Consider the following 57,671-nt stretch of genomic DNA (forward strand, 5'->3'; position numbering starts at 1 on the left):
ACCACGTGATCGTCGACCACCACATACAGTGCTGTCAGGAGGGTGTTCAGTTCTTTGGTCACACATCGATCTTGAACACCCTCCGCCCCACGTCTCCGCAGCCGCGCCGACCACACCCTTCAAGGAATCACTCATCTAGACGGGCAGCAGCGCCTTCGCGATCCAGTACACGACCGCGGCGACCAGTGCCGCGGCCGGGATGGTCAGCACCCAGGCCGTGATGATGTTGCCCGCCACGCCCCAACGCACAGCGGACAGCCGCTTCGTCGCACCGACACCCATGATCGCCGAGGTGATGGTGTGCGTCGTGGAGATCGGCGCCGCGAACACGAACGCGGTGGTGTAGAGCACCGACGACGCGGTCGCCTCGGCGGCGAAGCCGTGCGGCGGGTCGAGCTCGATCACCCGGCGGCCCAGCGTCCGCATGATCCGCCAGCCACCCGAGTAGGTGCCGAGCGAGATCACCAACGCGCTCGACACGGTCACCCACACCGGGACCTGGAAGCCCTCGTGGTAGCCGGTGGTCACCAGGGCGAGGACCATGATGCCCATCGTCTTCTGCGCGTCCTGCAGGCCGTGGCCGAGTGCCATGGCGGCCGCCGAGATCGACTGCGCGACCCGGAACCCGCGGTTCAGCTTCGCCGGCGGATAGTTGCGGAACAGCCACAGGATGGCGAGCATCACCAGATACCCGAGCAGCCCGCCGACGATCGGCGAGAGCACCATGGGGATGACGACCTTGTCGAGTACTCCGCCCCAGATCACGTCGCTGCTCCCGGCGATCGCGGCACCGACCATCCCGCCGATCAGAGCGTGTGACGACGACGACGGCAACCCGAAGTACCAGGTGATCAGGTTCCACACGATCGCCCCTGCGAGCGCCGCGAAGACGATGATCAGCCCCGCAGAGCCCTTCGGCGGGGCGATGATGCCCTCCCCCACCGTCGCCGCGACCTTCGTACCGAGGAAGGCACCGATGAGGTTCATGATCGCTGCCATCGCCAAGGCGACCCGCGGGGTGAGTGCCCGCGTCGACACCGCGGTCGCGATGGCGTTCGCGGCATCGTGGAAACCGTTGGTGTAGTTGAAGAAGAGAGCGACGGCCAGTACGGCGATGAGCCCGACTAACTCCATTACGTGCGCCCGTTCCCTCGCTCAACCGCCATCGACCGTTGCGCTGCCAACGGTCAGGACTCCTTGACCGCGATGGTCTCGACCGTGTTGGCGACGTGTTCGAAGGAGTCCATCGCCTGCTCGAGCTGGTCGACGATCTCCTTCAGCTTCATCACGGTCAGCGCGTCATAGGTGCCGCCGAAGAGGTGCGCGAGCAGTTTGCGGTAGATCTGATCGCCCTGGTTCTCCAACCGGTTGATCTCGATCCAGTACTCCTGGAGATCCCGCATCGCCTTCAGCCTGGGCATCGCCTCCGCCGTCAGCTCGGCCGCCCGCTCGAGCACCTCGACCTGCTTGATCATCTCCCGCGGCAGCTCGTCGAGCTGGTAGAGCACGACCAGGTCGGCGGCCGCCTCCATGTAGTCCATGACGTCGTCCATCTCGCTGGCCAACCGGTAGATGTCCTGCCGGTCGAACGGAGTGACGAACGTCTGGTTCATGCGCTGCATGACGCGGTGCACGCAGTCGTCCCCGGCGTGCTCGCACTCGCGCATCTTGTCCGCGATCGCGGCCCGGTCCGCGCCGTCGTTGAACAGTTCGACGAGCAGACGCGAACCCACCAAGTTGTTCTTCGCTGCCTCCGTAAACAGCTCGTAAAACGAATGATCTCGTGGCGTAAGGCGTATACGCACGTGTTAGCTCCTATGAACGCGGCGGTTACGCGTTGGGCATACTAGGGCAACCACGAGGTTACGCGTCCACTCCGCGGGGTTGGCCGCAGGGCCGTTTCCGCTGTGCGTAGCGATCCCCTCACTGGGTCACCGACTGCCCGAATCCCTCGAACTCGGCCAGTGCGTCCGGGTTGGCCAGCGCCCCCTTCGCGGCGGCGGTCTCGACCGGCGCGCCGGTGAGGATCCGCTTGACCGGCACCTCCAGCTTCTTCCCGGAGAGCGTGCGCGGCACGTCGCTGACCTGGTGCATCGCGTCCGGCACGTGCCGGGGCGACAGCGACGTACGCAGCTCACCAGCGATCCGTCGGCGCAGCTCGTCGCCCAACGACTTCCCCTCGCGCAGCACGAGAAACAGCAACAGCCGGCCGGACGGGTCGTCCGGATCGTCCAGATGCACGACCAGGCTGTCGGCGACCTCGGGCAGGCTCTCGACCACCGCGTAGAACTCCGATGTGCCAAGCCGCACACCGCCGCGGTTCAAGGTGGCGTCCGACCGGCCGGTGATCACGCATCTGCCGTGCTCGTCCACGGTGACCCAGTCGCCGTGGCGCCACACACCAGGGAACGTGTCGAAGTACGCCGCCCGGTAGCGCGAGCCGTCGTCGTCGCCCCAGAACCCGACCGGCATCGACGGCATGGGCGCAGTGAGCACCAGCTCACCCTCCCGCCCGATCACCGGCCGGCCCGCCTCGTCGTACGCCTCCACCTTGGCGGCGAGGCAGCGGCAGGGGATCTCGCCCTCCCGCACCGGCAGCAACGGCACCGAGCCCACGAACGCCGTACACACGTCCGTGCCGCCGGACGTAGAGTTCAGCAGCAGGCCGGGGCCCTCGGGGTCCGCGACGTTCTCGTACACCCAGCGGAAGCCCTCCACCGGCAGCGGTGCGCCGGTGGAGCCGACGCCGCGCAGGCGGGACAGGTCCGCGGTCGCGCGCGGCTGCAGGCCCTCCTTGCGGCAGGCCATCAGGTACGGCGCGCTGGTGCCGAAGAACGTCATCTCCGTCTCCTCGGCGAACCGCCAGAGCTCACCGAGATCCGGGTACCCGGGATTACCGTCGTACAGCAGGATCGTCGCGCCCACGAGCAGGCCGGAGACCAGGTAGTTCCACATCATCCAGCCGGTGGTGGAGAACCAGAAGAACCGGGAACCTGGACCGAGATCGTCGTGGAAGGCCAGCTTCTTCAGGTGCTCGACGAGGATGCCGCCGTGGCAGTGCACGATCGGCTTCGGCAGGCCGGTCGTGCCGGACGAGTACAGCACGTACAGCGGGTGGTCGAACGGCATCGGGTCGAACGCCAGCTCGCCCGGCTCGGCGAGCAGCTCCTGCCAGGTCAGCGCGTCGGGGACGTCCGGTTCAGCTGTCAGGTACGGCAGCACGACGGCGTGGGCGAGGCTCGGCAGCGCCGCCCGGATCTGGGCGAGCTCCGTGGTCCTGTCGATGTCCTTGGCGCCGTACCGGTAGCCGTCCACGGCGACGAGCACCTTCGGCTCGATCTGCTGCCACCGGTCGACCACGCTGCGCGTACCGAACTCCGGTGCGCACGAGGAGAACACCGCCCCGAGGCTCGCGCTCGCCAGGAACAGCACCACGGTCTCGGGGACGTTCGGCAGGTACGCGGCGACCCGGTCGCCACGGCCCACGCCGAGCCTGCGCAGGCCCGCACGCGCCCGTGCGACCTGGTCGCGCAGCTCGGCGAGCGTCAGCTCGACCGGCTCCCTGCTCTGCGACCGCGCGACCACGAGGACGTCGTCGGCACCGACCCCGGACGGCAGCAGCACGTGCTCGGCGTAGTTCAGCGTGGCGCCGGTGAACCAGGTGGCGCCCGGCATGGTCCGGTTGCCGAGGACCTCCGTGTAGGGCGTGTGCGACCGGATCTGGAAGTACTCCCAGATCGACGCCCAGAAGCCGTCCAGGTCGTCCACCGACCACTGCCACAGGTCCTGGTAGGTCGCGAAGTGCCGCCCCTTGGCCTCCTCCAGCCAGCGCAGGTACGCACCGATGCGGGTGGTCTCGCGCACGTTGGCAGGCGGTTCCCAGAGCACCCGCGGTTCGGCGGGGTCGTTCGTGGCGTCGTCGCTCACTGTGCTTCCAATCGTGTCGCAGGGGCGAACGTACGTCAGCATGCCCAATCCTCATCGCTGTGTCACCGGGACGTACGCTGCGATCGTGGTCACAGCTCCGCCTGCGGTAGACACCGCGCGCACGACGATCCAGCCCGCGCTGCGCGCCGCGGTCGAGCACCTGCCCGCCGGGCTGCAGCGGCTGGTCGGCTACCACTTCGGCTGGCTGGACCGCGACGGTAACCCGCACGACGGCGGGGTAGGCAAGGCGCTGCGGCCGACGCTGGCGCTGCTCGGGGCCCGTGCCGCCGGCTCCGCGGAGCGGGCGGCCGTACCGGCCGCTGTCGCCGTGGAGCTGGTGCACAACTCGTCGCTGCTGCACGACGACCTGATCGACGGTGACCGCACCAGGCACCACCGACCGACCGTCTGGGCTGAGTTCGGCGTACCCGCGGCCATCCTCGCCGGTGACGCGCTGCTCAACCTGGCGTACCACGTGGTGGGCGCGGAGCCGGCCGGCAGCTACGGCGCGAGCCGCTGGCTGTCCGAGGCGACCAACCGGATGCTCGCCGGGCAGGCGGCGGACGTGTCGTTCGAGCACCGCCTGGACGTGACCGTCGAGGAGTGCCTGCAGATGGCCGAGGACAAGACCGCAGCCCTGCTGTCCGGGGCTGCGGCGATCGGCTCGGCGTACGTCAGCGGGCCGGAGGAGGTCACGCACGCGCTGGCCGCGTACGGCCGGCACCTGGGCGTGGCGTTCCAGCTCGTCGACGACGTACTCGGCATCTGGGGCGCGGCCGAGAGCACGGGCAAGCCCGTGCTCGCCGACCTGCGGGTGCGGAAGAAGTCGCTGCCCGTGGTCTACGCGCTGCGCGCGGGCGAGCCGGCGTCGACGGAGCTGGCCGAGCTGTACGCAGCCACCGACCTGGCCGAGACCGACCTGCAGCGCTGCGCCGACCTGGTGGCCGCCGCCGGCGGCCGCGACTGGGCAGAACAGCAGGCGGCGGCCGCCCTGGCGCGCGCCCTCGGCGCCGTCCGCGACGTCCCGCTGGCCGCCGGCACCCGCGAGGAGCTCGACCAGGTGGCGGCGTACGTCACCGCCCGGAACCGCTGACCGGCGTCAGTCCCACTCGGCGTTGCGGTGCACCTCGGTGCGGCCCAGGTACGACGCCCAGGTGTGCTCGAGCATCCCCTGCTCGACGCCCTTCAGCGGGCGCAGCACCTTCGCCGGCACGCCGGCGACCAGCATGCCCGGCGCCACGACGGTGCCCGGCCGCACCACGGCGCCCGCCGCGACCAGCGAACCGGCACCGATGTCCGCGCCGCCGAGTACCACCGCGCCCATGCCGATCAGCGAACCGGCCCCGATCCGCGCACCGTGCACGATCGCCCGGTGCCCGACGGAGGCCCGCTCCTCGAGCACCGCGGGCTCGCCCGGGTCGGAGTGCAGGCAGGAGAGGTCCTGGATGTTGACCTCCTCGCCCACCACGACGTCCTCGTCGTCGGCTCGGAGCACGCAGCCGTACCAGATGCTGGACCTGGCACCGATGCGCACCCGCCCGACGAGCACGGCACCAGGCGCGACCCACGCTTCTTCATGTACCTGCGGTCGGTGCGGTCCGAGGACCCCGATCCGCGCGTTCGGCTGGTCAGCGACGCTCATGGCAGGACCCTAGATGATCAGCACGCTCGACGCCGCTCGCTGCAGCGGGCCCGGCGCGCTGACCACGGCCTGGTGTGGTTGATGTCACCTCGGGCCGGACCGAGGGTATCGCCGCGGAGGCACGTATCGTGCTCCACTCCGGGAGGGCAGATGCGATCGTTCACCGCAGGCAGGGTGCTGGCCGCGGCGGCCGTGGCGGCCGTCGCCGCGACGGTGCCCGCGGCCGGGCCGGCCACGGCGGGCGCCGACGGGGAATTCGGTGCCATCGTCGAGCTGAGCAGCTGCTCGGGCGCGGTGGTGCAGCTGCCGGATGCCACCGCGTCCGACCAGGCGCTCGTGCTGACCAACGGCCACTGTCTGCCGACGCTGCCCGAGCCCGGTGAGGTGGTCAGCAACCGGGCGTCCGAGCGTACCTTCACGCTGCTCGATCCCGCCGGCGAGGAACTGGGCGAGCTGACCGCAGATCGCCTGGTCTACGCGACGATGACCGACACCGACGCCGCGGTGTACCGGCTGCGCGAGACGTACGCCGACCTCCGCGCGGACTACGACACCGACGCGCTCCCCCTCGCCGAGACGCGGCCGAAGGCCGGCACCGAGATCGACGTCGTCTCCGGCTACTGGCGCCGGGTGTACTCCTGCGCCATCGACGGCTTCGTGCCCGAGCTGCGCGAGGACGGGTACACGTCGCGGGACGCCATCAGGTACACGGCCGGCTGCGACACCGTGGGCGGCAGCTCCGGGTCACCGATCGTCGGCCCCGAGGGCGAGGTCGTCGGCGTGAACAACACGGCGTACGAGGACTCAGGCGACGACTGCAGCCTGGACAACCCGTGCGAGGTCGACCGCGGCGGCCGCGTCACGGTCGTCCAGGACGCGCACTACGGGCAGCAGACGTACCACCTGGCCGGGTGCATCTCCACCCGCGGCGTCGCCACCCCGCACCGCAGCAGCTGCCAGCTGCCGTCGGCCTGACCGTTTCGCGCACGGCGTTCTCGCAGTACGGTCCTCGAAGACGGCATGCCGAGGGAGGACGACATGAGCACGTACGCCGAGGCACACGCACGCAGCATCTCGGACGAGGACGGCTTCTGGTTGGCCGCGGCGGCCGACATCGACTGGTACCGACCGCCAAGCCGTGCGCTCGACGACAGCAACCCGCCGTTCTACCGCTGGTTCCCCGACGGCGTGCTGAACACCTGCCACAACGCGCTCGACCGGCACGTCGACGGCGGCCGCGCCGACCAGCCGGCACTGCGCTACGACAGCCCGGTCACCGGCACCGCGCGCTCGTACACCTACCGGGAGCTGCGCGACGAGGTCGCGAAGTTCGCCGGTGCGCTCCACGGGCTCGGCGTGGCCAAGGGCGACCGGGTGGTCATCTACATGCCGATGGTGTCCGAGGCGGTCGTCGCCATGCTCGCCTGCGCCCGCATCGGCGCGGTGCACTCCGTGGTGTTCGGCGGGTTCGCACCGGCCGAGCTGGCGGCCCGCATCGAGGATGCCGCCCCGACGGTGATCGTGTCCGCGTCGTGCGGCGTCGAGCCGGCCCGGGTGGTCGAGTACGGGCCGCTACTCGCCCGCGCGCTCGAGCTCTCCAGCCACCAGCCACGGCACTGCGTCGTGCTGCAGCGCGAGCAGGCGACCACCGAGCTGCACCCACCACGCGATCACGACTGGCACGAGCTGATGGCTACGGCCACCCCGGTCGACTGCGTGCCCGTCGCGTCGAACGACCCGCTGTACGTGCTCTACACGTCGGGCACGACGGGGAAGCCGAAGGGCATCGTGCGCGACAACGGCGGCCACGCGGTCGCGCTGAAGTGGAGCATGTACAACATCTACGGCCTCGCCTCCGGCGAGGTGATGTTCACCGGCTCCGACATCGGCTGGGTGGTCGGGCACTCGTACATCGTGTACGCGCCGCTGCTGCACGGCTGCACAACCGTGCTGTACGAGGGCAAGCCGGTCGGCACCCCGGACGCCGGCGCGTACTGGCGGCTCGTGCAGCACTACGGCGTGCACGTGGTGTTCACCGCCCCGACGGCGTTCCGCGCAATCAAGAAGGAGGACCCAAAGGGCGCGCTGCTGCAGGACTACGACGTCTCCTCGCTGCGCTACCTGTTCCTCGCCGGCGAGCGGCTCGACCCGGAGACGTACCACTGGGCGGCCGAGCTGCTCGGCATCCCGGTACTGGACCACTGGTGGCAGACGGAGACCGGCTGGCCGATCGCCGCGAACCTGCGTGGCCTCGACCCGATGCCGCCGAAGCCCGGCTCGCCGAGCGTGCCCGTACCCGGCTACGACGTGCGCGTGCTGCAACCGGACGGCAGCGAGGCGCCGGCGGGCGAGGACGGCGACATCGTGATCCGGTTGCCGCTGCCGCCCGGGTGCCTGCCCACCCTGTGGGGCGCGGACGACAGGTACCAGCAGTCGTACCTGTCGCGGCATCCCGGCTACTACCTCACCGGCGACGGCGGGCACCTGGACGAGGACGGCTACCTGTTCGTGATGGGCCGCACCGACGACGTCATCAACGTCGCCGGGCACCGGCTGTCGACGGGCACCATGGAGGAAACCATCGCCTCGCACCCCGCCGTCGCCGAATGCTGTGTGATCGGCGTGCACGACGAGCTCAAGGGCCAAGTGCCGCGCGCGTTCGTCGTGCTGAAAGCCGGGGTCGAGGTGGACGGCGAGCAGCTGCAGGCCGAGCTCGTACAGCAGGTACGCGACCAGGTCGGCGGCATCGCGTCGATGCGGCGGGTGGACGTCGTACGGGCGCTGCCGAAGACCCGGTCGGGGAAGATCCTGCGCAAGACGCTGCGCGGCATCGCCGACGGGCGCGAGGAGCCGGTGCCGTCCACCATCGAGGACGCCGGCGTGCTCGACGACCTCCGCCCGGTGCTGCGCTCCGGCTGACCGACCTGCGCGCCGACTGGCACCCGATCCACAATTGAGGGTTGAGTCTCCAGCGACTGGAGGGTGCACGGTGGAAGACATGGACGGCAGCGCTGCGCTCACGGAGGACGAGCGACTGTTCCCCATCGGGGAGCTTGCTCGGCGTACCGGCCTGACGGTGAAGACCGTCAGGTTCTGGTCCGACGAGGGCCTGGTGCCGCCGGCCGACCGTACACCCGCCGGCTACCGGATGTACGGGCAAGACGCCCTTGCCCGGCTCGCGCTCGTCCGTACGTTGCGCGACCTCGGCGTCGACCTGCGCACCGCCCAACGGGTGTTGGCGCGTGAGGTCACCGTCTCCGAGGTCGCCGCGGCGCACGCGGACGCGCTCGACGCGCACATCAAGACACTGCGCCTGCATCACACGGTGCTGCGTGCGGTGGCCGACCGCGGGGCCACACCCGAGGAGATGGAGATCATGAACAAGTTGGCCCAGATGTCAGGAGAGGAGCGGCGGCGGCTCGTCACGGACTTCCTCGACGACGTCTTCGCCGAGGTGCCCGGGGGCACCGTGGAACAGATGTACCGGCAGGCGCTACCCGACCTGCCGGACGAGCCGAGCCAGCAGCAGGTCGAGGCCTGGGTCGAGCTCGCCGAGCTCATCCAGGACCCGGACTTCAAGGCCCGGGCCAGGGAGATGAGCGTCAAGGGCGTCGAGCAGGGCGAGCAGCCGACCGAGGAGGTGCAGCGGGCGGCGCAGCTGGTCGCCGAGTTGGCGAACCAGGCGCTGGCCGACGGCATCGACCCGGCGTCGGAGCAGGCCCGTCCGATCGTCGACGAGCTGGCCGCCGCCCACGCCCGTACCGGCGACGACCCGTCGGCGCCGGCGTTCCGTACGGAGCTCGCCGACCAGCTGGCTACCTTCACCGACCGCAGGGTGGAGCGCTACTGGGAGCTGATCGGCACCATCAACGGCTGGAGCAGCTCGATCCCGAGCATGATCGCACCGTACGAGTGGTTCATCGCCGGCCTCCGCGCCACCGCCTAGCCCGAGTGGGCAGACCGCGGCCCGACACCGGGGGGTGTCGGGCCGCGGCGTCCGCACCCCATGACCCCGCGGGCCGCACCAGGCACCACACCGCAACCGGGCGGGCGCCGGGCCCACCCGGGCCGCATACCGGGCACCCACAGGGGCAGGTTGGCACCCAGACCGCGGCGCTCACGCCCACCCGGGCCGCGGCCGGGCTCCGGGCAGGCGGGGCCTATGCTCGCCCGGTGGTCGACGACCGTGACCGGGCGGGGCTTGCGCTGTGTTCAGGCACAGGGCGGGCGGTGCGGGCTGTCGCGGTGTCGGGTATCGCCACGCTGTTGGCGGTCGGGTGCCATGTGGCCGCCGGGGGCACGCCGCCGCCGGGTGGGATCGTTGCCGTCGTCCTCGCGGTCGCCGCGCCGCTGTGTTTCTGGCTCAGCGACCGCGCCTGGTCGACCGTCCAGCTGGCCGCTACGTTCTTCGCCGTCCAGGCCGCGCTGCACGTCGTCAGCCTGGTGACGGCCAGCGACTCCGTCGCACACACCTCCAGCGCCCGGATGCTGACCGCGCACCTGGTCGGCACGGCTCTCACCACCGCCTTCGCACGGTACGGCGAGCTGTGCCTGTGGGCGACCGTCGACGCGCTAGGGCTGCGGGCACTTCGGATGCCGACCGTGCCGAGCCTGCCGGCCTGGCACGCACCGTGGCAGCCGGCCGACCCGGTCGACGCGACGTGCTCCGACCAGTGCGCCGTCGCGGTCGCGCCGGCACGCGGGCCACCGCGGTAGCGAGCACCGAGTCACGTCGACCGCACGTGCGGTCGACGTAGCTCTCGGGCTGCCAACTCCGGGCTGGTCTTCGTCACCTTCCAGGCGGACGTGGACCGGCAGCTCCCGCCTGGGTGCCGACCCGGCGGCTACCTCGACGCTCCGCTCCTCGACTGTACGAACAGGACACCCATATGCGCGACACCCCGAGCGCAGCGGCCGCGTTCCGGCCGCTGCTGATGCGACTGCACTTCTACGCCGGCATCTTCGTCGGCCCGTTCGTCCTCGTCGCCGCGATCAGCGGCATGCTCTACGCCCTCACCCCGCAGCTGGAGCAGGTCGTGTACGACGACCAGCTCCACACCGAGAGCCGCGGCACCCCGTTGCCGCTGGCGCAGCAGCTCGTCTCCGCGCGCGCCGTCGAGCCGACCGCGCAGCTGACCGCCATCAGACCGGCCGCGGCCGCCGGCGAGACCACGCGCGTGCTCTTCGGCGGCCGGTCCCCGTTCGGTGACCACCGCACGGTCTTCGTCGACCCGGTCACCGGCGAGGTGCGCGGCCAGCTGACGACGTACGGCAGCAGCGGCGCCCTGCCGGTACGGGCCGTGGTGGACAAGCTGCACCGCGAGCTCTGGCTCGGCGAACCCGGCCGCGTCTACAGCGAGCTCGCCGCGTCCTGGCTGTGGGTGCTCACCCTCGGCGGGCTGGCGTTGTGGTGGACCGCCCGCCGCGGTCGGCGGCGCACGGCCGCGAGCCCACGTCGCCGCGCGCGGTCGTGGCACGTCACCGTCGGGCTGTGCGCCGCGCTCGGCATGCTGATGCTGTCGGCGACCGGGCTGACCTGGTCGCGGTTCGCCGGCGAGCACGTCACCACGGTCCGCGAGGCCTTCGACTGGGCGACCCCCTCGGTCGCCGCGACGGGCGGGCACCCCAGCCACGGCATGACCACCTCCGACCGCGCCGGCGTCGGGCCCGACCAGGCCGCCAGGGCGGCGGCCGCAGCGGGGATGTCGGCGCCGTACGAGGTGCGGCCGCCGTCACACACCGACGGCTACGTCGTGCAGCAGGTGCAGACGAGCTGGCCGGCACGCGCGGATGCGATGGAGGTCGACCCGCGGACCGGCGCGGTCACCGAGCGGATCGCGTTCGACGACTGGCCGCTCGCCGCGAAGCTCGCCAGGTGGGGGATCCAGCTGCACATGGGGCTGCTCTTCGGCGGGTGGAACCAGGCCGGGCTGGTGCTGCTCGCGCTCGCGATCGTCGGCATGGTCTGCCTCGGGTACCGGATGTGGTGGCTGCGGCGGCCCACCCGCGGCCACCACCTCAAGCTGGCCCGGCCACCCGGCCGGGTGCGCTGGCAGCAGCTGCCGAGGCTACCGCTGGCGCTCCTGCTGGCCGTGGCGTGCGGCGTCGGCTGGTTCCTGCCCCTGCTGGGGCTGAGCCTGCTCGCCTTCCTGCTGGTCGACGTCGCGCTTGGCCTGCGCACGCCCGCGGCGCGGCCCCGTACGGGTGAGCGTCAGCTGAGCAGGTCGGGCCGGTAGGCGCGGATCCAGGCACCGATCCGGCCCTGCGGCCAGTTGGGGTCGTACTGCGCGAGCAGGATCGCGTTCAGCGGCTGGCCGCTGGCCGGGTCGACCTGACGGCCCCGGTTGTTCTGCGCCACCTGGGTACGCAACATCGCCGGTGCGCCGGGCTTCAGCGTCATGGCGCCCGCGCCGATCAGCCCGTCCTGCGGCCGGGCAGCGGTGGCGGCGTTGATGGCCTGCCCGGCGACGGCGGTTGCCGGCGAGAACGCCACCGGCGGCTTCACCACCGCCATCAGGTCGGCCGCCCCGATCGCCCGCACTGCGTGCCACGGCATCTCTATGCGCAGGTGCCGCTCGTCGAGCACGGCGCCCCACGGCGACAGCTGCAGCGTCGCGGTGCGCCAGGTGCCGTCGAACTGCCGCTTCTTCAGCCAGACGGTCAGCGCGCAGCACGCGGCCGCCCCCAGGACGGCGATCACCCAGATCAGCACCCCGCGGACGAAGTACCACGAGACGAACGCGAGCACCGCCACGACGAACAGGAACATGAACACGAGCAGCGGGATCATCCGTTTGATGAACTTGCCGAACGCCACCCGGTTGGCGAACGTCTCGACTCCCTCGAATCCGGGCAGGGGCTGCGGTTGTTGGTACATCACGCCGGCACGCTACCGCAGGCCGGTCACCGGGCCGTCCAGCCGCCGTCGACGTAGAGCGTGGTGCCCGTGACGTACCGCGACGCGTCGCTCGCGAGGAACACCACGGCACCGTCGAGGTCGCTGCCTTCGCCGATCCTGCCCTGCGGAATCGCGCCGACGATGGTGTCGCGCCACCTGCTGGCCATCAGCCCGGCGGAGAGATCGGTGGCGAAGTAGCCGGGGGCGAGTGCGTTCACCCGCACCCCGCGGTCCGCCCACTCCACCGCGAGCACCCTGGTCAGCGCCTCCACCCCGCCCTTGCTTGCCGCGTACGCAGCGATCCGCTCGAAGCCGCTGACGCCGTGCACCGAGCTGACGTTGACGATGCTCCCGCCGCCCTGGGCGAGCAGCTGGTTGCCTACGGCACGGCAGCAGTAGAACGCACCGTCCAGGTTGACCCGCAGCACGTCGGCCCACTCCTCGTCGGTGACGCGCTCGCTGCGCTTGAAGAGCGGGCTGATCCCGGCGCAGTTGACCAACACGTCCAGCCGCCCGTACGCGTCGACGATCCGTTCCACGCAGCCGTCGACGACCTGCGGGTCCGCCACCGAGCCAGGCAGCACGAGCGCCCGCGGCCCGATCTCGCCGGCCAGCGACTCGAGGTCGGCGGCGGTACGCGACGTCACCGTGACGGTGGCGCCGGCACGGGCCAGCGCGAGCGACATCGCCCGGCCGAGCCCCTTGCCAGCGCCGGTCACCCAGGCGACCCTTCCGCTGAGGTCGAACTCGCTCATGAGGCCGTGGTCTCCGGCACTGCGGCGCGCAGGTCGCGCTTGAGCACCTTCCCGCTCGGCGTCCGCGGCAGGGCGGCCACGAACTCGAACTCGGCGGGCACCTTGAACTTCGCCAGCCGCGCCAGGCAGAACTCCCGCAGGGCCGCGGAGTCCACCGCGGCGTCCGCGCGCAGCACGACGTACGCCTTCGGCACCTCACCCCACCGCGGGTGCGGCATGCCGACGACCGCCGCCTCCACGACACCGTCGTGTTCGTAGAGCACCCGTTCCACCTCCGGTGTCGCGATGTTCTCTCCGCCGGAGACGATCATGTCCTTCTTCCTGTCCTCGACGTAGAGGTAGCCGTCCTCGTCCAGCCGCCCCACGTCGCCGGTGTGGAACCAGCCGTCGCGGAACGCGGCCGCCGTCGCGGCCTCGTCGCGCCAGTAGCCGGGGCTGACCTTCGGGCCGCGCAGAGCGATCTCGCCGAGCTGGCCCTGCGGCACCGGTGCGCCGGTCTCGTCGACGATGCGGACCTCCAGGTGGATCACCGGGCGCCCGACAGAGCCGACCTTGGCGAGCACGTGCTCGGTGTCGTTGAAGGTGTCCCCTGACACCGTCTCGGTGAGTCCGTACGCGTCGGAGAACCAGGCGTTCGGGAACGCGCGCAGGATCTTCTCCACCAACGGTTCCGGCATCTTCTCGCCGCCACCGATGATGAACCGCAGCGACGAGGTGTCGCGTTCGAGGATATCTGGCAGCTGTAGGACGGCGTTCATCATGGCGGGGGCGAGCCAGACGTTCGTCGGCCGTTCCTGCTCGACGAGTTGCACGGCCGCTGCCGCCTCGAACCTCTCCATCACCACCAGACTGCCGCCGACGTGCAGCGTGCCGAGGCCCGGCAGGTCGAGCCCGCCCACGTGGTACAGCGGGCCGCACACCAAGGTGACGTCGGCGGCGGTGATACCGAACTCGGCGATGTGCCCGAGCTGCTTCCACACCACGTTGCCGTGCGTGATGCAGACGCCCTTCGGCCTGGACGTGGTACCCGACGTGTACATCAGCCGTTGCAGGTCGTGCTCCCCGACGTCCGCCACCGGGACGTCGGCGTCCTGGTGGTCGGCCACCAGCTGTTCGTACCCCAGCCAGGGCGCACGGTCGGGGCGGCCGAGCAGGATCTGGTGGCGCAGGCCAGGCAGGTCGGCCGCGATCGCCTCGATGTCGTCGGCGAACTGCTCCTCGGTGACGATCGCGGCGGCCCGTGCGTGCCCGAGGATGTACTGCCACTCCGCCGGCGCGAGGCGGTAGTTCAACGGCAGGAACGCCGCACCGAGCCGGTTGACGGCGAAGACCACCTCGAGGAACTCGGTGTGGTTGTACATCAGCAGTGCCACCACGTCGCCGCGGCCGACGCCGCGGTCACGTAGTCCGGCGGCGAACGCACGGACCCGCGCGTGCAGCTCGCGGTTCGTGATCGACCGGTCGCCTTGCTTGATCACGACCTTGTCCGGGTAGCGCGCCAGGTTGTGGTCGAGCACCGATGCGAAGTTGTACACGAGGTTCCCCTACTGTCGCTCCGTCGCGGGATCGGCGTGGAAGCTGTGCAGCTCGTCACCGCCCTTGCCGAAGTGGATGGCACTGGTCATGCCGCCGTCCACGATGAGGTCGGTGCCGGTCACGTAGTCGGCCTGCGGGCTGGACAGGTAGAGCACGGCGGCAGCGATGTCGTCTGGCTCACCGATCCGTCCCCACGGCGTCGCCGACTCGGTCGCCGACCGGATCGCGGACGTGGCAAGTGTGTCCCTGTTCAGTCCCGTATGCACTACCCCGGGGCTCACCGAGTTGATCCTGATCCGGCTCTGCGCCAGCTCGGCCGCGAGTTGCTTCGTCATCGCGAGCACACCGCCCTTCGCGGCCGTGTACGAAGGGAAGCCGTAGCCGATGTGGCCGGCGATGGACGCGATCTGCACGATCGAACCGCCACCGGCTTCGGCCATCCTCGGCACCACCTGCTGCAGCATGACGAAGTAGCCGGTGACGTTCACGTCGAGCACTCGCCGCCACTCCTCCACCGAGGTCTCGAGCAGCTGCTTCCTGACCACGATGCCGGCGGCGTTGACGAGGATGCGCGGCGGGCCCAGCCGGTCGCTCGCGGTGGCCAGCGCGGCGGCGACCGCGGACTCGTCGGTGACGTCGACCTCGACGTCGACGGTCTCGGCGCCGGCCGTGCCGAGATCCTTCCCCGTACTGGCCGCGGCGGCACCGTCGCGGTCGAGCAGCGCGACACTCGCCCCGGCGGCGGCGAGCTGCTGTGCGCAGGCCTTCCCGATACCGGACCCGGCACCGGTGACGACCGCCGCTCGCCCGCGGAGATCCACGGGCGGGCCAACATGTTGAGGTGAGGGCATCCTTGACCAACTCCTGCCGTTTCGTTGTCAACCCATCCGGTAGCCACCGTTGACGTCGACCACGGTGCCCGTCATGTAGCTCGCCGCCGGCGACGCAAGGAACACCGCGACCCTGGCGATCTCCTCCGGCTGGGCGAACCTGCCGAGCGGACAGTAGTCGGGCCGGTAACCGCGGCCGACCACCATGTCGGTGTCGACCACCCCTGGAGCCACCGCATTGGCCGCGATGCCGCGCGCCGCCTCGGTCTTCGCCAACCACGCGACGAGCGCGTGCACACCGCCCTTGCTCGCGACGTAGTGCGGTCCGGCCAGCACGCCGCCCACCTGGCCGGCCACCGACCCGATGCAGACGACCCGCGCGCGGTCGGCGGCCCGCAGGTACTGCAGTGCCGCCTGCACGCACCAGAGCGTGCCGACGACGTTGACCGAAAGCACCTTGTCGACCTCCGCCTGCTCGAGGTCGTCGATCGCCATCGTGTCGCCGTAGATGCCGGCAGCGGTGACCAGTACGTCGAGCTTGCCTTCTGTGCCGGCAGCGGCGCGCATCGCGTCGACGACCGCCACCTTGTCGGTGACGTCCACGTGTGCCGCTCGTGCGGCGCCCGCCTCCGCCTGGATCCGGTCGACGGTCTCCGCCGGGTCGAGCACGTCGAACGCCGTGACCGCAGCACCGGCCCTGGCCAGCTCGACGGCCACCTGCTGGCCGATGCCGCGTGCCGCACCCGTCACGACCGCACGCGCACCGCGCAGCGACCCAGGTCCTTCGGGGTGGAGCACGCCTGGCACCGGTGCAACAGGGCTCATCACGACGTCCCGTCGTCCTTCTTTTCGGCGGCCTCGAGCTCCTCCATGAGCACTGGCACCCCCAGGGTGCAGGTGTGGATGCCGAGCACGCTCGTCAGCTCGAACACCTCCATGATCTCTTCCTTCGTAGCGCCGTACTTCAACGCATTGCGGATATGCACCCGCAGACCCGGCTCGTAGAGGTGCGTCGTGGACGCGTCGATCGCGGTGTAGATCAGCTCGCGCACCTTCGGTTCGAGCACACCCTTGCGCCACGGCACCGAAGAGAACTCGACGTACGCCTCGAAGAAGTCGGGGTCGAGCTGCAGCAGCCCGTCCCAGATCGGGCTCCAGTAGCCACGTTCCTCGATGAACTGGTCTCGCAGCTGGCGCTGCTTGTCGCTGAGTTCTGTCTCTGGCACGGCATTCGCCTCCTCGTCGTCAACCTTGCGCAGTGCTCGCCGCAAGCTCGGCCCTGCGCCTGCTGGTGGCCTCGTGGTCGATGACGAGACCTTCCGGGTCGGTCACCGGGTCACCGGTGATGACGACGCCGTAGTCGCGGTACGCGCCCTCGATGCTCACGTACTCGTCCCTCACGTCGTTCTTAACGCGCTCCGGGTCGCGCTCCAGCGGGCTGCCCCAACCGCCACCGCCGTTGGTGAGGTAGCGGAACACCGCACCCCGCTTGGTCTGCCACACCGGTGACGACGCGAAGTAGAAGTACTCACCGTTCTCCAGGTCGACGTGCTTGGTCTCGGGGTCGAGCACACCCGAGATCGGCACGGCATCCGCGTACACTTCACGCTCGAGACCGATGATGTCCTTCTTCGCCGCCACGTCGAACGACTCAGGCTCGAAGAACCAGACGGCTCCGGTGCCGCCGTCCTTGCCGCCGTGCACGCCGACCCCACTCGTGCGTTTGGTGTGCATGGGGCTCGACCAGTGTTCGGCCTCGCGCAGCCACATGGTGTCCTTGAAGACCGCGGCACCGCCGCGGTTGGTCCCAGGGCCACCGCTGTCGATCGCGTACTCCTTCCTGAGCACGACACCGGGCACATCGGACTCGATCGCCTCGGTCGCGGGGTCCAGGTTGTTGGCGAGTGAGATCGCCTCGTAGCTGTCGCCGTCGGCGTACTTCGTGGCACCCCACGGCCCGTGCTCGCCGCCGCACTGCGCGGTGGTCACCCACGGCGTGCCGTCGTCCAGCACACCGTGCGCGTTGTGGATGCTCAGCGAGCCGTAGTCGCCACCCACGGCGTTCTCCCCCAGCGCCTGCTCCAAGGCCCGGTAGATCGCCAGCAACACGGGCATTGCGGTCTCCCAGTACAGGAAGATCGCCCCGTCGGGCGGTGTCGCGCTCACGAAGGTGCCTGGCGGGATGACCACGTCGATGTTGCGGTACGACCCGGACGTGAACCTGGTCCTCGGGTCGATCAGCGACTTCAGCGCGACCCCGACTGCCGTCTTCGTGTCGAGGGTGCCGCTGTTGATGCTCGTCCTCGCCTGCGGCGAAGTACCACTGAGGTCGACCTCGATGTTCTCGCCGGCCTTGCGCAGTTCCAGCTTCAACCGGTACTCGACGGTGTCGTCGATGCCGTCGCAGTCGATCCCTTCCTCCGCGTGGTACACGCCGTCCGGGATCTGTGTGATCGCCTCGCGCATCGACTCCGCCGAGACGTCACAGCTGTACCTGATCGCACCCAGGTACGCGTCGATGCCGTACTTCTCGATGCTCTCCTTGACCAGCCGCTCCCCGAGCAACAGGTTCTGGTAGATGGTCTTGATGTCGGGCAGCAGCAGGGCCGCCATCCGCGCGTTGTCGAAGATCAGGTTGAACGACGACTGGATCGGCTTGTCGTCGCGGTACAACAGCGACGGCGAGATCACCAGACCGTTCTCGTAGACATTGCGCTTGGTGGCGCTGAAGCCCGCAGGCACGATGCCACCCATGTCCAGCTGGTGCGCGCGCAAAGTGATGTAGGTGACCACCTTGCCGTCGTGGAACACCGGCCGGATGAAGCAGATGTCGTTGACGTGGTTGCCGGTGCGGTACGGGTCGTTGGCGATGATCACGTCGCCTTCGCGGACCTCTGCCGGCCCGTACTCCTCGATCGTGTTACGTACGGCCTCGGCCATCGTGCCGAGGAACAGCACCAGGCTGTTGCTCACCGCGCCCATCGGGTAGTTCTGCTCGCGTGGCCCTGAGATGGTCGCAGCGAAGTCGTACCAGTCACGCAGGATCATCGAGAACGCGTTGTTCAACAGGTCGGAGCACATGTGCTGCACGATGTAGCGCATCCGGCTCGACAACACGGATGCGGTGAACCTGTCGGCTCCGTACTCGGCGAGGAACTGCGCCTCGTCCACATCTTTCAGGGACACGTGCGGATTGCTCGTCATCGTCGTCGACGCTCCTTCGCTCAGGCTCGGGTGATCCGCAGCTCGCCGTACGTTCCGACCGTGGCGACCTGGCCGGCGACGAGGAAGGTGGTGGACAGGGGCTCGCGAATCACCGCAGGACCAGCGACCTGGTCGCCACGGCACAGCTCGGCTCGCTGGTACTCGGAGGCGCCGACGACGTCGTCGCCGAGGTGACGGAGCTCGATCTGGCGCGTCGGCTCGGGTGCGCCTCCGTTGCGCTCAGGCGCCGCCGGGTACTCGACCTTGTCGGCCGCGACGATCGCGTCCACCCGGTACGTGACGCCCTGCACGGGCAGCGCCTCGAACTTGTTGCCCGACCGCTGCTCGTAGCGTTCGTGGAAGTTGGCGATCATGGTCTCCACCGCGGCACCGTCGATCTCGCCGTCGGGCACGCCCACGAACGGCGTCTCCCAGGTCTGCCCGGCGAGCCGGCCGTCGAAGCTGCGGACGAACCGCACGTCCATGTCGCCGAGCCGCTTGCTCAGCTGCTCCTCCATCTGCGCGTACACCTTGTCGATCGAAGCCGCGGCCTCAGGCGTGAGCATGGTGTACGCACTGCGGCTGTCGGCGTAGACCAGGTCGGAGCTGAGCAGACCGAGCGCGGAGAACAGACCGGGGTGCGGCGGCACCACGACCTCGCGGGCGTGCACCAGGTCGAGGGTGGCGGGCAGCAGCATCGGCCCCGCCGCGCCGTACGCCACGAGGCTGTAGTCGCGCGGGTCGACACCGTGCTTGATCGCGATGTTGACGACGCCTTCCGCGATGTTGTTCAGCCCGATGTTGAACGCGTAGCTGACCCGCTGCTCGTAGTCGAGTGGGCTGTCCAGCCCCTCGAACGCGTCCCTGGCGAGGTCGGGACGCAGGTGCATCTGGCCGCCGGCGAAGGCGTCGGCGTCGATGATGCCCATCAGCAGGCAGGCGTCGGTGAGCGTCGGCTCAGTGCCACCGGCGCCGTAACAGGCCGGCCCTGGATCTGCGCCCGCGCTGCCCGGCCCCACCTGCAGCTCGCCGGTCGCGGTGCTGGTGACGAGGCTGCCACCGCCGGCACCGATGCTGTCGACCTCGTTCGAGAGCGCATTCACCACGAGGTCGTGCTCGAGCTCGAACGTGGTGTTCACGAACGGCTCGCCCTCGGTCACCATGCTGATGTCGCACGACGTGCCGCCGACGTCCGCACAGAGCAGGTTGCCGACACCGAGCAGGCTGCCCAGGTGTGCGCTCGCCACGGTGCCCGCCGCGGGACCGGCGAACACCACCTTGAACGGGTGCTCCATCGCGACGTCCGAACGCACCAGGTGCGCGGCGCAGTCGGCGAAGTTCAGGTCACCTTCGAAGCCGAGGTCACGCAGGCCACCGTCTAGCCGCTTGGTGTAGTCGTCGTAGATCAGCTTCATGAACACGTCGATTACGGTGGTCGACGCGCGGGCGAACTCCTTCGCCAGCGGCGACACCTCGCTCGAGATCGAGACCGGTACGTCGCCGAGCTCTTCGAGCACCAGCTGACGGAGTAGTTCCTCGTGGTACCGGTTCAGGTATGCGTTGATCAGACAGATCGCGACGCCCTGCACGCCGCAACGGCGCAACACCGCGAGCTCTTGGCGGGCCTGGTCCTCGTCGAGCTGGATCAGCACGCCGCCGTCGGCGGTCAGCCGCTCACGCACACCGCGACGCAGGTAGCGAGGCACCAGCGGCCGGGCCGCGTCGCCGAACGGACGGCGCCAGTTGGGGTCGGTGAGCCCCTCGACCGGCCGCCAGTTACGTCCGATGTCGAGGATGTCGCGGTGCCCCAGCGTGGTCAGGAACGCGATCTTCGGGAGCCTGCGGGTGATGATCGCGTTGAGTCCGTGCGTGCTGGCGTGGTTGAAGACCGTGGAGTCACCGACGCCGATCTCTTGCGCACCACGCAGTACGCCGCGCTCGGTCTGCTGGACATCGGTCGCGACCTTGACGGTATCGATCTTCCCGTTGGTGATCGCTACGACGTCGGTGAAGGTGCCGCCTACGTCTACTCCGATCATGGGCTCTACTTCCCTTCAGAAGACGCTAATTCAGTCGACAGCGAGACCGGCCGAGACGAGGGTGATCGGGCCGAACAGGTGCCACGGCTCGCGGCTGACGGACTGGAGGGTCGGTTGGTGCTTGACGACCATGAACCAGCCGCCTTCGGAGAGCACCGGGTAGCGGCGGAAGTCCGCCACCGTCGAACCGGGAAAGTCGCGCTGTAGGTCCACCCCCAGCGCGCGAAGCTCGTTTTCGGTCACTTCCTCCCTCGGGACGGAAGGACCCTCGGGCACGGTCACCTGTGCTTCGCCCATGAAGAACTCCCCGACAACTCGATGCTCTGTAGATCTGTTTCGTGTACCAATCGGTCTAATAAACTCGATGGCAGCACTGTAGGACTCTCGAACCGGCATGACAAGGGGAAGATCGATGGAAACCGGCCCGAGAACCAGAGTTCAACTCGAAGCGCGCGGGTCGGTCAGGACCGTCCGGCTGCACCATCCGCCGCTGAACGCGTTCGACAGCGCGATGCGCAGCGAACTCGCCGAAGTCGCGCGTGACCTCACCGACGCCAGCGACGTCGGCGCGGTGGTGCTCTACGGCGGCGAGCGCGCGTTCGCCGCCGGCGCCGACATCCACGAACTCGCCGACATGGGGTACGAGCAGATCCACCACTGGAACCGGGCCATGCAGCGCACCCTCGACCAGTTCGCGCGGTTGCCGATGCCCGTCGTCGCCGCGATTTCCGGCAACGCGCTCGGCGGCGGCCTCGAGCTCGCGCTGGCCGCCGACTACCGGGTGGCCGACCCGGGAGCACAGCTCGGCCTCCCCGAGGTGCTGCTCGGCATCATGCCGGGCTCGGGCGGCACCCAGCGGTTGAGCCGGCTGGTCGGACCGGCGAAGGCGAAGGCGATCATGATGACCGGCCGCCGGCTCGACGCCGCCGAGGCACACGCCATCGGCCTCGTCGACCAGCTCTCCGCAGACGGCCAGGTGTACGAAGCGGCGCTCGACTACGCCACCCGGCTCGCGGCCGGTCCCAGGTACGCGATCCAGGCGATCAAGCAGGCCGTCGACCACGGTACGGACGCGTCCATGGCCGCCGGGCTCGCCCTGGAGCACGCGGCGATCTCCGGGCTGTTCGCGACGGCCGACAAGGACACGGGGATGCAATCGTTCCTCGCCGACGGTCCGGGACATGCGCGTTTCGGGGACTGACGCAACACTGCCGCGCAACCCGACTACGGTGTCTGCAAGAGCACGCCCTCGGCGACTGTGAGGAGTCATGCCAAGACCGCCAGGACATGGGCCGGGATACGAGGTCAAGCGTCAGGAGATCATCGACGCTGCCGCAGACCTGTTCGGCAAGAAGGGCTACGCGGCGACCGGTATCGCGGAGATCGGCAAGGCCGCCGGCCTCGCCAAGGGCGCGCTGTACTACTACATCGGCTCCAAGGAGAACCTGCTCGTCGAGATCCAGGCCAGGGTCCTCACGCCGCTGCTCACGTCCGCCAAGGAGATCGCGGCGCTCGACGAAGACCCGGTCGTACGGTTGCGGCTGCTCTCCGAGACCTTGCTCGACATGATCTTCAGGCGGCTCGACCACATCTGGGTGTACGAGCACGACTACCGGCAGCTGCGCGGCGCCAACAAGAGCCGGCTGAAGCGGCAGCGCGGGCAGTTCGAACAGATCGTGCAAGACCTGCTCGTGGAGGCCATGGACTCCGGCGCGTTCCGCACCATGAACCCGCGGATCGCCGTACTCCAGTTCCTTAACATGCACAACCACACGTACCAGTGGGTGCGACCGAACGGGCCGTGGGACGCCGCGTACCTGTCCAGGGAGTACTGCGCGACGCTGTTCTCCGGGTTCAGGAGCGAGAGCTACGACCTCAGCGACCTGGAGGACCGCGTCGCGAAGTTCCGCGACCGCAACGCCCCAGCGGAGACCTGATCACGCTGCTGCCGCCGTACGCAATGCGGCGGTGATCTTCTCCCTGTCGGGCAGCCAGGCGCGTTCGAGCGTCGGCGCGTACGGCGCGGGCGTGGCCTCGGCACCCACCCGCAACACCGGGGCATCGAGCGTCCAGAAGCCTTCGTGTGCCGCGAGCGCGGCCAGCTCGGCACCCACCCCGAACTCGGCGACCGCCTCGTGCGCGATCACCAGCCTGTTGGTCTTCGCCAGCGACGCGAGCACCGTCGGCTTGTCCAGCGGCGCGACCGTCCGCAGGTCGATGACCTCGACGCTGACACCTTCCGCCGCGAGCTGCTCGGCGCTGGCGAGGCACTCGTGCAGCATCCGTGAGTACGAGACCAGCGTGACGTCGGTGCCGCTCCTGCACACCCGCGCCTTGCCGAGCGGCACCAGGTGGCCGTCAGGCGGTGCGGGGCCGACGCTGCCGTAGAGCAACCGGTTCTCGACGAAGACGACGGGGTTCGGGTCGCGGATCGCCGCGCGCAGCAAGCCGTACGTGTCGGCGGGCGTCGCCGGCATCACGACGGTGAGACCCGGTATGTGCGCGAGCAGTGCCTCCAGGCTCTGCGAGTGTTGACTGCCGGAGGAACGACCGGCGCCGAACTGCGTCCGCACGACGAGCGGCAGGCTGGCGCCGCCGCCGGTCATGTAGCGCAGCTTGGCCGCCTGGTTGAGTAGCTGGTCGAAGCACACACCCAGGAAGTCGAAGTACATCAGCTCGACCACCGGTCGCATCCCGGCGAGCGCCGCGCCCACTGCCGTGCCGACGATCGCGGTCTCGGAGATCGGGGTGTCGCGCACCCGCCCGGGGAACGTGTCGGCCAGCTCCCTGGTCAGCCCGAAGACGTTGCCGCCGGCGCCCACGTCGATACCGGCGAGGAAGACCGAGTCGTCGTGCTCCAGCTCGTACGTCAGGGCCGCCCTGACCGCCCTGCCGACCTTCGTGGTCTCACCGGCGGGCTCCACCGGCTCAGGCGCCGGCTCCCTGGGCGTGATCACGTAGTGGTGCAGGGTCTCCGCGGCGGGCTCCCGGCCGGCGTGCGCCGCCGCGACACCGTCGTCGATCAGCTGCTCGACCTCCGCGTCACACGCGGCCAGATCCGCGCTGTCCACCCCCAGCTCGGCGAGCCGGTTGGCCGCCACCAGCAACGGGTCGCGCTCTCGCCAGTGCTCGAGCTCGTCGGCATCACGGTAGCGTTCCGGGTCGCCCTCGTAGTGACCGCGCCAGCGGTAGGTGTCCGCCTCGACCATGATCGGGCCGGCACCGGAGCGCAGCCGTTCCACCAGGCCGGCGGTGAGCTGCGCGACCTCGACCACGTCGTTCCCGTCCACCCGGTGGAACTCGACGCCGTACCCCTGGGCACGGTCGGTGAGCGTCACCGGGTGCTGGGCCGCTGCGGCGGAGAACTCCGCGTACTTGTTGTTCTCGCAGCAGAAGAGCACCGGCAGCTGCCAGACCGCGGCCAGGTTGACCGCCTCGTGGAACATGCCCTGGGCCACCGCGCCGTCGCCGAAGAACGCGACCACCACGGCGCCCTCGTCGCGCAGTTGCGCAGCGGTTCCCGCACCGACGGCGATCGGCAGGCCGGCGGCGACGATGCCGTTCGCGCCGAAGATGCCAAGGCGCGGATCGGCGATGTGCATCGAGCCGCCGCGGCCGCCGCAGACGCCCTCGCTCTTGCCCATCAGCTCCGCGAGCATCGCCTTCGGGTCCAGCCCCTTGGCGATGCAGTGTCCGTGCCCGCGATGGGTGGAGGTGACCACGTCGCGTTCCTCCAGCGGCCAGCAAGTGCCTACGGCCGATCCCTCCTGCCCGACGGAGAGGTGCAGGAAACCCGGCACGTCCCCGTCCCGGTAGAGCGTGGCAGCACGTTCCTCGAAGGCCCTGATCAACCGCATCCTGCGGTACATCTCTACGAGTGCCGCGGCGTCGGTGGTCGAGATCTCGTTCACGCTTCTCCTCGACTCTCTTGACCAAACTCGGTGTATTGGCGATTCTTGTACCGATCGGTCTACGAAACAATAGGCTGTGGGACAAGACGTCGGGAGGTGGGTCCGGGTGCACGCGCTCCGTTGGTACGGCAAGGGCGATCTGCGGTTGGCAGATGTCCCAGAGCCCGCTGCCCCGGACGTCGGCCAGGCCGTGATCGAGGTGGCGTTCTGCGGCATATGCGGCACCGACCTGCACGAGTACGCGGACGGCCCGGTGCTCATCAGGCCGGAAGGTCACCCACTCACCGGATGCAAACCGCCGATGACCATGGGCCACGAGATGAGCGGCACAGTGGTGGCGTTGAACGGCACCGCGCCCGGCATCGAGGTCGGCACGCGGGTGGCAGTCGATCCTTGCCTGCGCTGCGACCAGTGCTACTGGTGTCTGCGTGGCGACTACCACATCTGCGCGAAGGGCGGCTCCGTCGGCCTGGCCGCGCCTGGTGGCTTCGCCGAGCTGGTCACCGTGCCCGTGTATTGCCTGGTGCCGGTACCCGACAGGGTACCCGACGAACACGCCGCCGTGGCCGAGCCGCTGGCCGTCGGCCTGCACGCAGTACGCCGCGCGGGCGTGCAACCCGGCGACAACGTCCTGGTGATTGGCGCGGGCCCGATCGGTGTGGCCGCGATTCTCGCCGCACGGCTCGCCGGCGCGGCCGGGCTCTACGTCAGCGAACCGATGGCGGCACGCGCCCGGCACGCCGCCACCCTCGGCGTGACTGAGGTCTTCGACCCCACGGCCGTCGACGTCCGCAGGGAAGTGTTCAGGCGTACGTCCAGGGTCGGCCCCGACGTCGTGGTGGAGGCGACAGGCAAGGCTGCCGCCGCGGAGCTGGCGATCAACACCGTCCGCCGCGGCGGCACGGCAACGCTGGCCGGCGTATCGGGCGAACGGCTCGACCTGCCGCTCGGCTCGGTCGTGCTGTACGAACGCACGGTGGTCGGCTCGCTCGGCTACAACTACGACATCCAGCGGGTGCTCGGGTTACTGGCCACCGGCCGGCTCGACGCGACCGCCATGACGACCGACATCAGGCCGCTGACCGCGGGGCCAGATGTGTTCGACGCGCTGCTCGGCAACAGCGGTGAGCAGCTCAAGATGCTGTTGACCCCGAAAGGTCCGTGACATGGACTTCGACCTGCCGGAAGAGACCGTTGCCCTGCAACGGATGTGCCGCGAGTTCGCGGACAAGGAGGTCGCGCCGTACGCAGCCGAGTGGTCGGAGCGTTCGTACTTCCCCACCGAGGTGTTCCGCAAGATGGGCGACCTCGGTCTGATGGGCATGCTCGTCGACGAGGAGTACGGCGGCAGCGCCGCGGGCTACCTCGCGTACGTGACCGCCATGGAGGAGCTCGGCACGGCCGACCAGTCCGTGGCGTCCGCCTGGAACGCGCACTCCACCATCGCCACGCTGCCGCTCGCGACGTTCGGCACGCCGACCCAGAAACGCGACTGGCTGGTGCCGCTCGCGGAGGGCAGGAACATCGGCGCGTTCGGCCTCACCGAGCCGACGGCGGGCTCGGACGCCGCGGGCATCCAGATGCGCGCACGCCGCGCCGACGGTGGCTGGCTGCTCGACGGGACGAAGATGTTCATCAGCAACGCCGGCACCGAGATGAGCCTCGGCGTCACGGTGCTCGCCGTCACCGGCACGACCGACGAAGGGACGAAACGGTTCGGTACGTTCTTCGTCCCCGACGACCACCCCGGCTACACGAAGGGCCAGCCGCTGCAGAAGATCGGTTGGCACATGCTCGACACGAGGGAGCTCGTCTTCCGCGAGTGCTGGGTGCCCGACACGCACCTGATCGGCGACGAGGGCAACGGCCTGCGGCAGTTCCTGCAGGTGCTCGACCCGGGCCGGATCAGCGTGGCGGCACTGTCGCTGTCGCTGGCCAGGGCCGCGCTCGAACTTGCCACCACCCACGCGAAGGAACGCGAGCAGTTCGGCAAGCCGCTGCACAGCTTCCAGGCGGTGGCACACAAGCTCGCGGACATGGCGACGGAGGTGGAGGCGGCACGCGGCCTCGTCCGACGAGCGGCATGGCTCGCGGACGAGGGCAGGCCGTTCACCAAGGAGGCCGCGATGGCGAAGCTCTACGCCTCGGAGCTGGCCAACCGCGCGGCGAGCGCCAGCGTGCAGATCCACGGCGGTTACGGTTACGTCAGGGAGTCGGCCATCTCCCGGTTCTACACGGACGCGAAGATCCTGGAGATCGGCGAGGGCACCAACGAGGTCCAGCGCAACGTCATCGCCCGCCTGCTCACCAGCTGACCGGTCAGCGGGCGTGTGACGGCTCGCGGAGCGCGTCGGCGTCCAGCTCGGCCACCGGCGCCTCGGACTCCTTGATGCCGTAGCGGGCGTAGAGCTTGCGCAGCGGACCTGGCGCCCACCAGTTGGCCCGGCCGAGCAGCCGCATGGTCGCCGGCACGAGCAGCACCCTGATCAACGTCGCGTCGACCGCGACCGCGATCACGATGCCCACACCGATCAGCTTCAGGAACATCACCTCCGCGGTGGCGAAGGCACCCACCACCACGATCAGCAGTAGTGCCGCGCTCGTGATGATCCCGCCGGTGCGTTGCAGCCCGGACGCGACGGCCGCCGTGTTGTCGCCGGTGAGGTCGTACTGCTCCCGTACCCGGGAGAGCAGGAACACCTCGTAGTCCATGGAGAGCCCGAACACCACCATCAGCACGAGCACCGGCTGGCTGGGTTCGAGCGCGCCGGTCGCGGTGAAGTCCAACAGCCCGGAGAGGTTGCCCTCCTGGAAGATCCAAACGAGCGCGCCGAACGCCGCGGACAGCGAGAGCACGTTCATCAGCACCGCCTTCAGCGGCAGCAACAGCGACCCGAAAGCGAGGAACAGCAGGACGAACGTGGCGCTGCCGACGAGCAGCGCGACCTTCGGCAGTGCACCGGCGAGACCGGCGAGCAGGTCGACCAGGTCCGCACTCTCACCACCGACGCGCACGGTCGCCCCGTCGGGCGCCTCCACGTCGCGGACGTCCCTGACGATGTCGCGCGCATGTGCCGAGGTCGCCTTGCCGTCGTAGTCGATGTTCACCCGCGCGAGGTCGCCCTCGGCGCCGGTGAGGCGCGCGCCGGTGACGCCGTCGACATCGTCGATGCGGTCGACGTACGCGGTCAGCTCGGCACGCTGTTGGGCATCGGTCGCAGGCCCGTCGAGCCGCACTGCCGCCATGATCGGCGCGGTCTGCTGCTTCGGGAAGTCCTCGTCGATGGTGTCCGCCACCACCCGGCTGGTCGCGTCCTCGGGCAGCACCCGCTCGTCGACGCCGCCGAAGGAGATCCCGAGGAACGGTGACCCGAGGAACAGGATGACCGCCGTGACGCTGGTCAGGTAGAGCACCGGCCGGCGCATGACGCTGCGCGCCAGTCGTGCCCAGCGGCCGTCGCCGGCGACGTGCCGCGGCGCGGCCACGGGCGCCTTCCCCCGCATGCGCCGCAGCAACCGGCGCGGCGACAGCGCGTCGATCCGGTGCCCGAGGACGCCGAGCAGCGCAGGCAGCACGAGCAGCGCCGAGCCCGCGGCGATGCTCACGGCCGCGATCCCGCCGTACCCCATCGACTTCAGGAACATCTGCGGGAAGAGGGTCAGGCCGGCCAGCGATATCGCCACGGTGATGCCGGAGACGGCGACGGTACGTCCTGCGGTCGCCATCGTCGCGGCGACGGCGTCCGGCACCGGGCGTCCTCGGCCAAGCTCCTCGCGGAACCTGCTCACCACGAACAGGCCGTAGTCGATGGCCAGACCGAGCCCGAGCAGGGTCACCACGTTGAGCGCGAAGATCGACACGTCGGTGGCCATCGAGAGCAGGCGCAGCGCGACGAAGCCGCCGAGGATGGTGATGCCGCCGACGGCAAGCGGCATCGACGCCGCGACCAGTCCGCCGAACACGATCACCAGCAGCACGAACACCACGGGCAGCGAGAGCCTCTCGGCGCGCGCGAGGTCCTCGCTCGACTGGTCGCTGATCTCGCTGTTCACCGCCGCCGGCCCGCCGAGCTGCTCGGTCAGACCCGGCGCATCGGCCTTCGGCTCGATCTCCTCCGCCAGCTCCATCTGCCGGCCCTGGTCGTCGCTTGTCAGCCGGACCGAGACGTACGTGCTGTGCCCGTCCGCGGAGACGAACTGCGGGGACTTGGTGGACCAGTAGCTCGCCGTGGACGCGACGGCGTCGTCCGGCAGGTCGGCCAGGGTCTCCGTCACGGCCGTACGGAACCACGGGTCGTCCACCGTCAGGTCGTCGCTGCGGTAGAGCACGATCACGTCGGTCGCCTGCCGGCCCAGCTCGTCGTCGAGTACCCGTTGGGCCTTCGCGCTCTCGCTGTCCTCGTTGTTGAACCCGCCGGGCTGCAGCACGTCGGCGACGCCGCTCCCCCAGACTGCGCCGAACGCGACGAACGCGACGGCGAGCACCAGCACCAGCCAGCGCAGTCGGTAGACCACCCGGCCCAACGACTCGAACACGGCAGACCTCCACGGCTAGACTGCGACACCAACAACCGTTAACACCGTTTACAATTTACGGTGTTAACTCTGCATACGGTGTTCACTAATGTCAAGGGGGCAGTCGGGTGCCGGAGCTCACCCGCCGCGAGAAGACGCGGCAGGCCACCCGCCAGGAGATCCTCGACGCGGCCAGGCGGCTGCTCGCTGCCGGCGGGCCGTCGAACGTGTCCGTGCGGGCGGTCGCCGGCGAGATCGGCATGACGGCACCCGGCATCTACCGCTACTTCCCCCGCCACGAGGACCTGCTGATCGAGCTGAACGACCGGGTCGCAGGCGAGCTGCTGGCCGCGTTGGTCGAAGGCGCCGCCGGCCAGCCGGCCGACGACCCGGGGCGCCAGCTGGTCGCCGCCGCCCGCGCGTTCCGCCGCTGGTGCATCGACCATCCACGGGAGTTCCAGCTCGCGTTCGGTCTCGCCCCCGCACCCCCGGGCGACGCGGTGCCGCCGCACTGCGACGTCCCCAACGTGCGGAAGCTGTGCGCCTCGTTCTTCATCCTGTTCGTGGCGATCTGGCGACAGCGCCCGTTCGACCTCCCCGACCCTGACACCATCGACGCGCACCTGGTCGAGCAGATGCAGGAGTTCGTCACCGAGCGGATGACGACCGAGCTCGGCGAGGACTTCACGGACGTGCCCGTCGGCCTGGTGCGCCTCTACGCGGATGCCTGGAGCCGGCTCTACGGAACGGTCGCGATCGAGATCTACGGACACATGCGGTTCATCGTCACCGACGGCCAGGCGCTGTTCGATGCCATCCTGAAGGAGTACGTGACCACCGTCCTCGGCGTCGACGCCTAGCGCGCGATCGCGCAGCGTGGCCGGCCACCCGCGGCGGTCCGCGACTCACAGGCGCGGCCGAGGTGTCATGGGTAGTCTGCCGGAGGGCCACTTACCGACACGAGCCACCACGAGGAGTCTCGTTGACTGAGCCAGCACTCACAGCCTCCGACCTGGAGCTGTTCGACAAGAGCTTCGCCGCCAACCCGACGCACCGGGCGATGCAGAACGCCGTCACGTCCACGTCGATCGACAACGTCGCGTTGGACCGGGAGATCGTCGCGTCGACCGACACTACCGTGTCGAACCTGCTCGACGACTGGAAGACCACGAACCAGAAGAACAGCGGCCGCTGCTGGATGTTCGCGGGCCTGAACCTGCTCCGTGCCGGCACGGCCAAGAAGCTGAACGTCACCGACTTCGAGTTCTCGCAGAGCTACGTGCAGTTCTGGGACAAGTTGGAGCGCGCCAACTACTTCCTCGAAGCCGTCATCGACACCAGCGACCGCCCGGTCGACGACCGCACCGTCGGCTTCCTCCTCAGCGAGGTGCTCAGCGACGGCGGGCAGTGGAACATGTTCGCGGCACTGGTGAAGAAGCACGGCCTGGTCCCCAAGCAGGCGATGCCGGAGACCGACAGCTCGTCCGCCACCAGCAGGATGAACAACAACCTGTGCGCGATCCTGCGCGAGGGCGCCAGGGACGTGCGTGCCCTGCGCGCGTCCGGCGTCGAGGCGCAGCGGGAACGCAAGCGGGAACTGCTCGAGGTCGTACACCGGGTGCTGCGCATCCACATCGGCACGCCACCCACGAAGTTCCTGTGGCAATGGCAGGACAAGGACCGCAACTTCCACCGGCACGGGTGGACGACCCCGACGGAGTTCGCCGCCGAGTACGTCACCGTCCCGATCGACGAGTACGTCTGCCTGGTGAACGACCCGCGCGAGACCAGCCCGTACGGCCGCACCTTCACCGTGGACTACCTCGGGGCCGTCGTGGGTGGCGACCGGGTCACGTACCTCAACGTGGAGATCGACGTGCTGAAGCAGATCGCCGCGGACACCGTGGCCGGCGGCGAGCCTGTCTGGTTCGGCTGTGACGTGGACCCGATGATGAGCCGCGAGATCGGCATCTGGGACGCCAAGCTCTACGACTACGGGAGCGTCTACGACGCCGAGGTGACGCTGAGCAAGGCCGACCGGCTCGTCTACCACCACTCGGCCATGACGCACGCCATGCTGTTCACCGGCGTCGACATCGTCGACGGCACGCCGCGCAAGTGGCGGGTGGAGAACAGCTGGGGCGACGACAAGGCGGACAAGGGCTTCTACACGATGAACGACTCGTGGTTCGACGAGTACGTCTTCGAGATCGCCGCCCGCAGGTCGGCGCTGCCGAAGCACCTGCAGGACGCGCTCGATACCGAGCCGCTTGTGCTGCCGGCGTGGGACCCGATGGGCTCGCTCGCCCGCTGAACCACCCGGAGCCCTCCCACCGCCGAGCGGTGGGAGGGCTTTCTCTTGCCGTGGACTGAACAAACGTTTAGCTTGCTGAACATGAGTTCACCCGACCGCACGGCGCGCGCCCGCATCAAGGACGCGGCCATGCGCCGGTTCGGCGCCGACGGGGTGAACCGCGTGACGTTGCGGGCGATCGCGGCGGACGCGGGCGTCTCGCCCGCGCTGGTCGTGCACCACTTCGGGTCCAAGGAAGGGCTGCGCAGGGCGTGCGACGCCGCTCTCCTGGAGATCATGCACACCTCCCGTCCGCGGGATCTGCTCCAGGACCCCGCCGGCCTCGCCGCCGCGCTCGAGGACTCCGCCGACGCACGGCGCTACCTGGCCAGGTCACTGCTCGACGGGTCCGCAGCGGCCGCCGAGCTGTACCACGAGATCGTCGAGACCACCGAGGCGTTCCTCACCGACGCCGAACGCGACGGCTGGGTCCGTCCCACCGCAGACCCGCGCGCACGCGCCGCCGTGTACGTCAGCTGGTTGCTGGCACCGCTGGTGCTGGAGAGCCAGCTCGCCACGGTGCTCGAGGTCGACGACCTGCACGGGCTGGACTCGACGTTGCGGTACTCCAGGGCCGCCCTGGAGATGTTCACCCACGGCGTCTTCGCGGACGACCGTGGCCTGCAGGCATGGGACGCCGTAGCCGAGCTACGGAGACCCCGATGAGAGCCGTCGAGGAGACGCACATGTCCGAACCCGCCGCACCACCCCACCTCGGCGAGCTGCTGACCACACCGGACCGCGACGGCTTCCTCGCCGACCTGGCCGGCCGCGGCCCGGTCAGCCGCGCCGTCTATCTGGACGGCACGCCCGTCTGGCTGGTGACCGGGCACGCCGAGTGCAGCGCCATACTCACCGACACGCGGTTCAGCAGCGACATCAACACCAGGAAGGACGCGCTCGACGTCGCGGCCACGGCCAGTTTCCCCGAGGACGTGCAGCCGTTCCTGACCAGCACCCTCGGCGCGTACGACCCGCCGGACCATACGCGCCTGCGCAAGCTGGTGTCGAAGGGCTTCACCGCCCGCCGGATCAACGAGCTGCGGCCGCGGATCCAGCAGATCGTCGACGAGCTGCTCACCGAGCTCGACGGCCACGAGGAGATCGACGCCATCGAGGGCTTCGCCTACCCGCTGCCGATCCGGGTGATCTGCGAGCTGCTCGGCGTACCGGCGGACGACGTGCACCGTTGGCGCTCCTGGTCCGCGGGGCTCGTCGCGCCCGACCCGGACGAGATCGCGACGAGCGCACGCAGCCTCATCGCGTACATGCAGGAACTGATCGCGACGAAGAAGGCCGCAGGCGACCACGACGACCTGATCGGCACGCTCGTCCAGGTACGTGAGGACGACGGCGACCGGCTCAGCGACGAGGAGCTGATCTCCGTCTCGCTGATAATCCTGCTCGCCGGCCACGAGACGACGGTCAGCGTGCTCAGCCAGGGGGGCGTGCTCCTGTTGCTCACCCGGCCGGAGCAGCTGGCGTTGCTGCGCGCGGAGCCGGACCGCGTGCCGGCCGCCGTCGAGGAGATGTTGCGCTACGCCGGCCCCGCCGAGATCGCGCCGATGCGCTACGCCCGCGAGGACATCGCGCTCGGCGGCGTGACCATTCGGGCCGGCGAGCCGGTGCAGCTCGTGTACGCGACGGCGAACCGCGACCAGGCGGCGTTCGAGCTGCCGGACGAGGCGCGGTTCGACCGCGCGGACAACCCGCACCTGGCGTTCGGGCACGGCATCCACTTCTGCCTGGGCGCAGCGCTCGCCCGCGCCGAGGCCGACATCGCGTTCCGCAGCCTGCTCGCCCGGTTCCCCGACCTCGCGCTGGCGGTGCCAGCCGACCGGCTCACCTGGCTACCCGGCATCGCTCGCCGGCTGTCCGCCCTCCCGGTGCGCCCGCACGGCTGACCACGTCCCGTACGTCAGCTGTCGTCGGGGAGGTTGGTGAGGCCGAACAGCATCCAGCCGGTGCGCACCGCGTCGTCGTGGCTGCCCTGCACGACGTTCGCCACGTAGCTGGCGGCCGGGGTGCCGAGGAACTCCCGCCGCGCCGCGCCGAGCTCGGTCGCCACCAGCTCCACCCCGCCGGCTTCCGGGTACCGCACCGCGGCGATCTGCACGAGCTCGGGGAACGGGTTGCCGAACCCGTGGGCCTGCTCGGCCACGCCGGGGAAGCCGTGCTCCACGAACGTCTCGGCGAGCCGCAGTGCCTCCTCGTACGAGCCCGCGGGTTCCATCGCGAACGCACCCGTCACGGCGTCGGTGCGGTGCACCACGAACCCGGCGTCGGCCGGCAGCTCGGGCAGCTCCTGCGGATAGACGGCCACCTGCCACTCGTCCGCCGTCGCGTCGCGGACCATCCAGTCCAGCCGCGCGCCCTCGGCCAGCCGGTAGCGCACCGCCGACGGCGGCCGCAGGTGCAGCGTGTTCAGCACGTCCACGTCCGTGGTGTCGAGGTCGACGGTGAGGAACGTCGGTTCGGTGTCGTACGCGCCCGCCTCGTCGCACACGGGGATCGCGGCGGCCGCCAGGTCGACGCCGGTCAGCGGGCGGGGCAGGTCATTGCTTGGGCTGCCCATCGCCGCGGTGACCAGGGCGAGCAGCTCCGCGCTCTCCGGCCGCGGCTCGTCGGCCGCGCGCTCGAGCAGGTGCCGCGCAAGCAGCGTGCCCTCGGTCACCCGGCACAGCTGCGTGGTGACCACCTCGGCAGTGCCGTCCCCCGGGCGGTGCACCCCGGTCGCGCTCTTCGCCACCGCCTCCGCCCGCAGGCGTGCGACCGCTGCCTGCAGGTCGGCCTCCGGGATGTACGTGCAGTAGGCACCAACCGCCATCGGCTCCCTCGTCTCATCCGGCGTACCGGACGGTCCCCGGCGTGCCGCCCATGCTGCCAGGCCCAGCCGCCCGGCAGGGACGCCGGTCACGTAGCCTGCGACTCGATGGTGAGTCGACGTGCACTGCTCGGCGGCGCGGCAGGGGTAGTGGGGGCCGCCGGCCTGGGCGCCGTGCTCGTCGAGACCGAGGTGCTCCCCGGCCGCGGCGCGGTCCACCGCAAGCTCGGCTGGACCGGTCCGGAGACCCCGGTGCCGAAGACCAAGCCAGGGCGGTCGGCCGGCGGCACGTTCACCTCGCGAGCACGCGGGAACCGTAAGGTCAGCTGGCGCGCCAGCTACCCGCCAGGCATGGTCGCCACGGCGCAGCTCCCGGTCGCCATCGCGTTGCACAGCCGCGGCAGGGACCACAGGTTCGCGTTCGACGACCTCGGCGCCGACAGGTACCTCGCGCAGGTCACCGCGTTCGCCGTGCAGCCGTTCGTGGTGGTGTCGGTGGACGGCGGGCCGGACAGCTACTGGCACGAGCGGGAGAACGCCGACGACCCACCGCGGATGATCCGCGACGAGCTGCTCCCTGTACTCGCCGACCGCGGCCTGCAGACCGACCGGATCGGGCTGATCGGCTGGTCGATGGGCGGCTACGGCGCGCTGCTGTTCGCCGAGCACTTCCCCGCCCAGGTCGTCGCGGTGGCCGCGGTCAGCCCGGCGCTGTGGCGCGATCCCGAGGACGCCGCGGACGGCGCGTTCGACGGCGCGTCCGACTTCCGCAGGCACGACGTGTTCCGCAGGTCGAGCGCGCTGCGCAGCGTGGACGTCCGGGTGGACTGCGGCGACGTGGACCCGTTCGTGGACACGGTCGAGGAGTTCCGCGACCGGCTCGAGCCGAAGCCCGGCGGGCACATCAGCGAGGGCGGGCACGACGTTTACTACTGGCGCCGGGCCATGCCTGGCGCGCTCGGTTTCCTCGGCGACGCCCTCGGCAACGCGTACGCGGAAGCCCCGTAGCTCGAATTGTTGCTGACCGTACGTACAACCTCTGGCGCAGAGGTGAGATTCGGCCACGAGGAATGCGAACATGGCACTGCGGGTTGTAGCAGACCGTAGCCCTGTTCACCTCTTACCCCGGAGAGCTGGAGGAGCATGACCGTCGCCGGCCAGTCCGTCGCGACGCCCACCGTCTTGTCCAGCCGCTCCAAACGCCTCCGCGTCATCGTCGTACTCGGCGGTCTCTCCGCGCTCGCGCCGCTGTCCATCGACGCGTACCTGCCAGGCCTGCCGGAGATGACCGACTCACTACAGACGACCAGCCCGGCCGTACAGCTGTCGCTGACCGGTTTCGTGGTCGGCATGTCGCTCGGTCAGCTGGTGATCGGCCCGCTCAGCGACACGAAGGGCCGCCGCGGCCCGCTGATCGTCGGCATGGCGGTGTTCACGCTCGTCGCGCTCGCCTGCGCGATCTCCCCGAACATCGTGCTGCTCGACGTGCTGCGCTTCGCCCAGGGCTTCGCCGGCGCGGCCGGGGTGGTGATCGCCAGGGCGGTGGTGCGCGACCTGTTCTCCGGGCCCGCCGCGGCCCGGTTCTTCGCGTCGCTGATGCTGGTCAACGGGCTCGCCCCGATCCTCGCGCCCATCTTCGGTGCACAGCTGCTGCGCTGGACCTCGTGGCGCGGCGTCTTCGTGGCGCTCGCGGTCATCGGGCTGCTGCTGATGCTCGGCGTCGCGCTCGGCCTGCCGGAGACGCTGGAACCGGAGCGGCGCAGGGCCGGCGGGCTGGTCAGCACGCTACGGACGTTCTGGCGCCTCGGCCACGACCCGATCCTCATCGGCTACGCCCTGACCACCGCGTTCGGGTTCGCGGCGATGTTCTCGTACATCTCCGGGTCGTCGTTCGTGCTGCAGAACGTCTTCGGCTTCTCGCCACAGGTGTACAGCTACGCGTTCGGCGCCAACGCGCTCGGCCTGGTGATCTGCGCGCAGATCAGCGGCCGTCTCGCCCACCGGCTCGGCGCGTACCGGCTGCTGGTCACCGGCATCGGGTCGCTGCTCGCCGGCGGCCTGCTGATGCTGGTCGGGCAGCTGGCCGGCGCCGGGGTGGTCGGGGTGCTCGGCGGTGCGTTCCTCGTCGCGACCGGGATGGGCTTCATCTTCCCGAACGCGATGGCGCTTGCGATGGCCGCCCACGGCAAGGACGCCGGCGCCGCCTCCGCCATGTTGGGCGTACTCCAGTTCCTGGTCGGCGGCCTGGCCGCGCCGCTGGTCGGCGTCGCGGGCGAGAACACGGCCATGCCGATGGCCGCGGTGATGGCGGCGTCCGCGGTGACCGCCTCGCTGAGCTGGCTGGTGCTCGTCCGCCGCAACTCGCCGACGCCCTGACCGCCGTACGGTCAGGCTTCCTCGCGGGCTTCCGCGTCCGGCAGCCGCTCGACGAGGTCGAGGAGTACGGGCAGCGCCTTCGCCAGGTTGCGCCTACGGGCCGCGGGGAGGCCGGCGATCGCCTCGGTGACCACGTGGTGCCGCTCGTCGTTCCAGGCGCGGAACCGTTCCGCGGCCGACTCGGTGAGGCGTAGCCGCGCGACCCTACGGTCCTTGTCGTCCGCGACCCTGGTGACGATCTCCGCCTCGGTCAGCTGCCCGACGAGAGTGCTCACCGTGTTCGCCGCGAGCCGCAGCTCGTGGGCCGCCTCCGCCACGGAGATGCCCGGCTGGTTGCGTACCACACGAACCAGGTCGATCTGCGCGTTCGTCAGCCCGCGTGGTGGCCAGCTACTGCCGGACGCTCGCCGAATGCTCCGTCGCAGCGCACCCAGGTGGTCGACGAGGAGCTCGGCCAGCATCGCCGGGTCGTCGGCGACGGCGCCTTCTCGCGATTCCATCGGGTGAGGTTACCGGGCGGCCGGCACAACCGGTCAGCGCGAGTAGTACTCCACGACCATCGCCTCGTCGCAGATGATCGGCACCAGCGGGCGCGACGGCTCGGCCAGCAGCTGTACGCGCAGGTCGGTGAGCTGCACGTCGAGGTACGAGGGCGTGGAGTCCGGCGCGTTCGCGCCCTCCGCCGCCACCAGGAACGGCGGCAGGGTGCGGCTGCGCGGCGCGACCGACACCTCGTCACCCACCGCCAACCGGTACGACGACCGATCCACGCGCTGCCCGTTCACCGTGATGTGCCGGTGCACGACCAGCTGCCGCGCCTGGTAGATCGTGCGCGCTATCCCGGACCGCCAGACGATCGCGTCCAGCCGCCGTTCGAGCAGGCTCACCAGGTTCGAACCGGTCTTGCCCTCGCGCCGGCGCGCGTCGTCGAACGTGCGACGCAGCTGCGTCTCCGAGACGTTGTACTGCTCGCGCAGCCGCTGCTTCTCCTTCAGCCGCAGCGCGTAGTCGGTTTCCTTGCGGCGTGCCCGGCCGTGCTCACCAGGCGGGTACGGGCGGCGCTCGAAGTACGGCACGCACTTGCGGGTCAGCGGGATACCCAGGGCCCTGCTGCGCTTGACCTTCGGTCGGGGTCGACTCACACTACCTCCTAGAACTAAGGATAGCCTAACCTATATCAGGTGGACCGCTCGCTTGGAGGCCGGATGACGACGCTGACCGATCGACTGCCGCGCTGGCCGACCCCGGCCGAGACGGCTCGCACCCTGGTCTTCGGCGTGGTGCCTGGCACCCTGCTCGTCCCCGCCAGCGGCGGACCTGGCACACCCCACGCGATCGCCGGCGGCCCGGACGACATCGTGCTCAAGGCGCGCCCGTACACCGGTGCGTCCAGCAACGAGATCGTGCTGCTCGTCGAGGAGAGCGGCGAGCCGGCCAACCGGCTGCGCACCACGGTCACCGACTCGCGGCACCAGGATGCGGCCGCGTTCCTCGACCTGCTCGACGTACCGCCGGTCCGCACCGACCTGCCCCGCGCCCGGCTGTGCGTCGCCGGCTGGGTGGAACCGCTGGGCAAGGAGGAGCAGCGGAAGGCCGCTCTCGACGCGGCGACCAGCCGGCCGGCCGGCGAGCTGCTGACCGTCGGGCACGGCGCCTCGCTCTACCGGCTGCACCCGGCCGAGCTCTCGCTGACGCGCAGCGACGGCACGTACGACGTGGCGGTCGAGGAGTTCCGCGACGCCGAGCCCGACCCGGTGTACGAGAACGAGCAGGAGATCACCGGACACCTGCAGCAGCACCACTACGACGACCTGACCCAGTGGGCGATGGCCAGATTGAACCGCGACGACAGGCGCACGCTGCGGGAGGTCACCATCACGGGGATCGACAGGTACGGCCTCGACCTCGCCTGCGTCACCGCGCGCGGCTGCCAGCACTCGCGGATCAGCTTCGCCGCCCCGGTGTCCGACGAGGACGCACTCGGCGACGCCCTGCAGGAGCTGCGCCGCTGTCCCTGCGAGCCACCCGCCTGACGCCGGACACCTACCGCCGGTACTGCCTGCACCCCGGCCGGTGACGCTCGCGAGAAACGGTTTGGCCGTCCCCTCGCCGGCCTGCATATAGTTGTGGGGTGCAAGCAATGAAACCGGCGACGGACCTCGAACATGGCCTGCCGCTGGCCCTGATGCGAATCGGGCGGCAGCTGAAGGCGGTCACCGCCCGTACGCCGGACGAGGCCTGGGCCGTGCTCCTGCTGCACAAGGTGCGGGAGAACGGCCACTGCCGGGTGTCCGAGCTCGCCGCACAGGCCGGCCTCGACACCTCCACCGTGAGCCGGCACGTAGCGCGGCTGGAGAAGAACGGCCACCTCGAGCGCACCGAGGACCCCGCCGACCGCAGGGCCAGCCAGCTGGCCCTCACGCCGCGGGGCCGGCGCATGCTGAAGGCAGCCACCCAGGCCCGCATCGACCTCATCCACCAGGCCGTCGCCGACTGGTCCGAGGACGAGCTGCGCACCCTGTGCGCGCTGACCGACCGACTGGCCGCCGCCCTCGAGGAACACGTACCAGGAACGGAGAGCTGATGACGGACGTCGACCGCGACGACTCGTCGCGGGCGGCCGAGGCCACCCCGACCAACTCCACCAACTCCACCGCCCTCTCCCACCGACAGATCCTGGTCGTGCTCGGTGGCCTGATGGCCGGCATGCTGCTCGCCGCGCTCGACCAGAGCATCGTTGGCACCGCGCTGCCGCGCATCGTCAGCGAGCTCGGCGGTCTCGACCACCTCTCCTGGGTGGTCACCGCGTACCTGCTGACCGCGACGGCGAGCACGCCGCTGTGGGGCAAGATCTCCGACCTCTACGGCCGCCGGCTGATCTTCCAGATCGCCATCGGCATCTTCCTGGTCGGCTCCGTGCTCGCCGGGCTCAGCCAGGACATGACGCAGCTGATCGGCTCGCGCGCCGTCCAGGGCATGGGCGGCGGCGGCCTGATGTCCATCGCGCTCGCGATCGTCGGGGACGTCATCCCGGCGCGACAGCGCGGCAAGTACCAGGGGTACTTCGGCGTCGTCTTCGGTGTCTCGAGCGTCGCGGGCCCGCTGATGGGCGGGTTCTTCACCGACGGTCCCGGCTGGCGCTGGATCTTCTGGATCAACGTGCCGATCGGACTGGCCGCGCTCGTCGTGACGTCGCTGGCGCTGCGCATGCCGTTGAAGCGCAGAGAGCACCGGATCGACTACCTCGGCGCCATGGTCATCGTCGCCGCGGTGAGCTCGCTGCTGCTCTACCTGAACTGGGCCGGCAACGAGTACGGCTGGTTCGCCGGCCGTTCGCTGGCACTGCTCGGCGGCGCCATCGCGCTCGCGGTGGTGTTCGTCGTCGTCGAGCACTACGCGGAGGAGCCGATCATCCCGTTGCGGCTGTTCCGCAACAGGGTGTTCAGCGTCGGCAACCTGTTCGCGGCGCTGTGCGGTGTCGCCATGTTCGGTGCGATCGTGTTCTTCCCGCTGTACCTGCAGGCCGTGATGGGCATGTCGCCGACGATGTCCGGGCTCGGCATGCTGCCCGCGGTAGCCGGTATCTTCACCACGTCGATCGGGTCCGGTCAGCTGATGACGCGCACCGGGCGGTACAAGATCTTCCCGATCCTCGGTGGGGCCACGCTGATCGTGGCGTTGCTGCTGCTGAGCACCCTCACCTTCGAGACGCCGTACTGGCAGGCGGCGATCTTCGTCTACTTCTTCGGTGCCGGGCTCGGCTTCACCATGCAGACGATCGTGACCGCCGTGCAGAACTCGGTCGCGATGTCGGACATGGGTGCGGCCACCAGCTCCACGGTGTTCTTCCGGCAGACCGGCGGCGCCATCGGCACGGCGGTGTTCGGCGCCGTGCTCAGCAGCAGGCTGAGCACGTACCTGGCCGAGGAGCTGGCAGGTGCAGTGCCACCGGGCACGAGGACGCCGAACGTGGACGCCAACAACATCGAGGCGATCCAACGGCTGCAGGAACCGCTCAAGACACCGGTGCTCACCGCGTTCTCGAACGCGATCGACGACGTGTTCCTCGTCGGTGTGCCGTTCGTCGCCGCCGCGTTCATCGTCTCGCTGTTCCTTAAGGAGCTCCCGCTCCGCACGAGCAACGAGGTGCGGCCACCCGCCGACGCGCCCAAGGCGCCTGCCGACGAGGTGCGCGCCGCCAGCGACTGAACGTATCTGCGCGGCGTACCGGTCTCCTATGCTGCGTCACGTGGTGCGGATCAGGCTGCTCGGCCCGCCGGCGCTCGAGGTCGCCGGCCGGGAGGTCGAGCTGCGCGGGCACCGCGAACGTGCGCTGCTCGCCGCGCTCGCGCTGCGCATCGGCGAGGTCGTCTCCACCACGTCGCTCGCGGACGTGATCTGGGGCCCGACACCGCCGCCCACCGCCGGCGTGCAGATCCAGTCCTGTGTGAGCACGTTGCGCAAACGGCTCGCCGCCGCGGACGTAGCGGAACCCCGCAACGTCCTCGTCACACGGCAGCCCGGCTACCTGCTGCCGACCAACCTCGTCACGACGGACCTGGACGAGTTCAGGCAGCACGTCCACCTCGCGTCCGTCGCCGCCAGGCGCGGCGACCACGAGCACGCCCACGAGTGCTACCTACGTGGACTTGCGCTCTGGCGTGGGCAGCCGTTCCAGGACATCGGAGCGCCCGAGTTCGACGTCACGGCAGAGCGCCTGCGCGAGGAGTGGCTCTGCGCGGTGGAAGGACGGATGGACGCCGCCCTGCAGCTCGACAGCGCGCACGACCTGGTCGGCACGCTCACCGACCTGGTACGAACCCATCCGCTCAGGGAACGGCTGCGCGGCCAGCTGATGCTCGCGCTCTACCGCACCGGCCGCCAGGCGGAGGCGCTCGACGTCTACACCACCGGCAGGCGACAGCTGGTCGACGAGCTCGGCCTTGACCCGGGCGAGCAGCTGCAGCGGCTGCAGCAGCGGATCGTGACCGGCGACCCGACCCTGCTGCAGGCCGGGGCCGACAGCACGGCGAGGACCGGGTTCCAGGCCGCGCTGCCCACGCCGCGACAGCTGCCGGCCGACCTCGGCTCGTTCGTCGGCCGCCGCAGCCAGCTCGACGAGCTGCTGGCCGTCCTGACCGACGCGGACCGCGGCGCCGCGCCTGCCCTGATCTGCCTGCACGGCGGCGGCGGCACCGGTAAGACGGCCCTGGCCGTACACGCCGCCCACCGCGCCACCGGCGAGTTCCCCGACGGCCAGCTCTACGCCCATCTCGGCGGCGGCGCCGGGGCTCCGGTGGCTGCGTTCGAGGTCCTCGGCACCTTCCTGCACGCCTTCGGCGTCACCGGCGCCGACCTGCCGAGCAACCTGGACGAGCGCGTGGCGCTGTTCCGCAGCTGCCTCGCCGGCCGGCGGGTGCTCGTGCTGCTCGACGACGCCGCCGACGCCGCCCAGGTGCGGCCGCTGCTGCCGGCGACCGCCGACTGCGCGGCCATCGTCACCAGTCGGCCGATCCTCACCAGCCTGGACGGTGCCCACCAGCTGCCGATCAGCACCCTCGCCGACGGCGAGGCAAGGCAGCTGCTCGCCGAGCACCTCGGCGGCGACCAGCTGGCCGCCGCCGGCGAGGCCGTGGACCAGCTGGTCGAGCTGTGCGGCCGGCTGCCGCTCGCGCTGCGCGTCACGGCCGCCAGGCTGACGAAGGCGGGCGGCGCACCGCCGATCGACAGGTTCGCCCGCCGGCTGGCGGACGAGCGGCACCGGCTGGACCTGTTGCAAAGCGACGACCTGGCGGTACGGGCCACGCTGCTGCTCAGCTGGGAGTCCCTCGGCGACGACCAGCGGCTGCTCGTACAGCGGCTGGCGCTGCTCCCGCCGCTGCCGTTCCCCGACTGGATGCCGGCGCCGCTGCTCGACGTCGACGAGGACACCGGGCGTGACCTGCTCGACGACCTCGCCGGCGCCCACCTGGTCGAGCACGCCGGCCAGGCCGGCTACCGGATGCACGACCTGGTGCGCCTGGTCGCCGAGGAACGGCTGCGCGACGAGGAACCCGCGGCGGCGACCGCCGCCGCCAGGCAGCGCCTCTGGCAGGCCTGGCTGGGTCTCGCCGAGACCGCCGACGTGCAGGTGACGGCCGGCCGGACGTTCGTCGCCGGGCTCCGCACCGCAGGCACCGCACCACCACTGGCGGCGTCCGCCGTAGAGCGCGACCCGCTCGGCTGGCTCGACAGCTGGTACGTACAGCTCGCGCACATCGTCACCGACGCCGCCGAGTGCCTGCCGGACCTGGCCGGCATGCTCGCGGCGCGGTTGTACGGGTTCCTCTCCATCCGCCGCCTCGCCGACGTCAGGACCAGGACGCTGACTACGGCGGTAGAAGCCACCAGGCTGCACAGCGACCTGCGGGCCAGGCTGCTCCTGCAGCTCGCCAACGCGCACGCGCTTGCCGGCGCCTCCCCGACCGACTACCTGCACCTGCGCAGCGAGGCCGCAGCGGCAGCCGAGCACAGCGCGGACCGGCATCTCGCGGTCATCGCCGGCGAACGCCTCGCGGCCGCGTACCACGAGCTGACCGAGTACCGGGCAAGCACCGACCGGCTGCGCGCGCTGCTGCCCGAGGCACGTGCGCTCGACGAGCAGCTCTACGCGCAGGTGCTCGCCATGCTTGGGCTTGCGCTAACCGACACCGGCAACTACCCGGAGGCCGAGGAGCAGTTCCTGCTCGCGCTCGGCATCTACACCGGCGACTCACGCAGCGCCGCCGGCACGCTGATGAACTACGCGGAGCTGCTCGTCGTGATGGGCCGCCCGGTCGACGCCGAGCAGCGGCTGCGCGAGGGGCTCGCGATCTCCGAGCGGCTGGGCGACGACGCGCTCGTCGCGTACCTCTCGCTATCGCTCGCGGACGCTCTGGCGCACCAGCAGCGCTTCGGCGAGGCGACCGCGGCGCTGCGCCGTGCGGAGGCCACCTTCCACGCCGCCGCGGAGCCGACCGACCTGGAGCTCGCGCACCTCGCCCTGTGGCGGGCCAGGGTCGAGTCGCTGCGCGGCGAACACGCCACGGCGATCAACACTCTCACCTGGGCGCTGTCGGAGTTCGAACGGCTACGCAACCCGGGGTACGCGGATCGCACCAGGGTCGATCTCGCTCTCTCGCCTACCGGCGGGCCGGCGACAAGCGGCGTGCGAGCGGCAGGCGGTCGGCGCGGTCAACGCACCAGGCGGATGATTTCGCGAGACCTGGTGCATCTGGCTGGCCGGCCAGATGCACCAGGCCTGACCTCCCCCGGTCGCCACCGCATGCACTTTCGGACCCACCACGAAGGTGCGCGGCAAGGCGACGGTCATCGCGACGGGAAGCGCTCCACCGACCGGCGCGACACGGCCACACCCCAGAACCCGTGTCGTGTCGTCGTGGCAGAAATCCTGACCACCAGTGGCACTTCCCGCCCCGGCACGATACCTCCCCGAGGCGGCTGTGGCCGCATCCTGGATCGGGCAGTGATGCCGACAGTGACCATTTCTGTTCCAACGGCCACCACTACGCGGAAAGGCCCTGGGCAGAAGCCCGTGGTGCCCGACCGGGCACGGTTGCACGGGGTGACCGCCGTAGCTACGGCGAGGCGACGGGGAACAGGTCCCTGGCCGCGAACACCAGCTGCGGCAGCACAGAAAGGATGACCGTGGCGGTCACGCTCACCGCGACCGCGGCGCCGATGGGCGCAGGCACCGCGGTGGGAACCTTGGGCAGCTGCTTGCGCTGTTCGGCGGTCGGCCGCTGCACGACCAGCACCGTCCACGAGACGTAGTAGTACAGCGCGATCACGACGTTCACGGCCATCACCATGGCCAGCCAGCCGGCGCCGCCGAGCAGCACCGCACGGAACACGGCGACCTTGGCGAACAGCCCCACCAGGCCTGGCGGCACGCCGGCGAGCGCCACCAGCGCGAAGGCGAGTGCGATACCCGCGATCGGGCGGCGCCACAGCAGACCGCGGTACGACTCGAGCTGGCCGTCCGGGTGGTCCCTGGTGACCGCCACCACCACCGCGAACGCGGTCATCGTCATCGCCGCATACGCAACGATGTACGAGACAGGCGCGGCCAGCGGGTCGACGCCGGCCACCGGGTTGCCGCCCCCGGCGAACGGCGCGAGTGCGTACCCCGCCTGCCCGATCGACGACCACGCAAGCAACCGGATAGCACTGCGCTGCCGCAACGCCACCAGGTTCCCCACGGTCATGGTCAACGCCGCGACGATCGCGAGCACGGGTGCCCAGTTCACCGCGTACGGCTCCAGACCGCGGCCGAGCAGCACCACCAGGCCGGCGAAGCCGGCGACCTTGGAGACCACGGCGAGGTACGCGGCCACCGGCAGCGGCGCGCCCTCGTAGGTGTCCGGCGCCCAGGCGTGGAACGGCACCGCGGCCACCTTGAAACCGAAGCCGAGCACGGCGAACGCGATACCGACGGCCAGCACCGGCTGCAACCTGTCGTCCACGGACGGGTCGCCGGTGAGGTCGGTGAGCCACAGCGAGCCGCGAGCCGCGTAGATCCAGCTGACGCCGAACAGCAGCAACGCCGTCGACGCCACCGAGACGAGAAACAGCTTCAGCGCCGCCTCGCCGCCTGCGACGCGGCCGACCCGGCCGCGCAACGCGACCATGCCGAACACCGGCAGCGACAGCGTCTCCAGGCCGACGACCAGGGTGGCGAAGTCACCCGCCGCGGTGAGGACCAGAGCGCCGGTCACCGAGCACAGCAGCAGGAACACGTACTCGCCTGGCGGAATGCTCTCCTCGACCACCGTCTGCACCGACAGCAGGAGCACGGCGACCGCGCCCACGAGGATCGCCAGGTGCAGCACGACGCCGTACCGTGCGAGGTCGTACGCACACACGATGTCGGCGCCCTGCCGGCAGAAGGCCTGCGCGCCCGACCACAGCTGCGGCACGGTGATGACGAACGCGACGCCAAGCATGATGATGCCGAGCCACAGCACGAGGAACTTCGCGCGGTCGGGCAGGAACGCGTCGAGCAGCAGCACGACGGCAGCGGTGACCGCGAGCATCAGCGGCACCACCAGACCGCTCAGCTGAACTGCCATCGCCCGATACCCCCGTTACCCGCCGATACCGAGCAGCCGATTGACGGCGGCACCTGTCAGGCCGAGCAGCGTGCGCGGCCACAGCCCGGTGGCGAGCATGACCGCGACCAGCGGCAGCCAGGTCACCAGCTCCATCGTGGACAACCGCGGCACCGCGACCGTCCGCCACCTGTCGGCGACCTTGCCGTGGGCGACCCGGTGCAGCATCACCAGGAAGTACGCGGCCGTCAGCACCCCGCCGACGCCCGCGATCGCGAGGTACACGAGGAACGCCGCCCGTGGCAGCCCTTCGGCCGGCTGCCACGCGCCGAGCAGCGCGAGCATCTCGCCCCAGAAGCCGGCGAAGCCCGGCAGGCCGAGGCTCGCGATCGACGCGACGGCGAGGAACCCGGCGAGCTGCGGCGCCTTCGCGCGCATGCCGGCGCCGAGCTCGGTCATGTCCGTGGTGCCGTAGCGCTCCTTGATGGCACCGGCGACGAAGAACAGCAGCCCGGTGATGATCCCGTGCGCGATGTTGCCGAACAGCGCCGCGTTCACCCCGACCGGGCTCAACGTCGAGATGCCGAGCAGCACGAACCCCATGTGCCCCACGGAGGAGAACGCGATCAACCGCTTCAGGTCCCGTTGCGCGAGGCAGGCCAGGGCCGCGTACACGATGCCGACGACCGCGTACGCGCCGAGGAACGGCGCTACCAGGTGCGCTCCCTCGGGCGCGGTCGGCAACGCGATCCGGACCATGCCGTAGGTGCCCATCTTCAGCAGCACGCCGGCGAGCAGCACCGAACCGACGGTCGGCGCCTCCGTGTGCGCGTCCGGCAGCCAGCTGTGCAACGGCCACATCGGCACCTTGACTGCCAGCCCGCCCGCGATGGTCAGGAACACCAGCACCTGCAGACCGGTGGACATGCCGCCGCCGGCGTTCTCCAGCAACCGCTGGATGGACAGCGACCCGGCGTGCGCCGCCGCGGTGAGCAGGCCGACCAGCATCACCGCGGAACCGAGCAACGTGAAGAGCAGGAACTTGTTCGCCGCGGCCCGCCTGCCGGGCCCGCCCCACACCGCGATGATCGCGTACATCGGCAGCAGCACGATCTCGAAGAAGATGAAGAACAGCAGCACGTCACCGGCGAGGAACGTGCCCACCATCCCCACTTCGAGCACCAGCAGGGCGACCACGAGCGCACGGGCCCTGCCCGGCTCTGGCACCTGCCGCCGCAACGTGAGGAAGCACAGGACAACCAGCCCCGTCGTGAGCACGACAAGCGGCAGCGAGATGCCGTCCAGGCCGAGGTGGAAGCGCAGCCCGATGGCCGGGATCCACAGCCAGCTCACCTCGAACTGCAGCTGCTCGGTGGCGCCGTAGTCGAAGACCAGCAGCACGACGAGCGCGTCGATGAAGGTCAGCGAGGCCGCCACTGCGCCGAACTTCGTTGCCAGCCACCGCGGTACGCCCGCGGTGGCGACCGCGCCTGCGGTCGGCAGCAACACGAGGAGCAGCGTCAGGACGCTCATGGCCGCTCACCACCGCTCGCGCCGCCGTCGTCGCCCCGGTCACGCCAGGTCCACTGCACCTGGCCACGCGCCACCGTGTCGTGGTGGTGGCGGATGTACCGGCAGCACCGGCTGTGCACGGCGACGACAGGCACGCCGCGTCTGCGGTCACCGGCCCGGCGCGTCCAGGCACAGTTCATACCAGCACCACCGCCCCGACGGCCAACGCCACCGCGCCGATCACGACGCCGGTGACGTACCACTGGGCGTTGCCGGTCTGCGTACGCCTGGCCAACGCACCGAGCCAGCCCATCAGCCGGCCGGAGTCCGAGACGGTCGCGTCCACGCCGTCGGTGTCGAGCCGCACCACTGCGCGGCCGAGCGCTGCCGTGCCACGCACGAACACCAGCTCGTAGAGGTCGTCGACGAAGAACCCGCGCGCGAACAGCGGCCGCACCGGCTCCACCAGGCGCACCGGGTCGCGTTCCGGGTGCGGAACCCAGGCGAAGTAGACGACGGCCACGCCGACGACGACCAGCACGAACGAGAGCACGGCGGTCAGCGCGCCCGGCAGCACCGCGTGCGGCGTACCGGTGTCCGCGCTGGCGAACCAGCTCGGCAGCCAGCCCTCGTGCACACCGAACAGGCCGAGCGACAGCGACGGCACGCTGAGCACGAGCATCGGCACGAGCATGCCGAGCTCCGGGTCGCCGCCCGACGCGACGTCCGTCCGCCGCGGCCCGTGGAAGGTCAGCAGCACTGTGCGGGCGGCGTACGCGGCGGTCATGAACGCGGTCAGCGCGCCCGCGACCAGCACGACGCCCGCCACCGACTGCGGCACCAGCGGCTGGGGAGCGGTCAGCTGGTGCAGCGACTGCTCGAGCACGGCGTCCTTGGAGAAGAACCCGGACGTCGGCGGCACCCCGACGAGCGCGGCGAAGCCGACCAGCATGCACGTGTACGTGATCGGCATGACCCGGTAGAGCCCGCCCATCTCGCTCATCAGGTTGGTGCCGACGCGGAGTATCACCGCCCCCGCGGCCAGGAACAGCACGGCCTTGAACGCGCCGTGGGTGAGCAGGTGCTCGACCCCGGCCGCGTAGCCGCCCATCGCGAGGCCGGCCTGCATGTACGCGACCTGGCTGACCGTGGAGTACGCGAGCACCCGCTTCAGGTCGTCCTGCGCGAACGCGGCGCACGCGGCGGTGAACATGGTGATCGCGGCGACCACACCGAGCACCGCAAGGGCGGTCGGCGACTGCAGGAACACCGGGTACAGCCGCGCCACAAGGTATGCGCCCGCGGCCACCATGGTGGCCGCGTGGATCAGCGCGCTGACCGGCGTCGGGCCGGCCATCGCGTCCGGCAACCACGTCTGCAGCGGGAACTGGGCGCTCTTGCCGACCACGCCGCCGAGCAACAGCAGCGTGCCTACGGTCACCGTCAGCTGGTTCATCTCGGCCGCAGCGGCCAACACGTCACTGACGCGGAACGACTCCGCCGCCACACCGAGCGCGAAGATGCCGAACATGAACGGCACGTCGCCGAGCTTCGTGACGAGGAACGCCTTCACGCCGGCGCGGGAGAAGTCGACCCGCTCCCAGTGGTGCCCGATGAGCACGTACGAGCACAGGCCCATCACTTCCCAGCCGACCAGCAGCACGATCAGGTCGGAGGCGAACACCACCAGCAGCATGGCTCCGGTGAACAGCGAGACGAACGCCGCGTACGACCGGTACCGCGGCTCGTTGCGCATGTACCCGACGGAGTAGACCTGCACGGCGAGCGCGACGACGCACACCAGCACCGCCACGGTCGCGGACAGCCCGTCGACGCGCACGCCAACGGCGATGTCGATGGTCCCCGTGGGGGTGAGCCTGGCGGTCAGCTCGCGTACCTGGGTGGGCTGCCAGATCGTGACGAACCACAGCGGCGCCAACAGCAGGGTGGCCAGGCCGGTGCCGGCCAGCGCGGTGATCGCGCTGATCGACACGGTCGACGGCTCGGCGCGGCGGCCGGCAAGCAGCCGTACGGGCACCAGGCCGACCGCTGCCGCGAGCAATGGCAGCGCTACGACGGCAACCGCGAGGCCGGTCACTTGGTGACCTCCTGCGGGGGCGGGGACGTGGCCGGCTGCGGCTCCTCCGGCTGCTGCGGCCCTAGCTCGCTGGGGTCGGCGCCGGACTCCCGCAGCTGCCTGAGCCTGTCCACGTCGATGATCCGGCGCCGCCGGTAGACCAACAGGACGATCGCGAGCCCCAGCCCGACCTCAGCGGCCGCGATCACCACCACGTAGAGGGTGAGGACCTGCCCGCCGTAGAGCTGGTCACCGAGCCAGACGTCGAACGCGACCAGGTTCAGGTTCACCGCGTTCAGCATCAGCTCGACGGACATCAGCACGAGGATCGCGTTGCGGCGGGCGAGCACGCCGTAGACACCAAGGGAGAACAGCAGCGCTGCGACGACGACGGGGACGACGACGTGCACCTAGTCCTCCCCTCGCCGGGAGAGCACGATGGCCGCCACCAGCGCCGAGAGCAACAGCACAGAGAGCAGCTCGAACGGCAGCACCCAGGACTTGAAGAGCACGGCCCCGATCGCCTGCGCCGTCCCGACCCGGTCGTCGCCGAGCTCGGCGTACGCGCCCGCGAACCCGTAGCCGCCGAGGGTGACGAGGAGCACCGCCGACCCCAGCCCGCCGATGATCGCCGCGACCCGGTTACCGCTGTCCAGGTCGCCCGAGGACCCGGTCGGCGCCCGGGTGAGCATGATGCCGAACAGCAACAGCACGACGATGGCCCCGACGTAGATCAGCACCTGGACCCAGGCCACCAGCTCCGCGGACAGCACGAGGTACATACCGGCAAGCGCACCGAACGTGACGACCAGCCAAAGTGCGGCGTGCACCAGCCGCCGGGTCGTCACCACGAGCAACCCGGACCCGAGCGCGACCACACCGAGCAGCACGAGCACCACGTCGACACCGGTCATAGTGCCCCCACCCGCAGCCGCCACAACGCGCCGCACGGGCCCAGGAGAACGGTCGGAACCGCGCACATCATGGCCCGGCCCCGCCCCCTTGCTCGTCACCCTCCCCGGGCGCCCCTGGCGCCCGCTCGTCTTCCGCACCGCCCTCAGCCGCAGGTTCCTGCCGCCCGCCAACCCCGGCGGGCTCCGCGCCAGCCCCGGTCTCAGCCCCGGGGGGCTCCTCGCCGACCCCGGGCCCGGCCTCGGCCTCGGGCTCCGGCTTCGGGACTTGCTCGCCAGCCGCAGGCGCCGCCTCGCGGGGCTCCGCGCCAGCCCCAGGATCAGCCCCGGCCTCCGCCTCCGCCTCCGGCTTCGGGACTTGCTCGCCAGCCGCAGGCGCGGCCTCGGAGGTCCGCTCGCCTCCCACCTCCGGCGGCGGGGGCGGCTCACCACCCGCCGCAGACCCCGGCGCCCGCGGCGCCTTTTCATCAGCCCCGGCCGCCGCCTCGGGCTTCGCGGGCTCGGGTGGCTTCCGCTGTGCCTTCTTTGCTGCCTTGGTGGTCCGCTTGGCCGCCTTCTTCGTTGCCTTGGCCGTCCGCTTGGCGGCCTTCTTCGCCGCGGGCGCTGGCGTGCTCTGCCCATCCGCCGCGTCCGCACCCGCGGATTGCTCGCCTTGGCTCTCGGCACCCGGCTCACCCTCGGCGCCCGCGCCAGCGGGCTGCCCAGCCTGCGGCTCGGCGGCCGGCTGCTCGGCACTCACACCGGTGGGCGGGTCGGCGGCCGGCTGCGCTGCCTCCGCCCCACCAGCGGACTGCGCAGCGCTCGCCCCCACAGTGCCCTGCGCGGCCTGCGGCTCGGCGACGGGCTGGCCGGCTTGCGGCTCGGCGACCGACTGCTCCGCACCCGCGTCGGTGGGCTGTTCGGTCTGCGGCTCGGCGACGGGCTGGCCGGCTTGCGGCTCGGCGACCGACTGCTCCGCACTCGCGTCGGTGGGCTGTTCGGTCTGCGGGTCGGCGACGGGCTGGGCGGGGGCGTCGGCGTTCGGCGTGGTGGTTGAGGGCTTCGGGGTGGCGGTCTTCTTCGCTGCCTTTTTGGCCGATGGTGCGCGCGCGGCGCGCTCTACCGGCGCGGAAGCTGCACCCTGCGGCGCAGCCGGAGGGTCAGCCCCTGCAGCCCCCGCACCGGCGGCAGCAGCCTCGGCACTGGCGGCACCAGCAGCCTCCGCACCGGCGCCAGCACCGGCACCGGCACCGGCACCGGCGGCACCGCTACCGGTGCCCGTGTCCGGCGTGGTGGGTTGGTCGGCCTTGGCGGCTGCCTTGGCGGCGCTCTCGACTTCCTTGGGGGCGGGGGCGGCGTCGTCGTTGGCGGGTGGGGGTGGGACGGTCCACATCCACTCGCGGAGGCGGTCGCGTTCGTGGGTGAGGTCGCGGATGTCGTACTCCGCGTACTCGAACTCCGGCGACCAGAAGAGTGCGTCGAACGGGCACACCTCGATGCAGATGCCGCAGTACATGCACAGCGAATAGTCGATGGCGAAGCGGTCGAGGACGTTCTTGCTGCGCTCCCTGCCACCCGGCTTCGCCGGCGGCACAGGCTCCTTGTGCGAGTCGATGTAGATGCACCAGTCGGGGCACTCCCTGGCGCACAGCATGCAGACGGTGCAGTTCTCCTCGAACAGCCCGATCACGCCACGGCTGCGCGGCGGCAGCTCGGGCACCTGGTGCGGGTACTCGTCGGTGCCGGTGCGCCTGGTCAACGTCTTCAGCGTGGTCGCGAGCCCCTTGACCAGACCCGTACCGGGAACGCCCGAGGTGCCTGGGTCGCTCATGCTCGGGTCCTCGCGTTCCTCGACGTCGTCGGCAAGCCAAGATAGGAGGTCATCATCACGCGAAGGTCACTCTCACGATCGCGGTCAGCAACAGCTGGGCCAGCGCCAACGGCACCAGTCCGACCCAGGCCAGCCGCTGCAACTGGTCCTCGCGCAGCCGCGGGAACGACACCCGCAGCCAGATCATCACGAACGACACCAGCAGCAGCTTCACGCCGGTCCACAGCCAGCCCAGCTCGGTGTCGAGGAACGGGCCCTTCCAGCCGCCGAGGAAGAGCACAGTGGTCAGCGCCGCGACCACCACGATGCCGGCGTACTCGGCGAGCAGGAACAGCGCGAACCGCAGGCCGGTGTACTCGGTGTACGGGCCGAGGATGATCTCCGAGTCGGCGATCGGCATGTCGAACGGCACCCGCCGCAGCTCGGCGACGCCCGCGACCACGAACACGATCAGCGCGGGCAGCTGCCACGCCAGCCACCACGGCTGCCAGGCCTCGACGATGCCCGTCAGCGACAGCGTGCCGGCCGCCATCGCCACCGACACCGCCGCGATGACCAGCGGCAGCTCGTACGCCAGCAGCTGAGCGGCCGCCCGCACCCCGCCGAGCAGCGCGAACTTGTTGGCGCTGGCGTAGCCCGCCATGATCGCGCCGAGCACGCCGATGCCGAGCACCGCGAGCGCGTAGAACAGGCCGGCGTCGAGGTCCCTGCCGACCAGGCCGCCAGGGCCGACCGGCACCACGACGAGCACCAGCAGGTACGGCAGCAGCGCCACCCACGGCGCCAGCTTGAACACCGTACGGTCGGCCGCCTGCGGAACGATGTCCTCCTTCTGCGCGAACTTCACCCCGTCGGCGACCAGCTGCGCCCACCCGTGGAAGCCACCGGCGTACATCGGGCCGAGCCGGCCCTGCATGTGCGCCATCGCCTTGTGCTCGAGGTAGCCGACGACCATCGGCAGCACGAGGAACGCGGCGAACACCACGACCACCCGCACGGCGATCTCCAACGCAAGCGTCACGGCGTCTCCTCGCCGGAACCCGGCTCGGTGTCGGCTGAGCCGGCCGCGGCGCGCCACTCGTCCACGTCCGGCTTCCCCGGCGGCCGCACCCGCCGCCGGCTCGGTGCCGCGTCGTGCTCGGACTCACCTGGCTCCTTGGCACCCGGCCACGGCTTCGCGACCCGGGACGCCAGCACGAAGTCCTTGCGCAGCGGGTGCCCCTCGAAGCCGTCCGGCAGCAGCAGCGGCGTCAGGTTGGGGTGCCCGGTGAACACCACGCCGAACATCTCCGCCGTCTCCCGCTCGTGCCACGCGGCACCGCGGAACACCCCGGTCAGGCTCGGCAGCTCCCACCGGTCGCCGGCCGCCGGCACCGGCAGCCGGGTACGCAGCAGCAGATGCCGCCGCAGGGGGATCGACCACAGGTGGGTCAGCACGACGAGCCCGTCGTCCTGGTCGTCGACGGCGGACAGCCAGTCGAAGTACGTGCAGCCCAACTGGTCGCGCGCGTGGCTCGCGACGGCCACCCACTCCGCGACCGGCACGTCGGCAGTGACCGCGCCGACCTGGTCCTCCGTGCACTCGACGGCAGGGAACCGCTCGGTCAGCGCGGCGACGAGCTGACTGGACTCGGTCACGGCCGCTCGCCACCGTCGAGCCGAGGCAGCGGCTGGGTGTCACCGCCGCGTGGTGGGTGCGGGCCCCACGGCGGCGCGAGCGGCTGGGTGCCAGGCCCGCCGTCGTCGACGGCGTCCTGCGCGGGCAGCTCCTCGGTCGGCGCGTCGTCGTGGCGGAAACCGAGCGCGGTGAGCAGCTCGGTCGGCGCGTCGTCGGCGTCGTCGTCCTCCGCAGGTTCCTCCTCCTCGGCGGTCGGCGCCAGTGGCCGCCACGGCGCGATCGGCTCCGGCGGGGGCGGTTGCCACGGACGCCGCAGCGCGTCCGCACTCGGCGCCGCGCCGCCGTAGCGCTTCGGCAGCGACTCGGCGGCGATCTTCTCCTGCAGCTTCACGATGCCCTGCAGCAGCGCCTCAGGACGCGGCGGACACCCCGGCACGTACACGTCGACAGGGACGATCTGGTCGACGCCCTTCGTCACGCAGTACGAGTCCCAGTACGGCCCGCCGCAGTTGGAGCAGGCGCCGAACGAGATGACGTACTTCGGCTCCGGCATCTGCTCGTACAGCCGCTTCACCGCCGGCGCCATCTTGTCGGTGACCGTGCCTGAGACCACCATCAGGTCCGCCTGGCGCGGCCCGGGCGCGAACGGGATGACGCCGAGCCTGATGAAGTCGTGTCTGGCCATGGAGGTGGCGATGAACTCGATCGCACAGCAGGCCAGGCCGAAGTTGAAGACCCACAGCGAGTACCTGCGGCCCCAGTTCAGCACTATCCGGACCGGGTCGGGGACGATCCGGGAGAGCAGGCCGAGCTTGGGGGTGGGCAGCTGAACGGGCGTGGTCATCCGCGACCGCCTCCTCGCGCCGCTGTCACGTCCACGTCAGCACCCCCTTGCGGGCGGCATAGGCCAGCCCGACTACGAGGAAGCCGATGAAGACGAACATCTCCACGATGCTCTCCACCCCGTAGCCGGGCGCCGCGAACACGGTCGCCCAGGGGAAGAGGAACATCACATCGACGGCGAACACCAGGTAGAGGAACGCGTACACGTAGTAGCGGATGTGCAGCTGCGCCCAGCCCTCACCGACCGGATCCACCCCGCACTCGTAGCTGTACAGCTTCTCCGTGGTGGGGCCGTTCGGTCGCAGTAGCCGGTTCGCGGTGAAGGCCACTGCGAGGAACACCGCGCCGACCAGCAAGACCACGCCGACCACGGTGTACGAGGTCAGGTACGCGGACATCGCTCACCTTCGACGTTGGTAGGTCGGGCAGCAAACCCGTGGTCCGGGACTGCCCAGCGGGCAACAGCAACCCGTACAGATAACACCACGTCCGCCGACGACACCAGCGCGGGCTGATCTTTCCGGTTACGCGGTGTGCCGCGCCGCGGTCACCCGCCAATCCCAGCTTGTCAGGACTACGCGCGGATGGGAACGCCACCCAGGTCGTCGAGCACGTCGAACGCCGGGACGAAGTGGCCGAGCGAGGCGGACCCGCCCGCCGGCGAGGACACCGCGGTGAAGACGCCGAGCAGCCGTACCCGGCCCGGCGCGACCGACTGCCACACCGGCCCGCCTGAGTCACCCAGCCAGCCCACCTGCTGGCCGTCGTCGCCGCGCATGGTGATCTGGCATCCCGCCGCGACCAGGTAGGAACTGCAGCTGGCGGGGACGTCGACCACCTCGCCGCAGACGTAGCCGCCGGCCTGCTGAGTGCTCTCCGCGTAGCCGCTGTGGCAGACCCGCTGGCCGACCGCGATCGAGCCCCGGGTCGCCACGCTGTCGACGGCGGCGTTGACCGACGAGCCGTCGGCCGCGGTGCCGATCCGGAGGTGGCCGTCCGGTTTGTCCTGGTTCAGCCGTACGTACGCGGTGTCCCTCGAGGTGGAGACCGAGCTGGTCTGGCCGAGCAGCCCGGTGGAGCCGTAGACCGCGGCACCGGTCGGCGCGACGTGGCGCGCGGTGACCAGGTAGAAGTCGTCCCCCTGCTGGACCGCGAACGCGTAGGAGCCGGCCTCGTACGACGTGCTGTTCAGGAACCCGCCGCCTGAGGTCACCGAGACGCCACTGCCCTGCGCGGGCGGCGCGTGTGCCGCCGCCTGGGGTGCGGGAATGCCCAGCACGCTCACCGCCACGGACGCCACGACGACCAGCAGACCGCACAACAATGCCCGGGGCCGCGTTGGGGGACGCGACCACCGTGGCCGGCGGGGTACGCCAGTCACGAACATGGCACCTCCGTTGCGACGCCGGGGGTTACGCCGCATGGGTGAGCCTAGGCACCCGGTACAACCGCCGCAACGGCCGCACAACAAGCTGTGGACAGCCAGGTAGCCGATCCACCCATGGCGGAGTCCCAGGTCAGAGCCTTAATCGCCGAGCCGGGCATAAAGGGCACCCCGCGCTCGTTACGACGAGTGAGCTCTTCCCTCTCGAAAGGCCGGTCACGATGAGCGACCTCACGAGTCGTACCCGACCGTATCCCCTGCGCAACCGGGCATACCCCCGACCCCCCCCGCGCCGCGTAACCGATGTCTTCCTCTCGGTCTCGAGATACGTAGCATGGAGTGACGAGATTGAGGAGGCTGTAAGCCCCGTGACCACGTCAGCCACCACGCCCACGGAGAAGGGCGTACAAAAGCTCGACCGAGTCATCATCCGATTCGCCGGCGACTCCGGCGACGGCATCCAGGTCACCGGCGATCGCTTCACCTCGGAGACCGCCCAGTTCGGGAACGACCTGGCCACCTTGCCGAACTTCCCCGCGGAGATCAGAGCCCCCGCGGGCACCCTGCCCGGCGTCTCGTCGTTCCAGCTGCAGTTCGCCGACCACGACGTACTGACCCCGGGCGACCAGCCGGACGTCCTCGTGGTGATGAACCCGGCCGCGCTACGCGCCAACCTCGCCGACCTACGCCGCGGTGGTCGCATCATCGCGAACGTCGACGAGTTCACCTCCCGCAACCTGCGCCGTGTCGGCTACGACGCCAACCCGCTCGACGACGGCAGCCTGGACGGCTACACGGTGCACCAGGTGAAGCTCACCTCGATGACCGTGGAGGCCCTGAAAGAACTGGAGATCGGGAAGAAGGACGCAGAACGCGCGAAGAACATGTTCGCGCTCGGCCTGCTCTCCTGGCTCTACCACCGGCCCACGGAACGCACCCTGGAGTTCATCCAGAAGCGCTTCGGCAAGGCGCCGGAGATCGCGCAGGCCAACACCACGGCGTTCACCGCCGGGTGGAACTACGGCGAGACCACCGAAGAGTTCGCCATCTCCTACGAGATCAGGCCCGCGGCGATGCCGACCGGTCTGTACCGCAGGATCACCGGTAACACCGCGCTGTCACTCGGCCTGGTGGCGGCGTCGCGGCAGGCGGGGATTCCGCTGTTCCTCGGTGCGTACCCGATCACGCCGGCGAGCGACGTGCTGCACGAGCTGAGCAAGCACAAGCGGTTCGACGTGCACACCTTCCAGGCGGAGGACGAGATCGCCGGGGTCGGTGCCGCGCTCGGAGCCGCGTACGGCGGCGCGCTCGGCGTCACCGTGACGTCCGGGCCCGGTGTCTCGCTGAAGGGCGAGACGATCTCGCTCGGCGTGGCGTTCGAGCTGCCGCTGATCGTCTGCGACATCCAGCGCGCGGGTCCGTCCACCGGTATGCCGACCAAGACCGAGCAGGCCGACCTGCTGATGGCGTACGGCGGCCGGCACGGCGAGGCACCCGTCGTGGTGCTCGCGCCGCAGAGCCCGGCGGACTGTTTCACCATGGCCATCGAAGCCGCCAGGATCGCCACCAAGTACCGCACGCCGGTGATCCTGCTGTCCGACGGGTATCTCGCGAACG

48 protein-coding genes and 2 pseudogenes (1 of these 50 running past the window's edge) are annotated in these 57,671 nt (G+C 70.4%); 21 read left to right on the forward strand and 29 right to left on the reverse strand.

Going from position 1 to position 57,671, the window contains the following annotated elements:
• Window positions 1-135: 135 nt before the first annotated feature.
• The 3 genes from GEV07_15620 to GEV07_15630 all read right to left on the reverse strand — a co-directional run bounded on the left by GEV07_15620 (window position 136) and on the right by GEV07_15630 (window position 3,969).
• Entirely contained in the window at window positions 136-1,134 is a 999-nt protein-coding gene (locus tag GEV07_15620) for an inorganic phosphate transporter (GenBank protein MQA04085.1), read from the reverse strand.
• A gap of 53 nt (window positions 1,135-1,187) precedes the next feature.
• Window positions 1,188-1,805 (reverse strand): DUF47 family protein, encoded by a 618-nt coding sequence (locus GEV07_15625; protein ID MQA04086.1) that lies wholly within the window; start codon window positions 1,803-1,805, stop codon window positions 1,188-1,190.
• A 118-nt stretch (window positions 1,806-1,923) separates the two neighbouring features.
• Window positions 1,924-3,969 (reverse strand): acetoacetate--CoA ligase, encoded by a 2,046-nt coding sequence (locus GEV07_15630; GenBank protein MQA04087.1) that lies wholly within the window; start codon window positions 3,967-3,969, stop codon window positions 1,924-1,926.
• Here GEV07_15630 and GEV07_15635 point away from each other — a divergent pair.
• Complete coding sequence (locus tag GEV07_15635) at window positions 3,968-5,020, forward strand: polyprenyl synthetase family protein (protein MQA04088.1); 1,053 nt, start codon at window positions 3,968-3,970, stop codon at window positions 5,018-5,020. The two genes, GEV07_15630 and GEV07_15635, sit on opposite strands and share 2 nt — an antisense overlap.
• A gap of 6 nt (window positions 5,021-5,026) precedes the next feature.
• On the opposite strand, the gene GEV07_15640 is transcribed toward GEV07_15635, so the two are convergent.
• Complete coding sequence (locus GEV07_15640) at window positions 5,027-5,569, reverse strand: gamma carbonic anhydrase family protein (GenBank protein MQA04089.1); 543 nt, start codon at window positions 5,567-5,569, stop codon at window positions 5,027-5,029.
• Between the two features lie 150 nt (window positions 5,570-5,719).
• Here GEV07_15640 and GEV07_15645 point away from each other — a divergent pair, with 150 nt between their 5' ends.
• The 5 genes from GEV07_15645 (at window position 5,720) to GEV07_15665 (ending at window position 11,805) form a co-directional block, all read left to right on the forward strand.
• Entirely contained in the window at window positions 5,720-6,544 is an 825-nt protein-coding gene (locus GEV07_15645; GenBank protein ID MQA04090.1) for a serine protease, read from the forward strand.
• Window positions 6,545-6,607: 63 nt separating this feature from the next.
• Complete coding sequence (locus GEV07_15650; protein MQA04091.1) at window positions 6,608-8,488, forward strand: AMP-binding protein; 1,881 nt, start codon at window positions 6,608-6,610, stop codon at window positions 8,486-8,488.
• A 79-nt stretch (window positions 8,489-8,567) separates the two neighbouring features.
• Window positions 8,568-9,515 (forward strand): MerR family transcriptional regulator, encoded by a 948-nt coding sequence (locus tag GEV07_15655; protein ID MQA04092.1) that lies wholly within the window; start codon window positions 8,568-8,570, stop codon window positions 9,513-9,515.
• A gap of 227 nt (window positions 9,516-9,742) precedes the next feature.
• Complete coding sequence (locus tag GEV07_15660) at window positions 9,743-10,285, forward strand: hypothetical protein (protein ID MQA04093.1); 543 nt, start codon at window positions 9,743-9,745, stop codon at window positions 10,283-10,285.
• Window positions 10,286-10,458: 173 nt separating this feature from the next.
• Complete coding sequence (locus GEV07_15665; GenBank protein MQA04094.1) at window positions 10,459-11,805, forward strand: PepSY domain-containing protein; 1,347 nt, start codon at window positions 10,459-10,461, stop codon at window positions 11,803-11,805.
• On the opposite strand, the gene GEV07_15670 is transcribed toward GEV07_15665, so the two are convergent.
• Genes GEV07_15670 through GEV07_15710 form a run of 9 tightly spaced genes read right to left on the reverse strand, consistent with a single transcriptional unit; the run spans window position 11,781 to window position 21,128 of the window.
• Window positions 11,781-12,449, reverse strand: coding sequence for a hypothetical protein (locus GEV07_15670; GenBank protein MQA04095.1), 669 nt, complete (start codon window positions 12,447-12,449; stop codon window positions 11,781-11,783). The two genes, GEV07_15665 and GEV07_15670, sit on opposite strands and share 25 nt — an antisense overlap.
• Window positions 12,450-12,472: 23 nt before the next feature.
• On the reverse strand, window positions 12,473-13,222 hold the full coding sequence (locus GEV07_15675; protein ID MQA04096.1) for a glucose 1-dehydrogenase: 750 nt from the start codon (window positions 13,220-13,222) through the stop codon (window positions 12,473-12,475).
• Complete coding sequence (locus GEV07_15680; protein ID MQA04097.1) at window positions 13,219-14,757, reverse strand: long-chain-fatty-acid--CoA ligase; 1,539 nt, start codon at window positions 14,755-14,757, stop codon at window positions 13,219-13,221. Before GEV07_15680 ends, GEV07_15675 begins: the two co-directional genes overlap by 4 nt.
• Window positions 14,758-14,766: 9 nt before the next feature.
• Window positions 14,767-15,609: a glucose 1-dehydrogenase gene (locus tag GEV07_15685; GenBank protein ID MQA04098.1), complete on the reverse strand. Its 843-nt coding sequence runs from the start codon at window positions 15,607-15,609 to the stop codon at window positions 14,767-14,769.
• A gap of 27 nt (window positions 15,610-15,636) precedes the next feature.
• Entirely contained in the window at window positions 15,637-16,359 is a 723-nt protein-coding gene (locus GEV07_15690) for an SDR family oxidoreductase (protein MQA04099.1), read from the reverse strand.
• A gap of 53 nt (window positions 16,360-16,412) precedes the next feature.
• Window positions 16,413-16,814, reverse strand: coding sequence for a carboxymuconolactone decarboxylase family protein (locus GEV07_15695; GenBank protein MQA04100.1), 402 nt, complete (start codon window positions 16,812-16,814; stop codon window positions 16,413-16,415).
• Between the two features lie 19 nt (window positions 16,815-16,833).
• Window positions 16,834-18,792, reverse strand: a complete 1,959-nt coding sequence (locus GEV07_15700) for a hydantoinase B/oxoprolinase family protein (protein MQA04101.1) — start codon at window positions 18,790-18,792, stop codon at window positions 16,834-16,836.
• Between the two features lie 20 nt (window positions 18,793-18,812).
• Window positions 18,813-20,831, reverse strand: coding sequence for a hydantoinase/oxoprolinase family protein (locus GEV07_15705; GenBank protein MQA04102.1), 2,019 nt, complete (start codon window positions 20,829-20,831; stop codon window positions 18,813-18,815).
• Window positions 20,832-20,861: 30 nt separating this feature from the next.
• A complete protein-coding gene (locus GEV07_15710; GenBank protein MQA04103.1) occupies window positions 20,862-21,128 on the reverse strand; it encodes a hypothetical protein in 267 nt (88 codons plus the stop codon).
• A 115-nt stretch (window positions 21,129-21,243) separates the two neighbouring features.
• Here GEV07_15710 and GEV07_15715 point away from each other — a divergent pair, with 115 nt between their 5' ends.
• On the forward strand, window positions 21,244-22,032 hold the full coding sequence (locus GEV07_15715) for an enoyl-CoA hydratase/isomerase family protein (GenBank protein MQA04104.1): 789 nt from the start codon (window positions 21,244-21,246) through the stop codon (window positions 22,030-22,032).
• 67 nt (window positions 22,033-22,099) lie between these two features.
• Window positions 22,100-22,768 (forward strand): TetR family transcriptional regulator, encoded by a 669-nt coding sequence (locus GEV07_15720; protein MQA04105.1) that lies wholly within the window; start codon window positions 22,100-22,102, stop codon window positions 22,766-22,768.
• Here the strand turns inward: GEV07_15720 and GEV07_15725 are convergent, their stop codons facing one another.
• Complete coding sequence (locus tag GEV07_15725) at window positions 22,769-24,700, reverse strand: 2-oxoisovalerate dehydrogenase (protein ID MQA04106.1); 1,932 nt, start codon at window positions 24,698-24,700, stop codon at window positions 22,769-22,771.
• Between the two features lie 148 nt (window positions 24,701-24,848).
• On the opposite strand from GEV07_15725, the gene GEV07_15730 reads away from it, so the two are divergent.
• Window positions 24,849-25,907, forward strand: a complete 1,059-nt coding sequence (locus tag GEV07_15730) for an alcohol dehydrogenase catalytic domain-containing protein (GenBank protein ID MQA04107.1) — start codon at window positions 24,849-24,851, stop codon at window positions 25,905-25,907.
• Window position 25,908: 1 nt separating this feature from the next.
• Window positions 25,909-27,057 (forward strand): acyl-CoA dehydrogenase, encoded by a 1,149-nt coding sequence (locus tag GEV07_15735; protein ID MQA04108.1) that lies wholly within the window; start codon window positions 25,909-25,911, stop codon window positions 27,055-27,057.
• A gap of 4 nt (window positions 27,058-27,061) precedes the next feature.
• On the opposite strand, the gene GEV07_15740 is transcribed toward GEV07_15735, so the two are convergent.
• A complete protein-coding gene (locus GEV07_15740; protein MQA04109.1) occupies window positions 27,062-29,278 on the reverse strand; it encodes an MMPL family transporter in 2,217 nt (738 codons plus the stop codon).
• 107 nt (window positions 29,279-29,385) lie between these two features.
• On the opposite strand from GEV07_15740, the gene GEV07_15745 reads away from it, so the two are divergent.
• The 4 genes from GEV07_15745 to GEV07_15760 all read left to right on the forward strand — a co-directional run bounded on the left by GEV07_15745 (window position 29,386) and on the right by GEV07_15760 (window position 33,514).
• Window positions 29,386-30,117 carry a TetR family transcriptional regulator gene (locus GEV07_15745; protein MQA04110.1) on the forward strand — a complete coding sequence of 244 codons (732 nt, stop codon included), beginning with the start codon at window positions 29,386-29,388 and terminating at the stop codon, window positions 30,115-30,117.
• Window positions 30,118-30,239: 122 nt separating this feature from the next.
• Window positions 30,240-31,571: an aminopeptidase gene (locus tag GEV07_15750; protein MQA04111.1), complete on the forward strand. Its 1,332-nt coding sequence runs from the start codon at window positions 30,240-30,242 to the stop codon at window positions 31,569-31,571.
• An 81-nt stretch (window positions 31,572-31,652) separates the two neighbouring features.
• Window positions 31,653-32,276 carry a TetR family transcriptional regulator gene (locus GEV07_15755; protein ID MQA04112.1) on the forward strand — a complete coding sequence of 208 codons (624 nt, stop codon included), beginning with the start codon at window positions 31,653-31,655 and terminating at the stop codon, window positions 32,274-32,276.
• Between the two features lie 20 nt (window positions 32,277-32,296).
• Entirely contained in the window at window positions 32,297-33,514 is a 1,218-nt protein-coding gene (locus tag GEV07_15760) for a cytochrome P450 (GenBank protein ID MQA04113.1), read from the forward strand.
• Window positions 33,515-33,528: 14 nt separating this feature from the next.
• Here the strand turns inward: GEV07_15760 and GEV07_15765 are convergent, their stop codons facing one another.
• Complete coding sequence (locus GEV07_15765; protein ID MQA04114.1) at window positions 33,529-34,437, reverse strand: hypothetical protein; 909 nt, start codon at window positions 34,435-34,437, stop codon at window positions 33,529-33,531.
• A 105-nt stretch (window positions 34,438-34,542) separates the two neighbouring features.
• Here GEV07_15765 and GEV07_15770 point away from each other — a divergent pair, with 105 nt between their 5' ends.
• Window positions 34,543-35,442, forward strand: a complete 900-nt coding sequence (locus tag GEV07_15770) for an esterase (GenBank protein ID MQA04115.1) — start codon at window positions 34,543-34,545, stop codon at window positions 35,440-35,442.
• A 135-nt stretch (window positions 35,443-35,577) separates the two neighbouring features.
• On the forward strand, window positions 35,578-36,810 hold the full coding sequence (locus GEV07_15775) for a Bcr/CflA family efflux MFS transporter (GenBank protein ID MQA04116.1): 1,233 nt from the start codon (window positions 35,578-35,580) through the stop codon (window positions 36,808-36,810).
• 11 nt (window positions 36,811-36,821) lie between these two features.
• On the opposite strand, the gene GEV07_15780 is transcribed toward GEV07_15775, so the two are convergent.
• Both GEV07_15780 and rpsD read right to left on the reverse strand, forming a co-directional pair.
• Complete coding sequence (locus GEV07_15780) at window positions 36,822-37,310, reverse strand: MarR family transcriptional regulator (protein ID MQA04117.1); 489 nt, start codon at window positions 37,308-37,310, stop codon at window positions 36,822-36,824.
• Between the two features lie 33 nt (window positions 37,311-37,343).
• A complete protein-coding gene (gene rpsD, locus GEV07_15785) occupies window positions 37,344-37,952 on the reverse strand; it encodes a 30S ribosomal protein S4 (protein ID MQA04118.1) in 609 nt (202 codons plus the stop codon).
• 63 nt (window positions 37,953-38,015) lie between these two features.
• On the opposite strand from rpsD, the gene GEV07_15790 reads away from it, so the two are divergent.
• The 4 genes from GEV07_15790 (at window position 38,016) to GEV07_15805 (ending at window position 44,494) form a co-directional block, all read left to right on the forward strand.
• On the forward strand, window positions 38,016-38,843 hold the full coding sequence (locus GEV07_15790) for a DUF2470 domain-containing protein (GenBank protein ID MQA04119.1): 828 nt from the start codon (window positions 38,016-38,018) through the stop codon (window positions 38,841-38,843).
• A 107-nt stretch (window positions 38,844-38,950) separates the two neighbouring features.
• On the forward strand, window positions 38,951-39,394 hold the full coding sequence (locus GEV07_15795; GenBank protein ID MQA04120.1) for a MarR family transcriptional regulator: 444 nt from the start codon (window positions 38,951-38,953) through the stop codon (window positions 39,392-39,394).
• Window positions 39,394-41,019, forward strand: a complete 1,626-nt coding sequence (locus tag GEV07_15800; GenBank protein MQA04121.1) for a DHA2 family efflux MFS transporter permease subunit — start codon at window positions 39,394-39,396, stop codon at window positions 41,017-41,019. The genes GEV07_15795 and GEV07_15800 overlap by 1 nt, the downstream gene beginning before the upstream one ends.
• Window positions 41,020-41,047: 28 nt before the next feature.
• The gene (locus GEV07_15805) at window positions 41,048-44,494 is read left to right on the forward strand and encodes a hypothetical protein (GenBank protein ID MQA04122.1); all 3,447 of its coding nucleotides are present in this window, start codon (window positions 41,048-41,050) and stop codon (window positions 44,492-44,494) included.
• Here GEV07_15805 and GEV07_15810 read toward each other — a convergent pair.
• The 11 genes and pseudogenes from GEV07_15810 to GEV07_15860 form a co-directional block, all read right to left on the reverse strand.
• Window positions 44,427-45,920: an NADH-quinone oxidoreductase subunit N gene (locus GEV07_15810; GenBank protein MQA04123.1), complete on the reverse strand. Its 1,494-nt coding sequence runs from the start codon at window positions 45,918-45,920 to the stop codon at window positions 44,427-44,429. The genes GEV07_15805 and GEV07_15810 overlap by 68 nt on opposite strands.
• A gap of 15 nt (window positions 45,921-45,935) precedes the next feature.
• Window positions 45,936-47,432 (reverse strand): NADH-quinone oxidoreductase subunit M, encoded by a 1,497-nt coding sequence (locus tag GEV07_15815; protein MQA04124.1) that lies wholly within the window; start codon window positions 47,430-47,432, stop codon window positions 45,936-45,938.
• A gap of 175 nt (window positions 47,433-47,607) precedes the next feature.
• Entirely contained in the window at window positions 47,608-49,509 is a 1,902-nt protein-coding gene (locus GEV07_15820) for an NADH-quinone oxidoreductase subunit L (protein ID MQA04125.1), read from the reverse strand.
• Entirely contained in the window at window positions 49,506-49,898 is a 393-nt protein-coding gene (gene nuoK / locus GEV07_15825) for an NADH-quinone oxidoreductase subunit NuoK (GenBank protein MQA04126.1), read from the reverse strand. The genes GEV07_15820 and nuoK overlap by 4 nt, the downstream gene beginning before the upstream one ends.
• On the reverse strand, window positions 49,899-50,402 hold the full coding sequence (locus tag GEV07_15830; GenBank protein MQA04127.1) for an NADH-quinone oxidoreductase subunit J: 504 nt from the start codon (window positions 50,400-50,402) through the stop codon (window positions 49,899-49,901).
• Window positions 50,403-51,510: 1,108 nt separating this feature from the next.
• A pseudogene (locus GEV07_15835) lies at window positions 51,511-52,209 on the reverse strand (4Fe-4S dicluster domain-containing protein).
• Window positions 52,210-52,264: 55 nt separating this feature from the next.
• Window positions 52,265-53,230 (reverse strand): NADH-quinone oxidoreductase subunit NuoH, encoded by a 966-nt coding sequence (gene nuoH / locus GEV07_15840; GenBank protein MQA04128.1) that lies wholly within the window; start codon window positions 53,228-53,230, stop codon window positions 52,265-52,267.
• Complete coding sequence (locus GEV07_15845) at window positions 53,227-53,847, reverse strand: NADH-quinone oxidoreductase subunit C (protein ID MQA04129.1); 621 nt, start codon at window positions 53,845-53,847, stop codon at window positions 53,227-53,229. The genes nuoH and GEV07_15845 overlap by 4 nt, the downstream gene beginning before the upstream one ends.
• 290 nt (window positions 53,848-54,137) lie before the next feature.
• A pseudogene (locus GEV07_15850) lies at window positions 54,138-54,671 on the reverse strand (NADH-quinone oxidoreductase subunit B).
• A gap of 25 nt (window positions 54,672-54,696) precedes the next feature.
• Window positions 54,697-55,068, reverse strand: coding sequence for an NADH-quinone oxidoreductase subunit A (locus GEV07_15855; GenBank protein ID MQA04130.1), 372 nt, complete (start codon window positions 55,066-55,068; stop codon window positions 54,697-54,699).
• 176 nt (window positions 55,069-55,244) lie between these two features.
• Window positions 55,245-55,970, reverse strand: a complete 726-nt coding sequence (locus GEV07_15860) for a hypothetical protein (protein ID MQA04131.1) — start codon at window positions 55,968-55,970, stop codon at window positions 55,245-55,247.
• A gap of 305 nt (window positions 55,971-56,275) precedes the next feature.
• Here GEV07_15860 and GEV07_15865 point away from each other — a divergent pair, with 305 nt between their 5' ends.
• Window positions 56,276-57,671, forward strand: partial view of a 2-oxoacid:acceptor oxidoreductase subunit alpha gene (locus GEV07_15865; GenBank protein ID MQA04132.1) — the 5' portion only. It continues 638 nt past the right edge of the window; the window shows 1,396 of its 2,034 coding nt (coding positions 1-1,396); its start codon is at window positions 56,276-56,278; its stop codon lies beyond the right edge, outside the window.

Source organism: Streptosporangiales bacterium, assembly GCA_009379825.1.
Taxonomy (GTDB): Bacteria; Actinomycetota; Actinomycetes; order Streptosporangiales; family WHST01; genus WHST01.

Excerpts from the sequence above, each read along its gene's own strand:
- GEV07_15725 (MQA04106.1), bottom strand. The coding sequence starts at position 24,700 with ATGTACCGCAGGATGCGGTTGATCAGGGCCTTCGAGGAACGTGCTGCC.
- GEV07_15645 (MQA04090.1), top strand. The coding sequence starts at position 5,720 with ATGCGATCGTTCACCGCAGGCAGGGTGCTGGCCGCGGCGGCCGTGGCG.
- GEV07_15805 (MQA04122.1), top strand. The coding sequence starts at position 41,048 with ATGCTGCGTCACGTGGTGCGGATCAGGCTGCTCGGCCCGCCGGCGCTC.
- GEV07_15715 (MQA04104.1), top strand. The coding sequence starts at position 21,244 with ATGGAAACCGGCCCGAGAACCAGAGTTCAACTCGAAGCGCGCGGGTCG.
- GEV07_15770 (MQA04115.1), top strand. The coding sequence starts at position 34,543 with ATGGTGAGTCGACGTGCACTGCTCGGCGGCGCGGCAGGGGTAGTGGGG.
- GEV07_15710 (MQA04103.1), bottom strand. The coding sequence starts at position 21,128 with ATGGGCGAAGCACAGGTGACCGTGCCCGAGGGTCCTTCCGTCCCGAGG.
- GEV07_15800 (MQA04121.1), top strand. The coding sequence starts at position 39,394 with ATGACGGACGTCGACCGCGACGACTCGTCGCGGGCGGCCGAGGCCACC.
- GEV07_15650 (MQA04091.1), top strand. The coding sequence starts at position 6,608 with ATGAGCACGTACGCCGAGGCACACGCACGCAGCATCTCGGACGAGGAC.
- GEV07_15655 (MQA04092.1), top strand. The coding sequence starts at position 8,568 with ATGGACGGCAGCGCTGCGCTCACGGAGGACGAGCGACTGTTCCCCATC.
- GEV07_15790 (MQA04119.1), top strand. The coding sequence starts at position 38,016 with ATGACGACGCTGACCGATCGACTGCCGCGCTGGCCGACCCCGGCCGAG.
- GEV07_15775 (MQA04116.1), top strand. The coding sequence starts at position 35,578 with ATGACCGTCGCCGGCCAGTCCGTCGCGACGCCCACCGTCTTGTCCAGC.
- GEV07_15720 (MQA04105.1), top strand. The coding sequence starts at position 22,100 with ATGCCAAGACCGCCAGGACATGGGCCGGGATACGAGGTCAAGCGTCAG.
- GEV07_15780 (MQA04117.1), bottom strand. The coding sequence starts at position 37,310 with ATGGAATCGCGAGAAGGCGCCGTCGCCGACGACCCGGCGATGCTGGCC.
- GEV07_15640 (MQA04089.1), bottom strand. The coding sequence starts at position 5,569 with ATGAGCGTCGCTGACCAGCCGAACGCGCGGATCGGGGTCCTCGGACCG.
- GEV07_15705 (MQA04102.1), bottom strand. The coding sequence starts at position 20,831 with ATGATCGGAGTAGACGTAGGCGGCACCTTCACCGACGTCGTAGCGATC.
- GEV07_15665 (MQA04094.1), top strand. The coding sequence starts at position 10,459 with ATGCGCGACACCCCGAGCGCAGCGGCCGCGTTCCGGCCGCTGCTGATG.
- GEV07_15700 (MQA04101.1), bottom strand. The coding sequence starts at position 18,792 with ATGACGAGCAATCCGCACGTGTCCCTGAAAGATGTGGACGAGGCGCAG.
- GEV07_15685 (MQA04098.1), bottom strand. The coding sequence starts at position 15,609 with ATGCCCTCACCTCAACATGTTGGCCCGCCCGTGGATCTCCGCGGGCGA.
- GEV07_15620 (MQA04085.1), bottom strand. The coding sequence starts at position 1,134 with ATGGAGTTAGTCGGGCTCATCGCCGTACTGGCCGTCGCTCTCTTCTTC.
- GEV07_15755 (MQA04112.1), top strand. The coding sequence starts at position 31,653 with ATGAGTTCACCCGACCGCACGGCGCGCGCCCGCATCAAGGACGCGGCC.
- GEV07_15630 (MQA04087.1), bottom strand. The coding sequence starts at position 3,969 with ATGCTGACGTACGTTCGCCCCTGCGACACGATTGGAAGCACAGTGAGC.
- GEV07_15760 (MQA04113.1), top strand. The coding sequence starts at position 32,297 with ATGTCCGAACCCGCCGCACCACCCCACCTCGGCGAGCTGCTGACCACA.
- GEV07_15815 (MQA04124.1), bottom strand. The coding sequence starts at position 47,432 with ATGAGCGTCCTGACGCTGCTCCTCGTGTTGCTGCCGACCGCAGGCGCG.
- GEV07_15795 (MQA04120.1), top strand. The coding sequence starts at position 38,951 with ATGAAACCGGCGACGGACCTCGAACATGGCCTGCCGCTGGCCCTGATG.
- GEV07_15855 (MQA04130.1), bottom strand. The coding sequence starts at position 55,068 with ATGTCCGCGTACCTGACCTCGTACACCGTGGTCGGCGTGGTCTTGCTG.
- GEV07_15830 (MQA04127.1), bottom strand. The coding sequence starts at position 50,402 with ATGACCGGTGTCGACGTGGTGCTCGTGCTGCTCGGTGTGGTCGCGCTC.
- GEV07_15765 (MQA04114.1), bottom strand. The coding sequence starts at position 34,437 with ATGGCGGTTGGTGCCTACTGCACGTACATCCCGGAGGCCGACCTGCAG.
- GEV07_15635 (MQA04088.1), top strand. The coding sequence starts at position 3,968 with ATGCCCAATCCTCATCGCTGTGTCACCGGGACGTACGCTGCGATCGTG.
- GEV07_15810 (MQA04123.1), bottom strand. The coding sequence starts at position 45,920 with ATGGCAGTTCAGCTGAGCGGTCTGGTGGTGCCGCTGATGCTCGCGGTC.
- GEV07_15735 (MQA04108.1), top strand. The coding sequence starts at position 25,909 with ATGGACTTCGACCTGCCGGAAGAGACCGTTGCCCTGCAACGGATGTGC.
- GEV07_15675 (MQA04096.1), bottom strand. The coding sequence starts at position 13,222 with ATGAGCGAGTTCGACCTCAGCGGAAGGGTCGCCTGGGTGACCGGCGCT.